At 61.0% G+C, this 55,389-nt stretch carries 60 protein-coding genes, 1 tRNA gene and 1 riboswitch (1 of these 62 only partly in view); of the genes, 20 read left to right on the top strand and 41 right to left on the bottom strand.

All coding sequences use genetic code 11. The annotated features are described in order from the left end of the window. From cysK to dut, 7 genes are all read right to left on the bottom strand, one after another. Positions 1–78 carry the 5' portion of a cysteine synthase A gene (gene cysK, locus ACTJJ7_RS25825; RefSeq protein ID WP_440969256.1) on the bottom strand. Its footprint begins 897 nt before the window's first position, so the window shows 78 of its 975 coding nt (coding positions 1–78); the start codon lies at positions 76–78; its stop codon lies beyond the left edge, outside the window. Positions 79–215: 137 nt separating this feature from the next. After that, a complete protein-coding gene (locus ACTJJ7_RS25820; RefSeq protein WP_105733911.1) occupies positions 216–836 on the bottom strand; it encodes a LysE family translocator in 621 nt (206 codons plus the stop codon). Between the two features lie 94 nt (positions 837–930). Beyond that, on the bottom strand, positions 931–1,320 hold the full coding sequence (locus tag ACTJJ7_RS25815) for an energy transducer TonB (protein ID WP_440969255.1): 390 nt from the start codon (positions 1,318–1,320) through the stop codon (positions 931–933). 12 nt (positions 1,321–1,332) lie between these two features. After that, a complete protein-coding gene (locus ACTJJ7_RS25810; RefSeq protein WP_440969254.1) occupies positions 1,333–2,337 on the bottom strand; it encodes a proline racemase family protein in 1,005 nt (334 codons plus the stop codon). Next, complete coding sequence (locus tag ACTJJ7_RS25805; protein ID WP_130268431.1) at positions 2,337–2,993, bottom strand: HAD family hydrolase; 657 nt, start codon at positions 2,991–2,993, stop codon at positions 2,337–2,339. Before ACTJJ7_RS25805 ends, ACTJJ7_RS25810 begins: the two co-directional genes overlap by 1 nt. Positions 2,994–2,995: 2 nt before the next feature. After that, on the bottom strand, positions 2,996–3,814 hold the full coding sequence (locus tag ACTJJ7_RS25800) for an isocitrate lyase/PEP mutase family protein (protein ID WP_440969253.1): 819 nt from the start codon (positions 3,812–3,814) through the stop codon (positions 2,996–2,998). 15 nt (positions 3,815–3,829) lie between these two features. Then, positions 3,830–4,315, bottom strand: coding sequence for a dUTP diphosphatase (gene dut / locus ACTJJ7_RS25795; protein WP_105733916.1), 486 nt, complete (start codon positions 4,313–4,315; stop codon positions 3,830–3,832). Positions 4,316–4,477: 162 nt separating this feature from the next. Here dut and ACTJJ7_RS25790 point away from each other — a divergent pair, with 162 nt between their 5' ends. Continuing rightward, the gene (locus tag ACTJJ7_RS25790; RefSeq protein ID WP_440969252.1) at positions 4,478–5,287 is read left to right on the top strand and encodes a class II glutamine amidotransferase; all 810 of its coding nucleotides are present in this window, start codon (positions 4,478–4,480) and stop codon (positions 5,285–5,287) included. 15 nt (positions 5,288–5,302) lie between these two features. Here ACTJJ7_RS25790 and ACTJJ7_RS25785 read toward each other — a convergent pair whose 3' ends face one another. Further along, positions 5,303–5,620, bottom strand: coding sequence for a HigA family addiction module antitoxin (locus tag ACTJJ7_RS25785; protein WP_440969251.1), 318 nt, complete (start codon positions 5,618–5,620; stop codon positions 5,303–5,305). 24 nt (positions 5,621–5,644) lie between these two features. Then, positions 5,645–5,926 (bottom strand): type II toxin-antitoxin system RelE/ParE family toxin, encoded by a 282-nt coding sequence (locus ACTJJ7_RS25780; protein WP_440969263.1) that lies wholly within the window; start codon positions 5,924–5,926, stop codon positions 5,645–5,647. Between the two features lie 169 nt (positions 5,927–6,095). Here ACTJJ7_RS25780 and ACTJJ7_RS25775 point away from each other — a divergent pair, with 169 nt between their 5' ends. The 4 genes from ACTJJ7_RS25775 (at position 6,096) to ACTJJ7_RS25760 (ending at position 9,199) form a co-directional block, all read left to right on the top strand. Continuing rightward, positions 6,096–7,685, top strand: coding sequence for a peptide chain release factor 3 (locus ACTJJ7_RS25775; protein ID WP_105733920.1), 1,590 nt, complete (start codon positions 6,096–6,098; stop codon positions 7,683–7,685). Positions 7,686–7,831: 146 nt separating this feature from the next. Further along, entirely contained in the window at positions 7,832–8,230 is a 399-nt protein-coding gene (locus ACTJJ7_RS25770; RefSeq protein ID WP_130268427.1) for an ArsR/SmtB family transcription factor, read from the top strand. Positions 8,231–8,234: 4 nt separating this feature from the next. After that, positions 8,235–8,780, top strand: a complete 546-nt coding sequence (locus ACTJJ7_RS25765; protein ID WP_130268426.1) for an SRPBCC family protein — start codon at positions 8,235–8,237, stop codon at positions 8,778–8,780. Between the two features lie 53 nt (positions 8,781–8,833). Further along, positions 8,834–9,199, top strand: coding sequence for a VOC family protein (locus tag ACTJJ7_RS25760; protein WP_440969250.1), 366 nt, complete (start codon positions 8,834–8,836; stop codon positions 9,197–9,199). A 22-nt stretch (positions 9,200–9,221) separates the two neighbouring features. On the opposite strand, the gene ACTJJ7_RS25755 is transcribed toward ACTJJ7_RS25760, so the two are convergent. The 4 genes from ACTJJ7_RS25755 to ubiE form a co-directional block, all read right to left on the bottom strand. Next, entirely contained in the window at positions 9,222–9,752 is a 531-nt protein-coding gene (locus ACTJJ7_RS25755) for a GNAT family N-acetyltransferase (protein ID WP_105733924.1), read from the bottom strand. A gap of 104 nt (positions 9,753–9,856) precedes the next feature. Then, positions 9,857–11,251, bottom strand: a complete 1,395-nt coding sequence (gene coaBC / locus ACTJJ7_RS25750) for a bifunctional phosphopantothenoylcysteine decarboxylase/phosphopantothenate--cysteine ligase CoaBC (RefSeq protein WP_440969249.1) — start codon at positions 11,249–11,251, stop codon at positions 9,857–9,859. Positions 11,252–11,319: 68 nt separating this feature from the next. Continuing rightward, on the bottom strand, positions 11,320–12,897 hold the full coding sequence (ubiB, locus tag ACTJJ7_RS25745) for a 2-polyprenylphenol 6-hydroxylase (RefSeq protein WP_440969248.1): 1,578 nt from the start codon (positions 12,895–12,897) through the stop codon (positions 11,320–11,322). Positions 12,898–12,905: 8 nt separating this feature from the next. Next, positions 12,906–13,682 carry a bifunctional demethylmenaquinone methyltransferase/2-methoxy-6-polyprenyl-1,4-benzoquinol methylase UbiE gene (gene ubiE, locus ACTJJ7_RS25740; RefSeq protein WP_440969247.1) on the bottom strand — a complete coding sequence of 259 codons (777 nt, stop codon included), beginning with the start codon at positions 13,680–13,682 and terminating at the stop codon, positions 12,906–12,908. Positions 13,683–13,798: 116 nt separating this feature from the next. On the opposite strand from ubiE, the gene ACTJJ7_RS25735 reads away from it, so the two are divergent. After that, the gene (locus ACTJJ7_RS25735; protein ID WP_440969246.1) at positions 13,799–14,818 is read left to right on the top strand and encodes an adenosine deaminase; all 1,020 of its coding nucleotides are present in this window, start codon (positions 13,799–13,801) and stop codon (positions 14,816–14,818) included. A 30-nt stretch (positions 14,819–14,848) separates the two neighbouring features. Further along, positions 14,849–15,475, top strand: a complete 627-nt coding sequence (gene upp, locus ACTJJ7_RS25730) for a uracil phosphoribosyltransferase (protein WP_105733928.1) — start codon at positions 14,849–14,851, stop codon at positions 15,473–15,475. A 3-nt stretch (positions 15,476–15,478) separates the two neighbouring features. Here upp and deoA read toward each other — a convergent pair whose 3' ends face one another. Genes deoA through ACTJJ7_RS25695 form a run of 7 tightly spaced genes read right to left on the bottom strand, consistent with a single transcriptional unit; the run spans position 15,479 to position 22,201 of the window. Further along, positions 15,479–16,792, bottom strand: a complete 1,314-nt coding sequence (gene deoA, locus ACTJJ7_RS25725; protein WP_440969262.1) for a thymidine phosphorylase — start codon at positions 16,790–16,792, stop codon at positions 15,479–15,481. Between the two features lie 6 nt (positions 16,793–16,798). After that, positions 16,799–17,599: a purine-nucleoside phosphorylase gene (locus ACTJJ7_RS25720; RefSeq protein ID WP_105733929.1), complete on the bottom strand. Its 801-nt coding sequence runs from the start codon at positions 17,597–17,599 to the stop codon at positions 16,799–16,801. Beyond that, complete coding sequence (locus ACTJJ7_RS25715; protein ID WP_105733930.1) at positions 17,596–18,003, bottom strand: cytidine deaminase; 408 nt, start codon at positions 18,001–18,003, stop codon at positions 17,596–17,598. The genes ACTJJ7_RS25720 and ACTJJ7_RS25715 overlap by 4 nt, the downstream gene beginning before the upstream one ends. Before the next feature lies 1 nt (position 18,004). Further along, positions 18,005–18,976: an ABC transporter permease gene (locus ACTJJ7_RS25710; RefSeq protein ID WP_440969245.1), complete on the bottom strand. Its 972-nt coding sequence runs from the start codon at positions 18,974–18,976 to the stop codon at positions 18,005–18,007. After that, complete coding sequence (locus ACTJJ7_RS25705) at positions 18,976–20,121, bottom strand: ABC transporter permease (RefSeq protein WP_105733932.1); 1,146 nt, start codon at positions 20,119–20,121, stop codon at positions 18,976–18,978. The genes ACTJJ7_RS25710 and ACTJJ7_RS25705 overlap by 1 nt, the downstream gene beginning before the upstream one ends. Continuing rightward, positions 20,118–20,672: a cysteine hydrolase family protein gene (locus ACTJJ7_RS25700; protein WP_105733933.1), complete on the bottom strand. Its 555-nt coding sequence runs from the start codon at positions 20,670–20,672 to the stop codon at positions 20,118–20,120. The genes ACTJJ7_RS25705 and ACTJJ7_RS25700 overlap by 4 nt, the downstream gene beginning before the upstream one ends. Then, a complete protein-coding gene (locus ACTJJ7_RS25695) occupies positions 20,669–22,201 on the bottom strand; it encodes an ABC transporter ATP-binding protein (RefSeq protein WP_105733934.1) in 1,533 nt (510 codons plus the stop codon). Before ACTJJ7_RS25695 ends, ACTJJ7_RS25700 begins: the two co-directional genes overlap by 4 nt. 209 nt (positions 22,202–22,410) lie before the next feature. Here ACTJJ7_RS25695 and ACTJJ7_RS25690 point away from each other — a divergent pair, with 209 nt between their 5' ends. Genes ACTJJ7_RS25690 through ACTJJ7_RS25680 form a run of 3 tightly spaced genes read left to right on the top strand, consistent with a single transcriptional unit; the run spans position 22,411 to position 24,264 of the window. Then, positions 22,411–23,583: an iron-containing alcohol dehydrogenase gene (locus ACTJJ7_RS25690; RefSeq protein ID WP_440969261.1), complete on the top strand. Its 1,173-nt coding sequence runs from the start codon at positions 22,411–22,413 to the stop codon at positions 23,581–23,583. 11 nt (positions 23,584–23,594) lie between these two features. After that, positions 23,595–23,804, top strand: coding sequence for a SlyX family protein (locus ACTJJ7_RS25685; RefSeq protein ID WP_440969244.1), 210 nt, complete (start codon positions 23,595–23,597; stop codon positions 23,802–23,804). A gap of 4 nt (positions 23,805–23,808) precedes the next feature. Continuing rightward, complete coding sequence (locus ACTJJ7_RS25680) at positions 23,809–24,264, top strand: GNAT family N-acetyltransferase (protein ID WP_105733936.1); 456 nt, start codon at positions 23,809–23,811, stop codon at positions 24,262–24,264. On the opposite strand, the gene ACTJJ7_RS25675 is transcribed toward ACTJJ7_RS25680, so the two are convergent. From ACTJJ7_RS25675 to ACTJJ7_RS25665, 3 genes are all read right to left on the bottom strand, one after another. Further along, positions 24,265–24,900 (bottom strand): LysE family translocator, encoded by a 636-nt coding sequence (locus ACTJJ7_RS25675; RefSeq protein WP_105733937.1) that lies wholly within the window; start codon positions 24,898–24,900, stop codon positions 24,265–24,267. 132 nt (positions 24,901–25,032) lie between these two features. Then, positions 25,033–26,031 (bottom strand): BMP family lipoprotein, encoded by a 999-nt coding sequence (locus ACTJJ7_RS25670; RefSeq protein ID WP_440969243.1) that lies wholly within the window; start codon positions 26,029–26,031, stop codon positions 25,033–25,035. Positions 26,032–26,268: 237 nt separating this feature from the next. Further along, a complete protein-coding gene (locus ACTJJ7_RS25665) occupies positions 26,269–26,592 on the bottom strand; it encodes a hypothetical protein (protein WP_105734583.1) in 324 nt (107 codons plus the stop codon). 371 nt (positions 26,593–26,963) lie between these two features. Here ACTJJ7_RS25665 and ACTJJ7_RS25660 point away from each other — a divergent pair. Then, positions 26,964–27,054, top strand: a tRNA-Ser gene (locus ACTJJ7_RS25660). Between the two features lie 25 nt (positions 27,055–27,079). Here the strand turns inward: ACTJJ7_RS25660 and ACTJJ7_RS25655 are convergent. Further along, positions 27,080–27,847 carry a sulfotransferase family protein gene (locus tag ACTJJ7_RS25655; RefSeq protein WP_105733939.1) on the bottom strand — a complete coding sequence of 256 codons (768 nt, stop codon included), beginning with the start codon at positions 27,845–27,847 and terminating at the stop codon, positions 27,080–27,082. A 274-nt stretch (positions 27,848–28,121) separates the two neighbouring features. Here ACTJJ7_RS25655 and ACTJJ7_RS25650 point away from each other — a divergent pair, with 274 nt between their 5' ends. From ACTJJ7_RS25650 to ACTJJ7_RS25635, 4 genes are all read left to right on the top strand, one after another. Beyond that, positions 28,122–28,577 (top strand): hypothetical protein, encoded by a 456-nt coding sequence (locus tag ACTJJ7_RS25650; protein WP_440969242.1) that lies wholly within the window; start codon positions 28,122–28,124, stop codon positions 28,575–28,577. Then, a complete protein-coding gene (locus ACTJJ7_RS25645) occupies positions 28,555–29,487 on the top strand; it encodes a sterol desaturase family protein (RefSeq protein WP_130268417.1) in 933 nt (310 codons plus the stop codon). Before ACTJJ7_RS25650 ends, ACTJJ7_RS25645 begins: the two co-directional genes overlap by 23 nt. A gap of 28 nt (positions 29,488–29,515) precedes the next feature. Beyond that, entirely contained in the window at positions 29,516–30,193 is a 678-nt protein-coding gene (locus ACTJJ7_RS25640) for a lysoplasmalogenase (protein ID WP_440969241.1), read from the top strand. Positions 30,194–30,396: 203 nt separating this feature from the next. Continuing rightward, a complete protein-coding gene (locus ACTJJ7_RS25635; protein WP_440969240.1) occupies positions 30,397–31,668 on the top strand; it encodes a multidrug efflux MFS transporter in 1,272 nt (423 codons plus the stop codon). A gap of 11 nt (positions 31,669–31,679) precedes the next feature. Here ACTJJ7_RS25635 and ACTJJ7_RS25630 read toward each other — a convergent pair whose 3' ends face one another. The 5 genes from ACTJJ7_RS25630 to argH form a co-directional block, all read right to left on the bottom strand. Beyond that, entirely contained in the window at positions 31,680–32,156 is a 477-nt protein-coding gene (locus tag ACTJJ7_RS25630; RefSeq protein WP_342588461.1) for a GNAT family N-acetyltransferase, read from the bottom strand. 77 nt (positions 32,157–32,233) lie between these two features. Then, a complete protein-coding gene (locus ACTJJ7_RS25625; protein WP_207226731.1) occupies positions 32,234–33,055 on the bottom strand; it encodes an ABC transporter substrate-binding protein in 822 nt (273 codons plus the stop codon). Between the two features lie 59 nt (positions 33,056–33,114). Further along, positions 33,115–33,879 (bottom strand): amino acid ABC transporter ATP-binding protein, encoded by a 765-nt coding sequence (locus ACTJJ7_RS25620; protein WP_105733945.1) that lies wholly within the window; start codon positions 33,877–33,879, stop codon positions 33,115–33,117. 2 nt (positions 33,880–33,881) lie between these two features. Then, complete coding sequence (locus tag ACTJJ7_RS25615; RefSeq protein ID WP_425350445.1) at positions 33,882–34,790, bottom strand: amino acid ABC transporter permease; 909 nt, start codon at positions 34,788–34,790, stop codon at positions 33,882–33,884. Beyond that, positions 34,787–36,226, bottom strand: a complete 1,440-nt coding sequence (argH, locus tag ACTJJ7_RS25610) for an argininosuccinate lyase (protein ID WP_440969239.1) — start codon at positions 36,224–36,226, stop codon at positions 34,787–34,789. The genes ACTJJ7_RS25615 and argH overlap by 4 nt, the downstream gene beginning before the upstream one ends. Positions 36,227–36,330: 104 nt before the next feature. Here argH and ACTJJ7_RS25605 point away from each other — a divergent pair, with 104 nt between their 5' ends. Both ACTJJ7_RS25605 and ACTJJ7_RS25600 read left to right on the top strand, forming a co-directional pair. After that, entirely contained in the window at positions 36,331–37,266 is a 936-nt protein-coding gene (locus ACTJJ7_RS25605) for a LysR substrate-binding domain-containing protein (RefSeq protein WP_440969238.1), read from the top strand. 158 nt (positions 37,267–37,424) lie between these two features. After that, positions 37,425–37,682, top strand: a complete 258-nt coding sequence (locus tag ACTJJ7_RS25600; protein WP_105733947.1) for a DUF982 domain-containing protein — start codon at positions 37,425–37,427, stop codon at positions 37,680–37,682. Between the two features lie 55 nt (positions 37,683–37,737). Here ACTJJ7_RS25600 and ACTJJ7_RS25595 read toward each other — a convergent pair whose 3' ends face one another. The 12 genes from ACTJJ7_RS25595 to ACTJJ7_RS25540 all read right to left on the bottom strand — a co-directional run bounded on the left by ACTJJ7_RS25595 (position 37,738) and on the right by ACTJJ7_RS25540 (position 51,995). Then, positions 37,738–39,393: a GMC family oxidoreductase gene (locus tag ACTJJ7_RS25595; RefSeq protein ID WP_440969237.1), complete on the bottom strand. Its 1,656-nt coding sequence runs from the start codon at positions 39,391–39,393 to the stop codon at positions 37,738–37,740. Positions 39,394–39,411: 18 nt separating this feature from the next. After that, a complete protein-coding gene (locus ACTJJ7_RS25590) occupies positions 39,412–40,188 on the bottom strand; it encodes a 3-ketoacyl-ACP reductase (RefSeq protein WP_440969260.1) in 777 nt (258 codons plus the stop codon). Then, the gene (locus tag ACTJJ7_RS25585; RefSeq protein WP_440969236.1) at positions 40,188–41,711 is read right to left on the bottom strand and encodes a GMC oxidoreductase; all 1,524 of its coding nucleotides are present in this window, start codon (positions 41,709–41,711) and stop codon (positions 40,188–40,190) included. Before ACTJJ7_RS25585 ends, ACTJJ7_RS25590 begins: the two co-directional genes overlap by 1 nt. A 13-nt stretch (positions 41,712–41,724) precedes the next feature. Then, positions 41,725–42,843, bottom strand: coding sequence for an ABC transporter ATP-binding protein (locus ACTJJ7_RS25580; protein ID WP_105733952.1), 1,119 nt, complete (start codon positions 42,841–42,843; stop codon positions 41,725–41,727). A gap of 4 nt (positions 42,844–42,847) precedes the next feature. Then, complete coding sequence (locus ACTJJ7_RS25575) at positions 42,848–43,729, bottom strand: carbohydrate ABC transporter permease (protein WP_105733953.1); 882 nt, start codon at positions 43,727–43,729, stop codon at positions 42,848–42,850. Next, positions 43,726–44,604: a carbohydrate ABC transporter permease gene (locus ACTJJ7_RS25570; RefSeq protein WP_105733954.1), complete on the bottom strand. Its 879-nt coding sequence runs from the start codon at positions 44,602–44,604 to the stop codon at positions 43,726–43,728. Before ACTJJ7_RS25570 ends, ACTJJ7_RS25575 begins: the two co-directional genes overlap by 4 nt. Positions 44,605–44,698: 94 nt before the next feature. Beyond that, positions 44,699–45,946: an ABC transporter substrate-binding protein gene (locus ACTJJ7_RS25565; RefSeq protein WP_440969235.1), complete on the bottom strand. Its 1,248-nt coding sequence runs from the start codon at positions 45,944–45,946 to the stop codon at positions 44,699–44,701. Positions 45,947–46,053: 107 nt separating this feature from the next. Further along, a complete protein-coding gene (locus tag ACTJJ7_RS25560; protein ID WP_440969234.1) occupies positions 46,054–47,562 on the bottom strand; it encodes an aldehyde dehydrogenase family protein in 1,509 nt (502 codons plus the stop codon). Beyond that, on the bottom strand, positions 47,562–48,341 hold the full coding sequence (locus tag ACTJJ7_RS25555) for an enoyl-CoA hydratase/isomerase family protein (protein ID WP_440969233.1): 780 nt from the start codon (positions 48,339–48,341) through the stop codon (positions 47,562–47,564). Before ACTJJ7_RS25555 ends, ACTJJ7_RS25560 begins: the two co-directional genes overlap by 1 nt. Further along, positions 48,334–49,935, bottom strand: coding sequence for an acyl CoA:acetate/3-ketoacid CoA transferase (locus ACTJJ7_RS25550; protein ID WP_440969232.1), 1,602 nt, complete (start codon positions 49,933–49,935; stop codon positions 48,334–48,336). The genes ACTJJ7_RS25555 and ACTJJ7_RS25550 overlap by 8 nt, the downstream gene beginning before the upstream one ends. A gap of 18 nt (positions 49,936–49,953) precedes the next feature. Next, positions 49,954–50,955: a Gfo/Idh/MocA family protein gene (locus ACTJJ7_RS25545; protein WP_105733959.1), complete on the bottom strand. Its 1,002-nt coding sequence runs from the start codon at positions 50,953–50,955 to the stop codon at positions 49,954–49,956. Beyond that, complete coding sequence (locus ACTJJ7_RS25540) at positions 50,952–51,995, bottom strand: LacI family DNA-binding transcriptional regulator (RefSeq protein WP_440969231.1); 1,044 nt, start codon at positions 51,993–51,995, stop codon at positions 50,952–50,954. The genes ACTJJ7_RS25545 and ACTJJ7_RS25540 overlap by 4 nt, the downstream gene beginning before the upstream one ends. Before the next feature lie 250 nt (positions 51,996–52,245). Between ACTJJ7_RS25540 and ACTJJ7_RS25535 the strand changes: the two genes are divergently transcribed. The 3 genes from ACTJJ7_RS25535 to ACTJJ7_RS25525 all read left to right on the top strand — a co-directional run bounded on the left by ACTJJ7_RS25535 (position 52,246) and on the right by ACTJJ7_RS25525 (position 55,241). Continuing rightward, positions 52,246–53,409, top strand: coding sequence for a dihydrodipicolinate synthase family protein (locus tag ACTJJ7_RS25535; protein ID WP_440969230.1), 1,164 nt, complete (start codon positions 52,246–52,248; stop codon positions 53,407–53,409). 88 nt (positions 53,410–53,497) lie between these two features. Beyond that, on the top strand, positions 53,498–54,115 hold the full coding sequence (locus ACTJJ7_RS25530) for a glutathione S-transferase family protein (protein ID WP_440969229.1): 618 nt from the start codon (positions 53,498–53,500) through the stop codon (positions 54,113–54,115). A gap of 93 nt (positions 54,116–54,208) precedes the next feature. After that, positions 54,209–54,286, top strand: a riboswitch (SAM riboswitch). Between the two features lie 31 nt (positions 54,287–54,317). Continuing rightward, positions 54,318–55,241, top strand: a complete 924-nt coding sequence (locus ACTJJ7_RS25525) for a homoserine O-succinyltransferase (protein WP_105733962.1) — start codon at positions 54,318–54,320, stop codon at positions 55,239–55,241. The last annotated feature ends 148 nt before the right edge of the window (positions 55,242–55,389 follow it).

Genomic DNA, 55,389 nt, shown 5'->3' with positions numbered 1-55,389 from the left:
CGGCGTATCGCCGATGGTATCGACAATGGAATTGTAGATACGGCCGCGGCCGGGTTTGCGCGCATCACTCGTGCTCATGGAAATGCTCCCTCAATTGCTGTGGCAGCCATCTTATGGCGTGAGCTTGAAAATTCATAGTCGATCCCATGCATAAACAGCCCGATCACGGGAATTTCATGCCAATATGCATATCGTATTAGAATAAAATTCTACGATCAGGATGCCCGGCCGGCGATGGCAAGGGCGGCGCCCGCCATGCATGCGGCGGCGGTGCGGTTCAGCCGTTTCAGCGCGCGCGGCGATTGCAGGAACCAGCGCGCCTTGGACGCAAGCGCGAGATAGGGCACCAGCACGACAAGCAGCGTCACAATCGTCACGCAGGCCAGCAGCGCATAATCGGCCGGGGTAATGGCGTGCAGATCGATCAGCGTCGGCGTCAGGGCGATGTAGAAGATCATGGTCTTGGGGTTGCCAAGGGTGACGGCAAGTCCGGAAAGCACGCTGGCAAGAGCCCCGCCGCTGCCGCGCCTGGCTTCAATCTTTTCGGCGGAGATTCCCGCGGTCCAGAAACTCCAGGCGAGATAGGTGAGATAGGCCACACCCGCCCATTTGATCAGCAGAAACAGTGTTCCGAAGGTCTGCGCCACCATGGAAAGACCGAGCACCACGGCCGTCAGATAGGTCAGATCGCCAAGGACGAGACCAAGCGACATGAACAGGGCCGAGCGGAAACCGGAGCCGAGGGCCCGCGCGATGAGGGCGGTGAGGCCAGGCCCGGGAATGGCGGCGGCAATGGCAAGGGCGCCCGAATAGGCGATGAAACCGGCAAGTGTCATGATCACTCTCTGCGTGAAGTGTGTGCGGCGGGACAATACGCCGATTTTCCGCGCAGGCAATCGGGTTTGAATGTTTGTGCTTTGAAGGCCGAATTCAGTGGGCCGGACTGTGGAAGTGCATGATGATTTCTTTCAGGTCCTCATAAAGGTCCGGATTTTCGGCGACGGTATTGAGAGGTGAACAGCGTTTGACTGCGCGAACTGCGCTTTCGGCCAATGATTTGAAAAATTCGCCCTTTTGAGGCTTCAGAATTTCCGGCGTGCCAACTATCGAGCCATCCTTTGCAAGCTGAAACTTCACTGTCACTTCCAATGGCTGATTTTTGGGCGCAACCGGCGGGAGCCAGCACCGCGTCACCGCCATTCTCAACTGTTCAGCAAGCTGCATGATCCTTGGATCGGCCGGCTTCTTGTCCTCGGCATGAACCGGTGCAGTTGCGATCAAAAGTGAAAAACACGCTGCGCCTGCAATCCGTCCGAGCATGGTCACTTCCCTCTAGAGAACCAGAAACCCCTGTCCGAGCGGATCATCGTCTTCCACGATGAACTCCGCCTTGCCGCTGTAATAGGCGTGGCCGGAGACGCGCGCCGTAATGGCGTCGAACGGTCCCGCCCTGGTGAGCGAGGCGACAGCCCCGGCAAAGCGTGAACCGACAATGCTTTCGAAAATCCGCGCTTCGGTGGCATGAATCTGGCCCTTGGCGTGCATGGCGGCGAGCCGCGCGGTCACGCCCGACCCCGTCGGCGAGCGGTCGAGCTGCGCATCGGCGAAAATGCAGACATTTTCTGTCGGCGCCTCCGACCAGTTGTCGAGACCGTCAGTGAGGATGGAACCATAGAGGAAGGCAAGGTCGCTGTGATCCGGGTGCGCCAGCGGCACGGCATCTTTCACCGCTTCGGTGAGCAATGTCGCCGCCTCGATGAATTTGCGGGCGGGATCGCGGCCGAATTCAAGGCCGAACTGGCCGCAATGGGCGAGCGCATAATAGGCGCCGCCATAGGCCACGTCGAACGTCACGTCGCCATAGGGCGGCAGATGGATGGTCCGGTCCCCGGCAAACAGAAAGGCCGGGACGCTTTCGAAGGACACGCTGGCGGATTTGCCGTCCTTCACCTCGACGGAAGCGACCACCATGCCGCAGGGGCATTCGATGCGAACCGTGGTGACCGGCTCGACCTTCTCCACGAGGCCATAATCGACGGCATAGCGGCCAAGCGCGATGATGGCGTGGCCGCACATGGTCGAATAGCCCTCATTGTGCATGAACAGCACGGCAAGATCGGCGCCCGGCAGGTTCGGCTCGACCAGCAGCGCGCCATACATGTCGAAATGACCGCGCGGCTCGAACATCAGGATTTTGCGCAAGGCGTCGAGATTGTCCCTGACATAGGCGCGCTTTTCCAGGATCGTGCCCTTCGGCAGCGCGGGATAGCCACCGGTGATGATGCGCAGGGGCTCGCCGCCCGTATGCATGTCGATGACGCTGAGCGGCGCGGCCATCAGGCAATGCCCAGAAGCGCGGGCAGCTTGCGCATATCGTCAAAGAGGATGCCGCCCGCGGCGGCAAGCCCTTCGTGATCGGCGTGCTCGTCGCCGCAATAGGAAAACACCCGCATGCCGGCGGCCGTTCCCGCCGTTGTTCCCGCCACGCTGTCCTCGATCACCACGGAGCGGGACGGCTCGAAACCCATCTGCTGCGCAGCATGCAGAAACAGATCGGGAAAAGGCTTGCCGCGCGCCACCATGGATGCACTGTAGAGCACATCGTGGAAATGGCCGATCAGGCCGGTTTTTCCGAGCGTCAGGTGCATTTTTTCCACATTGGCGGAAGAGGCCACGCAGTAGGAGAGTTGCGCTTCCTTCACGGCATCGATGACCGTTTCGATATGCGGGATGGCATCGACGCCGTTTTCAAAAATGACGGGAATGGCCTGATACCAGCGCTCGACAAAATCGTCGCCAAGCCTATAGCCTTGCGCCTCGACCTTCTCCTTCACCGCGCGCATCGGCATGCCGCAGAGGGTCTTGCGCGCCTCATCGAAGGTGATGGGATAGCCCGCGGCATTGAGCATCTTGATCAGGTGCCGATTGGCAAGGGCTTCGGTATCGACCAGGACCCCGTCACAGTCGAAAATCACCAGGTCGGGGCGTGTCATGATTAAATGTCCTTGTCTGCGTCCTGTGCGTAAAGCTTCTGCAGCTCCCCGAACGTCACGCCGGTTTTTGAAAATTCGAAGGTGCCCTTGTCAAGCACTTCGCGGGCCGCATCGCGGATGGCGGTGAAGGCGGCGGTGGTCAGCCGCGGCCCGAGCGAAACGCGGCGCACGCCGGCGGATTTCAGCGCGCTGACACTCAATGACGCCGGTGCCAGAACGCTGACAGGCTTCGACACGGCGGCACAGATGGTGCGGATGCTCTCGAGATCCGAAATACCAGGCGCAAAAAGCACGTCGGCACCGGCCCGCTCGAACGCCTGCAGCCGCTTGATCGTGTCATCGAGATCGGCGCGGCCATGCAGGAAATTCTCGGCACGCGCCGTGAAGACAAAATCGCTTTTCAGCGCCCGTGCGGCTTCGGCCGCCGCATAGACGCGCTCGACCGCATGGTCGAAATCATAGATCGGCTTGTCCGGATCGCCGGAAAAATCCTCGATGGAGCAACCGGCAAGACCGGCGGCCTCGGCGGCGAAGATGGTCTCGCCGGCGCTGTCGGCGCTGTCGCCCTTGCCCTTTTCCAGATCGCCGGAGATGGGCAGGTCCGTTGCCGCCACGAGATCGCGGCAATGCTGCATCATGACATCGAAGGTGACGCCGCCATCGGGCAGCGCGCGCGAAAAAGCAAAACCGGCGCTGCTGGTGGCCAGCGCCTTGAAGCCGAGCGACGCCAGGAACCGGGTGGTGCCGGGATCCCATGGATTGGGCATCAGCAGTATTTCCGGCCCCTGATGCAGCTGACGGAAAACCTTGCCCCTGTCCATGTTGTCCTCCTGCGACTACGACGTGCCCGTTGACCCGAACCCTCCGGCACCGCGTGCCGTTTCGCTGGCATGCTGCCGTTCTTCAACCTCGAGCTGAACGACCGGCGCCAGCACGACCTGCGCGATACGCATGCCGCGCTCGACGTAGAAGTCGTCATCTCCAAGATTGATCAGGATTACTTTTACCTCACCCCGGTAGTCGGAATCAATGGTCCCCGGCGTGTTGAGGCAGGTAATTCCATGCTTGAGGGCAAGGCCGGACCGCGGCCTCACCTGCGCTTCATAGCCCTGCGGGATCTCGAAGACGAGGCCGGTCGGCACCAGGGCCCTGCGGCCGGGCAAAAGCAGCAGTGGACGGTCCGCGGGCACGGCGGCGCGCAGGTCCATTCCGGCCGAGCCGGTGGTTTCATAGGCGGGCAAGTCAAGGTCCTGCCCATGCGGCAACCGGACAAGACCGAGAGCGGGATGCACGTGACGTGCGGAATCGGATGATTGAGACATGAGACCACCTTTTTCACCAGTCCGCCGGATTGGTCAACTCACAAGATTTGTCCCGATCATTGTTTACACACAATCTCTTTCTAGCAGTGGCGGAGCCTGACGATTCCCAAGCGCGGCGCGACGCGCTATTGTCAGTCGCATCAAGAGTGAATCGGGTGAATCATGTGTCGATGGGCAGCCTATCTCGGACCTCAGCTTTATCTCGAAGATGTCATCGCCTCCCCATGCCATTCGCTGATCGCCCAGAGCCATGATGCGCATGAGGCCAAGACCCGCACCAATGGCGACGGTTTTGGCGTTGCCTGGTATGGCGAGCGGCCGGAACCCGGCCTTTACCGCGATATCCTGCCCGCCTGGTCCGACCAAAACCTGAAGAGCCTGTCGCGGCAAATCCGGTCGCACCTGTTTCTCGCCCATGTGCGCGCCTCCACCGGCGGTTCGACCAGCCGAACCAATTGCCATCCGTTCGTCTCGGGCCAGTGGAGTTTCATGCACAATGGGCAGATCGGCCATTTCGACCGGCTGCGGCGCGGGCTGGAAGCCAAGCTCGACGATGCGCTCTATGTGCAGAAGCTGGGATCGACGGATTCGGAGCTGATTTTCCTGCTGATGCTGCAATACGGCCTCGACAGGGACCCGGCACAATCGCTGGTGGAGACGGTCAATGTCATCACCGCCGAAGCAGAGCGCGCCGGCGTGCCGCCCTTCATCCGGCTGACGGCGGCATTTTCCGACGGGTCACAGCTCTACGCGGTGCGCTACGCCACCGACCGCTTTGCCCCGACGCTCTATACGGCAACACTTTCGCCGAGCGCGGGCCTGTGCGTCGTCTCGGAGCCGCTGGACGGCGAGGCGGAAAACTGGATGCCGGTGCCGCCGAACAGTTTCGTCACGGTCAAGAACAGCAAACGCATCGCCATCGAGCCGTTCATGGCACAGGAAAAGTCCGGCCCGGTGCTGGAGAAAGCGTAAATTTCAAAATCTTGACTACGCCGCTTTGTCGGCTTTGCGCTTGAGCGCGACGATCCTGTCGATTTCAGCCCGCTTGTTGCGGGTTTCGATCTTGAGATCGTAGGACATCTGCATGTTCAGCCAGAACTCCGCCGACGTGTTGAAATATTTTCCGAGCCGCAACGCCGTATCGGGACTGACTGCCGTTTTTTCCGCGACCAGACGCTCGATGCGCGTGCGTGGAACATGCAGCGCTTTCGCCAAGGCACCGGCGCTCATCTTCAAGGGTTCGAGAAACTCTTCCCGAATAATTTCACCGGGATGAATAGGGGGTAAACCGTTTTTTCCCAACATGCTTTTTCCTTCCGCAATCAATACCTAGTGATAGTCTGTAATTTCGACCTGCTTGGCACCCGCCTCTGTCCAAATGAAACAGACGCGCCATTGGTCATTGATACGGATCGAATGCTGTCCTTTTCGATCACCGCGAAGCGCCTCCAACCGATTGGCAGGCGGCGCAAGGAGATCTCTGAGCGAGGTCGCATGCTGGAGCATGGTGAGCTTGCGACGGGCGCGTTGCAGCATGATTTCCGGAAACCCTCTCGGAGCCTCCCCATGTAAAATCGCCTCCGTCCATTTGTCCTTGAATGAACATATCATTATCGCCTCAAATGCAGCTATTTTACCGCCGCTCATTCACCGGTCAAACAAAATGTATCACGCCGCGATACAACCTTGGTATAAGACGCCTTGGAATTGACAGTCGACGGCGGGGTCTGCGGCTGATAGAAGGCGCGCAACCCTACGATTATGAAATTTGAGCCGCTTCATGTCTTCTGCCGACCATCCCGTTTCCAAACGCCGTACCTTTGCGATCATCGCGCACCCGGACGCCGGTAAAACCACGCTGACCGAAAAGCTGCTGCTGTTCGGCGGAGCCATCCAGCTCGCCGGCGAGGTCAAGGCCAAGAAGGACCGCATCCAGACCCGCTCCGACTGGATGAACATCGAACGGGACCGCGGCATCTCGGTCGTCACCTCGGTGATGACCTTCGAGTACAAGGACTGCATCTTCAACCTTCTGGATACGCCCGGTCACGAAGACTTCGCCGACGACACCTACCGCACGCTCACCGCCGTCGACAGCGCCGTCATGGTCATCGATGCCGCCAAGGGTATCGAGGCGCGGACGCTGAAGCTCTTCGAAGTCTGCCGCATGCGCGATATTCCGATCGTTACCTTCGTCAACAAGATGGACCGGGAAAGCCGCGACCCCTACGAAATCCTCGACGAGATCGAACAGAAGCTGGCGCTCGACACCGCGCCGATCACCTGGCCGATCGGCCGCGGCAAGAGCTTTGCCGGCACCTACAACCTTAAGGACAATACCGTGCGGCGGCGCGACGAAGAGGAAACACCGACCCCGGTCAACGGACCGGACGCGTCCGGTGCCTCCGGCCTGCTGCCCGAAAACGAACGGCAGGCATGGATCGACGAGGTAACGCTGGCGCGCGACGCCTGCAATCCCTTCGATCTGCAATCATTCCGCGAAGGTCACATGACGCCGGTCTATTTCGGCTCGGCGCTGCGCAATTACGGCGTGCGCGACCTGATCGAAGCCTTCTGCGATTTCGGACCGAGCCCGCGCGCGCAGGATGCCGATATCCGCCGCGTGGAAGCGACCGAAGACAAGATGACCGGGTTTGTCTTCAAGATCCAGGCCAATATGGACCCGAACCACCGCGACCGCATCGCCTTCCTGCGCGTCTGTTCCGGCAAGCTGTCGCGCGGCATGAAAGCCAAACTGGTGCGCACCGGCAAGCCGATGAGCCTGTCGGCGCCGCAATTCTTCTTCGCCCGCAGCCGCCAGATCGCCGACGAGGCCTGGGCCGGCGATGTGGTGGGCATTCCCAACCATGGCACCTTGCGCATCGGCGACACACTGACGGAAGGCGAAGACATCCTGTTCCGCGGCGTGCCGAACTTTGCCCCGGAAATCCTGCGCCGCGTGCGGCTCGACGATGCGATGAAGGCGAAGAAACTGCGCGAGGCGCTGCAGCAGATGGCGGAAGAAGGCGTTGTCCAGCTGTTCCTGCCCGATGACGGTTCGCCCGCCATCGTCGGCGTGGTCGGCGCCCTGCAGATCGACGTCCTGACCGAACGCCTGAAGGTCGAGTACACCTTGCCCGTCGGCTTCGAGCCCGCGCGCTTCACCATCGCGCGCTGGATCTCGGCCGATGATCCGGCGGAGCTGCAGCGCTTCATCAATGCGCACCGGGCCGATATCGCCCACGATCTCGACAATGATCCGGTGTTCCTGGCGCAGAATTCCTTCTCGCTGTCCTATGAGGCGGAGCGCTGGAAGGCCATCCGCTTTGCCGCGATCAAGGATTATCAGGTGCGCGAAAAAGCCGCCTGAACCAGACTTTTCTTTAACCCGACTGACCGCCATCCACGTCCCTGCAGACTGCCTGCGGGGATTGGACCGGCTTTGCCCTGATCGGCCTTGCGAATTTATTCAACCAAGTGGTTGACAATTGAAATTGCGCGTCTATATTAAACCTTATGGTTGAATATGACACTCCCACACTCGACGCCGTTTTCCATGCCCTCTCCGACCCGACACGGAGAGCCATGCTGCACCGCCTGTCGACCCACGAACGCACCGTCAGCGAGCTGGCGACGCCGTTCAACATGTCGCTGGCCGGCGCATCCAAGCACATCAAGGTGCTCGAGGCGGCGGGGCTGGTGCGGCGTCACGTGCAGGGCCGGACCCACATCTGTGCCCTGCAGGCGGCGCGCCTCGCCGAAGCGCAGGAATGGCTGCGCTATTACGAGCAGTTCTGGGACGAGCGGCTCGACGATCTGGAAGACATTCTGCGCGCGGAGGACCGCGCGCTTGCCGACACGGCAAAACACGGGCCCCGCAAGGTGCCCAAATCCAAACCGGATACCAAGGAGTAGAACAATGAGCCTGCATCAGGGAAACGACCAGCTTGGCATTGCCACCGCACCGCGCACCGTTCGCATCGAACGGCTGCTCCCCGGCCCGGTGGAGCGCGTATGGGCCTATCTCACCGACTCGGAAAAGCGCGGCAAATGGCTCGCCAAAGGGCCGATGGCGGACCACGCCGGCGGACCGGTGGAACTGACCTTCCGCCATTCCGAACTGTCCACCGCGCCCACCCCGGAAAAATACCGGAAATATGAAGGCCACCGGAATGTCGGGAAAGTCATACGGTGCGAGCCGCCGGCATACCTGTCCTTCACCTGGGAAGAAGGCAATGGCGCGGCGTCGGAAGTGAGCTTCGAGTTGCAGGCGGCGGGCGGCGACACGCTGCTGACCCTCACCCACAGCCGCCTTGCCGATCATGGCGCCATGGTCAGCGTCGCCAGCGGCTGGCACACGCATCTGAGCGTGCTGATCAACGTGCTCAACGGGGCTGAAACCGCGGATTTCTGGTCAAAGCTGGAGCACCTCGAGGCAGAATATGACAGGGCGCTGCCCGCATGACATTTTTACTGCGTCAACGCGAACGCACCGCATTCACGGAAGGATGACCTCGCATGAAACCGCGCTATGAAGGCAACCACAACATTGCCATGAAAGTTCCGCCCCACCAGTATGAGGCAACGGTTGCCTTCTACCGCGACGTGATCGGCCTGAAGCCCCTCGACAATCACCCTCCGCATATCGGGTTCCATTTCGGCTCGAACCAGTTGTGGATCGACCGGGTGCCCGGCATGAGCCAGGCCGAGCTGTGGCTGGAGATTGCCGCCGACGATGCCGGTGCGGCGGCAGTTCACCTGAACGCTGCCGGCGTCGTCCGCTGCGATGAAATCGAGCCGCTGCCGGACGGCCACCGGGATTTCTGGATCACCAGTCCCTGCCAGATCGTCCATCACATATCGCAGAAGGGCGAGGGGTGGTAGGCGGCGGCCAGTTATTGCCCGGTCAGCGCTTGAACCTGCGCTCGAGCAGCAGGACCGTTTCCCCGGTGTAGTCAACCTCGCCGATCCGGGCAAACCCGGTCTTTTCCGCCACCCGGACGGAGGCGGCATTCTCCGGCGAGATGATGCACAGGGCCCGCTCCTGTCTGAAAAAACCGTCGCCCCATGCCGCGGCTGCCGCAAGCGCTTCACTGGCATAGCCCTTGCCGTGGATTTCCGGCGCGAGAACCCAGCCCATTTCAGGCGTGTCGCCGAAGGGCGGCTCGATGTCACGCAGGAAATTGGCAAAGCCGATATCGCCGACATAGCGGCCGGTGGCCTTGTCTTCGACCGCCCAGAACCCATAACCGTTCAGGGCCCAGAGACCGGCATATTTGAGCAGCCGGCCCCAGGACGCCTCGCGCGTCGACGGCTTGCCCGAAATGAATTCATAAACCGCCGGTTGCGTCCACAGGCTGTGCAGGGCTTCAAAATCCTCCAGCCCGTGCGCGCGCAGAATGAGGCGTTCGGTTTCAACGATAGGCGTAGCAGTCATGGGGATTCCATCTTGAACAATGACATGGCTTTTCTGAAGATTATCGCGCATCAAGTCAAACGGCTTTTAACGTAAGCATATACTTACGCTTTGGCGGCGCCGCGTCAGACCTCGATCGTCTGCAGCGCCGCGGCGATCCGGGCTGCCAGCCGCTCCGCCACCTCCTCCTTGCTCATGTCGGGCCATTCTTCGACGCCGGAACGCGTGACGATGCGCACGGCATTGCGGTCGCCGCCCATCACGCCGGTGGTGTGGCTGACATCATTGGCAACGATCCAGTCGGCGCCTTTCTTGTCGAGCTTCTTGCGCGCATTGGCGAGCAGGTCCTGGGTTTCCGCCGCGAAGCCCACAACAAGATGCGGCCGCTGTTTGCTGTGCCCGACCCCGGCAAGAATATCGGGATTTTCCACCATCTGCAGGGCTGGCGCCGCCGCGCCGGGCTGCTTCTTGATCTTCTCGCCCGCCTCACTTGCCGTACGCCAGTCGGCGACCGCCGCAACCATGACCGCCGCATCGGCAGGCAGCAGCAGCTCCACGGCATCGCGCATGTCGCGGGCGGATTCCACATGGGTGACCGACACGCCCTCGGGGTCGGCAATGGTCACCGGCCCGGAGACCAGATGCACGGTTGCACCCAGCCGCGCCAGCGCAGCGGCGATGGCATGGCCCTGTTTGCCGGAAGAACGGTTGGCGATATAGCGCACGGGATCGATGGGCTCATGCGTCGGGCCGGAGGTCATGACAATGGTCTTGCCGGCAAGCGGTTTCGGCCCGACATCCAGCAGCTTTTCAATTGCGGCGACGATCTCCAGCGGTTCGGCCATGCGCCCGGCACCCGCCTCGCCGCTTTCGGCCATCTCGCCGCTGTTCGGCCCGACAAAGCGGATGCCGTCATTGGCAAGGGTCGTGCGGTTGCGCCGGGTTGCCGGATGCGCCCACATTTTCGGATTCATGGCCGGGGCGATCAGCACGGGCTTGTCGGTGGCCAGCAGCACCGCCGAGGCGAGATCATTGGCCAGACCGCCCGCCATTTTTGCCATCAGATCCGCCGTTGCCGGGGCAACGACAATGATATCCGCTTCGCGGGACAGGCGGATATGCCCGACATCGTGCTCATCCTCACGGGAGAACAGGCCGGTGAAAACCTTGTCTGCGGCCAGTGCACCGACGGACAGCGGCGTGACAAACTCCTCCGCCGCCTTGGTCAGCACCGGGCGCACATGCGCGCCGCGCTCGCGCAGGCGGCGGATGAGGTCGAGACATTTATAGGCGGCAATGCCGCCGCCGATGATGAGAAGAATATGCCGCCCGCCGAGCGTTCCGGTTGCCAGTCCTGATGAGGGCGCCGGGACCTGGGTGATGGAAGGGCTGGCATGCAGATCCAGCGCTGCAAGGAGAAGGCGCACTTCCTCCTCCATCGACCGGCCATGGGCAGCGGCGCGCAGCCGCAGCTTTTCCTTGGTTGCGTCATCGAGATTGCGGATGGTGATGCTGGCCATATGATTGCACTCCGAGAACAAAGACTGCATAAAATGCAATCATTGCAATCATATTAGCGCAGAAAATCTCAAAAAAGAAGCTTATAAGTGATGGCGACCAGACAGACTGCAATCACCCCGAGAGCAATACGGCCAGAGCGTGTATGCCGCGCCTCCGCCTTGCCGATGGCCTTTGCCGTCTCGTCGTCGAAGCGGAAGCCCTGCTCCGCCATCCGGTCCATCTCCTTCGACAGGCGGTCAGCGCGCGCCACCAGTTCGGGTGCCTGACGGGCGAGGTGCAGCAGGGCACCAACACCCTCGCGCGCATCGCCAAGAATTCCCTGCGGGCCGAGATTGCGGCGGATCCAGTCACCGACGACAGGTTCGGACGCTTTCCACATGTTGAAATGCGGATCGAGCGTGCGGGAGACGCCTTCCACCACCACCATGGTCTTTTGCAGCATGACCAGTTCCGGCCGGGTCTCCATGTCGAAAAGCTCGGTGACCTCGAACAACAGGGTCAGCAGTTTGGCCATGGAAATGGTTTCGGCGGGCTGGCCATGGATGGGCTCGCCAATGGCGCGGATGGCCTGGGCAAAACTCGCCACGTCGTGGTGATGCGGCACATAGCCCGCCTCGAAATGCACCTCGGCGACACGGACATAGTCGCGCGTGATGAAGCCGTAGAGGATTTCGGCGAGGAAACGCCGCTCCTTCTTGCCAAGCCGCCCGGTGATGCCGAAATCCACGGCAACGATATGCCCGCGATCATCGACGAACATGTTGCCGGGGTGCATGTCGGCATGAAAGAACCCATCCCGCAATGTGTGACGCAGGAAGGACTGGATCAGTGTTTCGGCAAGGCCGACAAGATTGTGGCCAGCGGCGCGCAGGCCATCGATATCCGACATCTTGATGCCGTCGATCCATTCGAGCGTCAGCACATCGCGCCCGGTGCGCTCCCAGTCGACAGTCGGCACGCGGAAGCCCGGATCGTCCTTGGTATTCTCGCCGATTTCCGAAAGCGCGGCGGCTTCCAGCCGCAGATCCATCTCGATGCGCGTCGTCTGCGCCAGAGTGCGCGTCACTTCGATCGGACGCAGGCGGCGCGTGGCAGGCACGTAGCGCTCCTGCCACTTTGCCACGAGGAAGAAGCTTTCCAGATCATTGTTGAAGCGCTGGCGCACACCCGGCCGGACAACCTTGACGGCAACCTTGCGGTCCTCGCCGCCCGTCCTGACATAGGCGGGATGGACCTGCGCAATCGATGCAGCGGCGATGGGTTCGCCGAGATTGACATAGAGATCGCCGACGGGACGGCCGAGCGATCCCTCGATGGCCTTGACCGACGCTTCCATCGGGAAGAAATCCAGCTGATCCTGCAACAGCGCCAGATCGTCGGCCACTTCGGTGCCGACGACATCGGGCCGCGTTGCCAGGAACTGGCCCAGCTTGACATAGGACGGCCCGAGCTTGTTGATGGCGCGCGACATGCGCTCGGAGCGGCGGGCCGTGCGGGCGCGCCGCCTTGCCAGCAGCCCGGCGATGCGGTGGCCGAATGCGGGAAGGCCGCTCAGGCCTTCGGCGGGCAGTGCGGAAATAACGCCTTCGCGCGTCATGATCCATCCAGCCCGGATCAGGCGAAATGTTGCGGTAAGCTTACTCATTCAGAACGTCACAATTTCCAGCCGGAATGCAGGGCAGCGATACCGCCGGTAAAGTTGCGCCAGCTCACCCGCTCGAAACCTGCCGTGCGGATCATCTCGGCGAAATCCGCCTGCCGGGGGAATTTGCGGATGGATTCCACCAGATACTGGTAGGAATCCGCATCCCCCGTGACCGCCTTGCCGATTTTCGGAATCGCATTGAACGACCAGGCGTCGTAAATCTTGTCGAGAAGCGGCAGTTCCACCTCGGAAAATTCCAGGCAGAGGAAGCGTCCGCCCGGCTTCAGCACGCGATAGGCTTCCGCCAGAGCGCGGTCGATATGCGGCACATTGCGGATGCCGAAGGCGATGGTATAGGCGTCGAAGCTGGCATTCTCGAATGGCAGTTCCTCGGCATTGGCTTCGACAAACTCGGTATTGTCGGCAAGGCCCTTTTTCGCCGCGCGGTCGCGGCCGACACCCAGCATCGAGCCGTTGATGTCGAGCACGGTGGCATGGGCATTGCGATTGGAGGCCTCGACGATGCGGAAGGCGATATCGCCCGTACCGCCGGCGACATCGAGTGTCTTCCAGTTCGACGTCTTGGACGGCGCAAGCCAGGCAATCATCGAATCTTTCCAGACGCGGTGCAGGCCGCCGGACATCAGATCGTTCATCACATCGTAGCGCTTGGCGACGCGGTGAAACACGTCGTTGACGCGTGTCTGCTTTTCTCCGTCGCCGACATCCTGAAAACCGAAGGATGTTTCCATGCCGCCATGGGCACCGGTGCGTTGCTGGCTCATTGTGCTACCTGCTGATCTCTTTTGCGGGCGGAGCATAGAAGATTGAAACGCAGAAGGCTATTGTCTGTTGCGCGATGAAGCGACGCGCTGCACATTTTGTCGAATGGAGACCGCCCATGGTGTTGAAGGCCGAACTGCATTGCCACGTCGAAGGTGCCGCCTCTCCCGCCCTCGTTGCGCGAAAAGCCGCCAAGTATGGCGCCGATGTTTCCGCCTTTATCGTTGACGGCAGATTTGTCTGGCACGATTTCACCTCCTTCCTGCGCGCCTATGATCAGGCCTCGGCGCTGTTCCGCACGCAGGAGGATTATGCTGACCTGACCGAGGATTACCTGTTGGCGCTCAGCGCGCAGGACGCGATCTATTCGGAAGTGTTCATCTCCACCGACCATGCCATCAGCGCGGGACTTTCGCCGCGCGCCTACATAGAAGGGCTGGCGGAAGGCATGCGGCGCGCCAAGGCGGCCACCGGCATCGAATCGCGCATGATCGCCACGGGCCTGCGCCACAAGGGGCCGGATGCGGTCATGGAAGCGGCACGATACATCGCCGAAAACCCGCATCCGCTGGTGACCGGGTTCGGCATGGCCGGTGATGAACGCATGCACCATCCCAGGGATTTTGCCCGGGCTTTCGATGTGGCCCGCGACGCCGGCCTCGGCATCACCGTGCATGCGGGCGAACTTTCCGGCTGGGAAAGCGTGGCCAATGCGCTCGACGCGATCAGGCCGTCGCGCATCGGCCATGGGGTGCGCGCCATCGAGAATCCCGATCTGGTGCGGCGGCTGGCGGAAGAACAAATCCTTCTGGAATGCTGCCCCGGCTCCAATATTTCGCTGCAGGTCTACGCCGATTTCCCGTCCCATCCTTTTCCGGCACTGGCCAGGGCCGGGGTGCCGGTCACGCTCAATTCCGACGACCCGCCCTATTTCCACACGGACCTTGCGCGGGAGTACGATATCGCCGCCGCGTTTTTCGGCTGTGACGACGGCGCCCTGACAGAGATCACGCGGACAGCCCTCAAGGCAGCCTATGTGGATGAAACCACGCGAAACACCCTGATTGAGCGCCTCGACGCCGACAAAACTGTGCGTGCAGGGGATGCGGACTTTGCGGGATCGGTTGCGAGCAGCTAAGGTCGGGGAAAATTCGAGTAGGAGTTCTCCATGGGCGTTACGATCGTTTCCCATCCGCTTGTCCAGCACAAGCTCACCATCATGCGCGACAAGGATACATCCACGGCGGGATTCCGGCGGCTGCTCAAGGAAATATCGCTGCTGCTGTGCTACGAGGTCACGCGCGATCTCGAACTGACCACCATCCGCATCCAGACGCCGATGATGGAAATGGATGCGCCGGTGCTCGAAGGCAAGAAGCTGGTCTTCGCCTCGATCCTGCGCGCGGGCAATGGCCTACTTGAAGGCATGCTCGATCTGGTACCCGCTGCGCGTGTGGCGCATATCGGCCTCTACCGCGACCACGACACGCTGCAGCCAGTGGAATATTACTTCAAGGCACCCGAAGATATCGTCAACCGGCTGATCATCGTTGTCGATCCGATGCTGGCGACCGCCAATTCGGCCATCGCGGCAATCCAGAAGCTGAAGGATCGCGGCGCAACCAATATCCGCTTCCTCTGCCTGCTTGCGGCACCCGAAGGCATCGAGCGCTTCACCAAGGCCCATCCCGATGTGCCGGTGTTCACGGCGGCCATCGACAGCCACCTGAATGAAAAGGGCTATATCATGCCGGGTCTCGGCGATGCCGGTGACCGGATGTACGGCACGAAATAGGGTTCATCCGCCGATGCGGCGCAGGACAGGATTGACCGTGCGCGGCTTGCGGCCGGAAAAGCCATAAGCGGCAAGAATGGCGCGGGCAGCCGCCTCGGCATCGCCCTGGCTGCGCGCATGCACAAGGGCAATCGGATCACCCGTTTCCATCAGCGCACCGACCGGCTGCAGCGCCGTGATGCCCACCGCGTGGTCAACCGGGTCCTGCGGACGGATGCGCCCGCCGCCGAGCGTGACAACGGCGACACCAACCGCCCGTGTTTCCACCGACGCGACATAGCCTGCCTGCGGCGCTTTCACTTCCAGCGTCACCGGCGCGACGGGCAGATAATGGCGGGCGCGGGAGATGAAATCCGCAGGGCCGCCAAGCCCGGCAACCATGCGGCCAAAGACCTCTGCGGCCTTGCCGGAATTCAGGGCTTCCCGCGCCATATCGGTAGCGGCCTTGGGACTGGCCGCGAGTTTTGCCGAAACCAGCATTTCGGCAACCAAAGCGAGTGTCACCGCTTCAAGGCGGGCATCCCGGAGATCGCCGGTCAGGAAATCCACGGCATTCAGCACCTCCACGGCGTTGCCTGCGGCAAGCGCCAGCGGCTCGTTCATGTCGGTCAGCAAAGCGGTGGTGGCCAGCCCCGCGCCGCTTGCCACCGCGACAATGCTTTCGGCCAGGGCCACGGCATCGCGGCTGCGTGCCATGAATGCGCCATTGCCCGATTTCACATCGAGCACCAGCGCGTTGAGCCCGGCCGACAGTTTTTTCGACAGGATGGACGCGGTGATCAGCGGGATCGATTCGACCGTGGCTGTGACGTCGCGGATCGAATAGAAGCGCTTGTCGGCCGGTGCGAGATTGGCGGTCTGGCCGATGATGGCGCAACCGACCTCATGCACGACCTTGCGGAACAGCGCATTGTCCGGCTGGCTGCGGTAACCGGGGATCGAATCCATCTTGTCGAGCGTGCCGCCGGTATGGCCAAGGCCGCGCCCGGAAATCATCGGCACATAGGCCCCGCACGCGGCGGCAATGGGCGCCAGCATCAACGAGACATTGTCACCGACACCGCCGGTCGAATGCTTGTCGACAGCCGGGCCCGGCAGATCGGACCAATCGAGAATATCGCCGGAATCGCGCATGGCGAGCGTCAGGGCGACCGCTTCATCGCGCTTCATGCCATTGAAGAACACCGCCATGGCAAAGGCGGCAACCTGCCCTTCGGTGATGGCGCCCGAGCTCATGGCATTGACGAAGGCGGTGATATCCGCCGCATCCAGCGCATGTCCATCGCGTTTGCGGCGGATGATTTCCTGCGGCAGCAGCATGATCTAGCCTATCTCCCGGACCAGCGCCCGGATGATTGTCTGCAGGCGCGCACCGCCCTTCGGCGCGACATCCTTGGTTTCCTCATGCGAGAGTTCCGCTCCCGTCATGCCTGCCCCGTAGTTGGTGATGACCGAACAGGCGGCAACGCGCAGGCCGAAGAAGCGGGCGAGAATGACTTCGGGCACCGTCGACATGCCAACCGCATCGGCGCCGAGCGTGCGTGCCATGCGGATCTCCGCCGGTGTTTCGAACGAGGGGCCGGAGAACCACATATAGACGCCCATCGGCAGCTTCTCGCCCACCTCGGCGGCAGCAATGACAAAGGCGTCCTTGAGCTTTCTGTCATAGGCGGCTGTCATGCCGACAAAGCGCTGATCGGAGGCTTCGCCGATCAGGGGATTGAGCCCGGAATAGTTGATGTGATCATCAATCAGCATGACACTGCCCGGCGCAAGATCGTGGCGCACCGAGCCCGCCGCATTGGTCAGGATCAGCATTTCGATGCCAAGGTCAGCCAGCGCCGCCATGACCGGACGCATGACCGCGGCATCGCCCTTTTCATAGTAATGCGCGCGGCCCGCCAGCATCAGCACCGGCTTGCCGGAGAGATAGCCGGCGACCACTTCCCCGGCATGGCCGGAGACGCCGCTGTGCGGAAAACCCGGCAGATCGGCATAGGGAATGCGGATGGCATTGTCGACCGCATCCACGAGGGAACCCAGACCCGACCCGAGGACAAGCGCAACGCGCGGCGCCAGACCCTGCAACTTGTGGATGAGCGCTCCGGTGGCAGGCGCAATCATGCGGCACTTCCTTTTCCCAGAACTTCCGCTTCAAAGCCGTAGGGGAAAATCTCTTTCATCGTCAGCGTTTCGACAATGCCGTCATTGTCGCACAGGTGCAGGCGCGTTTCGGGACCGGCGAACTCCGCCAGCCGCTGGCGGCAGCCGCCGCAGGGCGTGCATTTCGCCTTCTTTTCCGCAACCACTAGAATATCTGTGATTGTGCCACCGCCACCCATGACGAAGTGCGACAGGGTGGTGGTTTCGGCGCACCATCCCTCCGGATAGGAAATGACTTCGATGTTGCAGCCGGCATAAATCCGCCCGTCACTGGTGCGCACGGCAGCGCCCACCGGGAACTGCGAATAGGGTGCATGGGCTTTCTGCATGGCGGCAAAGGCGGCATCGAACAGGTCTGTATTCATTCTATCGCTCTTTCACATAGGCCACACCACCCGCCTTGGGCGGAATTGCCTTGCCGATGAAACCGGCCAGCAGCACGATGGTGAGAATATAGGGCAAGGCTTGCATCAGCTGCACGGGAACCTCGCCGATGAGTGGCACGGGATGCCCCTGCATGCGGATGGCAATGGCATCGAGGAAACCGAACAGCAGACAGGCAAACATGGCATGGACCGGCCGCCACTTGGCGAAGATCAGGGCGGCGAGCGCGATATAGCCCTTGCCCGCCGTCATGTCCTTGACGAAACCCGCCCCTTGCGCGGTTGCCAGATAGGCACCGGCGATGCCGCAGAGCAAGCCGCAGCAGATCACCGCGCGGTAGCGCAGCCACGGCACCGAAATACCGGCCGTGTCGACCGCCGCCGGGTTTTCGCCGACGGCGCGCAGGCGCAGGCCGAAGCGCGTGCGGTACAGCACCCACCAGGTGAACGGCACCAGCAGGAAGGCGAGATAGACCAGCACGGAATGGCCGGAAACCAGCTCGGAATAGATCGCGCCGATGACGGGGATGCTGTTGAGCGTTTCCACACCCGGCAGATCGATCGGGTTGAAGCGCGCGGCGTTGGGCAGCGATGGTGTGCGCCCGCCCTGCTGGAACCAGGCCTGACCGAGAATGACGGTGGTCCCGGCGGCAATGAAGTTGATGGCAACGCCCGAAACGATCTGGTTGCCGCGATGGGTGATGGAGGCAAAGCCATGCACCAGCCCCAGCGCAACGGACACTGCGATGGCTGCAAGAAGCCCGGCATAGGCCGAGCCGGAATAGGTGGCCGCGGCGCCCGCCGCAAAGGCCCCCGCCAGCATTTTGCCCTCCAGACCGATATCGAAGATGCCGGCACGCTCGGAATAGAGCCCGGCAAGACAGGCCAGCAGCAGCGGCACGGAGAGGCGGATCGTCGAATCGAGAACCTGCAGGACGACGGTGAAGCTATCCATTATTGACCTCCCTCGGCGGCGACGGCCGGTGTGGACTGGCGCTTCGTGCGGGCGAGCCGCTGCAGGACGCGCAACAGGGTCGGACGGAACATGTGCTCCAGTGCGCCGGCAAACAGGATCACCAGCCCCTGGATGATGACGATCATGTCGCGGGAAATATTGGGCATGTCGAAGGCGATTTCCGCGCCGCCCTGATAGAGCATGCCGAACAGGATGGCGGCGAGAACAATGCCCGCCGGGTGCGAGCGCCCCATCAGCGCCACGGCAATGCCGACGAAACCGGCACCGGCGACAAAATCAAGCTGCACGCGGTGCTGCGCCCCCATGATCGGGTTCAGTGCCATCATGCCGGCCAGCGCGCCCGATATCATCATGGTGATGACGATGATCCTGACCTCGCCGATACCGGCGTAGCGGGCGGCCTTGGGGCTGTAGCCCATGGTGCGGATTTCATAGCCGAGCTTGGTGCGCCAGATCAGCACCCAGACAAGGAAGGCGGCAACCAGCGCCAGGAGGAAGCTGATGTTGAGCGGCGCGGAGCGCATGTTCAGCCCGATCAGGCTGAGCATCCAGCCGAGGCCCGGCAATTGTCCGCCATCGCCGAAGACACGGGTTTCCGGCGCCTGTGTGCCCGACGCCTTGAGATAGCCCACCAGCAGATAGACCATGATGCTGGCGGCAATGAAGTTGAACATGATCGTGGTGATGACCACGTGCGAACCGCGCTTGGCCTGCAGCCATGCCGGAATGAGCGCCCAGAGCGCACCGACCAGACCCGAGGCAATGATGGCCAGCGGAAAGGTGATCCACCAGGGCAGGATATTGCCGAGGCCAAGGCCGATCACCGCGACGCCGAGACCGCCAATATAGGCCTGCCCCTCACCGCCGATGTTGAACAGGCCGCAATGGAATGCCACGGCGACACACAGGCCGGTGAAAATGAAGTTCGTCGCATAATACAGCGTATAGCCGACACCATCGCCGGAGCCGAAGGCGCCCTTGACCATCAGGACGGCGGCGTCGATCGGGCTTTCGCCGACAAGCAGAACGACGAGGCCCGCAACAAAAAAGGCCACGATCAGATTGATCAGCGGCAGCAGGCCATAATCAGCCCAGGCAGGCAGTTTGGCAAAGGGCTGGCTCATGGCAGGGCCTCAATGATGGCGTCGGAGGTGGAGATTTTGGCATATTCGCCATCAAGAATGGACAGCGCCAGCGCGTGAACATCTTCCGCGCTCCAGCTCTTGCCGCGATGATCGGTTCGATCGATGCTGGCGACGGCATCTTCAGGCACAATCACCTCAAAGCCGAGATTGGCCGCCATGCGGACAGTGGCATCGACGGAGTTTTCCAGAAGCACGCCCGTCACCACAAGACTGTGCACCTGCAATTCGTCCAGCACGTCCATCAGGTCCGTGCCGATGAAGGCATTGTTGGTGCGCTTGTCGACCACGGGCTCGCCGATCTGCGGCGCCACCTCGGGCTTGAAATCATTGCCCGTGGTGCCGGGGCGGTAGGGCGATGCCGGATCGGTGGAATCGTGCTTGATATGGACGACCGGCAGACGGCGCTCCCGCCATGCGCCGAGCAGGCGGGCAATCTGCGCCTCGGCCTTCGGCTGGCCGCGTCGGCCCCATTTGGCATCGTCAATGGCATTCTGCACATCGATGACGAGAAGTGCCTGGGTGGTGGTCATTCCGCCGCCTCCTGATTTTCAACACCGGCCATCAGAAGACCCAGCTCGCCTTCGCTCGCATCCGCGTCGCGCTCACCGACGATCCGTCCGGCGAACATCACCAGAATGCGGTCGGACAGGGAGCGGATTTCATCCAGCTCAACCGAAACGAGGAGCACGGCCTTGCCGGCATCGCGCATCTCGATGATCCGCTTGTGGATGAATTCAATCGCGCCGACATCGACGCCGCGCGTTGGCTGACCGATGATCAGCACGCCCGGATCGCGCTCGATTTCGCGGGCCAGGACGATCTTCTGCTGGTTGCCGCCGGAAAAATTCGCCGTCTTCAGCCGCGGATCGCTCGGGCGGATATCGTATTTCTCGATCTTCTTGCGCGCATCGGCCTTGATGGCGTCGATATCGAGGAATGGCCCGTTCAGATAGAGCGGATCGTCGTGGTAGCCGAGAATGGAATTCTCATATTCCTCGAAGGCCAGGACCAGCCCCATGTGATGCCGGTCTTCGGGCACGTGGGCAAGGCCGCGATCGCGCAATTCGCCCGGATCGGCCGCACCCGTGATATCGATGACCTGTCCGTCCAGGAGCACGCGGCCGGACACCGCCGTGCGAATGCCGGCGACCGTCTCGATCAGCTGCGACTGGCCATTGCCCGCCACCCCGGCAATGCCGACGATTTCGCCGGCACGGACGGTGAAGGATGCATTGTCGACCATGACCACGCCGCGGCTGTCGCGCACCGTGAGATTTTCCACCGAGAGCTTGACCTCCCCCGGCTTGGCTTCGCCTTTCTGCACGCGCAGGAGCACACGGCGTCCGACCATCAGTTCAGCCAGTTCCTCGACCGTCGTCTCCGCTGTCTTGCGCGTCGCCACGACCGCGCCCTGGCGCATGACCGAAACATTGTCGGTGACAGCCATGATCTCGCGCAGTTTGTGGGTGATGAGGACGATGGTTTTGCCCTGCGCCTTGAGCTGCTCCAGAATACGGAACAGATGGTCGGCTTCGGCGGGTGTCAGAACACCGGTGGGCTCGTCAAGCACGAGAATATCAGCGCCGCGATACAGGGCTTTGAGAATTTCAACGCGCTGCTGCAGACCGACCGGCAGTTCCTCGATCAGTGCATCGGGATCGACATCCAGCTGGTATTCCTGCTCCAGCCGCTTCAGCTCGGCGCGGGCCTTGGCAATGCCGCGCTTCAGCAGCGGCGCGCCCTCGACGCCAAGCATGACATTTTCAAGCACGGTGAAATTTTCAACCAGCATGAAATGCTGATGCACCATGCCGATGCCCAGCCCGATGGCGGCATTGGGATCGCTGATCCTGACCGGCGCGCCATTGATGCGGATTTCGCCGTTATCGGCCTGATAAAACCCGTAGAGAATGGACATGAGCGTGGACTTGCCAGCGCCATTTTCCCCGATAATGCCGTGAATAGTGCCTTTTTCGACGCGCAAATGAATGTCACGGTTGGCGTGAACTGCACCAAACCGCTTATCAATTCCAACAAGTTCAATCGCCGGTTCTGCCATGTCCCCATCCGCTGTTGATCAGCTTTTTATCGTTCCGAACTTTTGACCCTAGAGCAAAGAAAAATCAAATGGAACCGGTTCCGTTCGGTCCCCGATTGCTCTTTCACCGGATTTTTTACTTTTTAGTCAAGAATTGCATGTTTCCCGCTCCAGCGCGGGCCTCGACAAGCCCGCCCCTGCTCTGGCAATCTCCCGGCATGACCGACATCATCGCTCCCTTTGCCTTTCACACCACCCCGCGCATCGTCTTTGCGGCGGGCGCCAGCGGTGATATCGCCGCGCACCTGCGCATAACCCCCAAGGACCGCCTGCTCATCGTCACGGATGCAACCATTCTGGCCCTCGGACTGGCGCAACCGGCCATTGCAAGCCTGCAGGCCGCCGGAGCCGATATCACGGTGTTCGGCGAGGTGGAAGCCGATCCGTCGCTCGATACACTGCTGAATGCCGTGGACGTGGCCCGGGAGAACAGTGTGAACCATGTTCTCGGCTTTGGCGGCGGCTCTTCGCTGGATGTGGCCAAGCTTGCCGCCTTGCTTGCAGGCTCGCATGAGAATCTCGACGATGCCTGGGGCGTGGGAAATGCCAGGGGGCCGCGCCTGAAATTGACGCTCGTTCCCACCACCGCGGGAACCGGCTCCGAGGTGACCCCGGTCTCCATCATCACCGTTGGCAACAATGAAAAACGCGGCGTCTCGTCCCCGCTCATCCTGCCCGATGTGGCGCTGCTTGACCCGGATCTCACCCTCGGCCTTCCGCCGCACGTGACGGCGGCGACAGGCATCGACGCCATGGTGCATGCCATCGAGGCCTATGCCTCGAAGAACGCCAACAACAACCCGCTCTCCCGGGCGCTGGCTGTCGAGGCCTTGCGGCTCCTTGGTGCCAACATCGAAACGGCGGTTTTCCAGGGCCAGGACAAGGCGGCGCGTTCGGCCATGCTGCTCGGTTCCATGCTGGCCGGACAGGCCTTTGCCAACTCCCCCGTTGCCGCCGTCCATGCCCTTGCCTACCCCATCGGCGGAACCTTCCATGTGCCGCACGGCCTGTCCAATGCCTTGGTTTTGCCCCATGTGCTGCGGTACAACGCGGCCGATTCGATGAATGGAGCCGCAACACACTATGCTGCATTGGCGCCCCATGCATTCGCCGGTATCGATGTGTCGGGAGGCGTAGAGCTTGTCTGCGGCAGGTTTATCGACCGCCTGGCCGGCCTCTCGGCCAAGCTGGGGCTGCAGACGCGGCTGCGCGATGTCGGCATTGGCGAGGGCGACCTGCCTGCGATGGCAGCCGATGCCATGAAACAGGGGCGGCTTCTCGTCAACAACCCGCGGGATGTGACCGAGGCCGATGCCTTGGCGATCTACAGAACGGCCTGGTAACGGAGAGAGATATGACCGCTGATACGGACCGTGTCACCAGCCTTGAAATTCTGGTGACGGAACAGGAAAAAACCATTGAAGAGCTTTCCGTCCAGATTGCCGAACAATGGACGGTGATTGAAGCCATGCGCCGCAAGCTTGATGCCTTGACCGACCGTTTCCTTGTTCTGGAAGAACAAACAACACCGGACATTCCGGTGACCAAACCGCCCCACTGGTAAGCTGATGATTACTGTCGAACCCCTGGAGAATCGCCCAGAATTGGTCCCGGTCTGCGCCCGCTGGAATTTTCACGAATGGGGACAGGAAGCCGGACGGACAATGCAGGAGACCGTGGACGCGTTCATGGCGTTCCTTGCCCCGGACAGCCGGCAAAAAGCATTCGTCGCCCTGCATGCCGGTATTCCGTCAGGCCTCGTGCTGCTGATCGACAATGATCTTGAGAGCCATGCGCATCTGGCACCCTGGCTCGCCAGCCTGTATGTCGCTCCGCCTTTCCGCAGCAAAGGCATTGGCAAGCAGTTGATTGCGGCGGCGGAAAATGCCGCCCGCAACCAGGGCCATCCGGAGCTTTATCTCTACACGGACAAGCCGGACTATTATCGTGCCGCAGGCTGGGAGCACCACGAGGCGCTGGCCGGCGAGAACGCGGGAATGGCGATCCTCAATCGCGTCCTCTGATCAAATCCTGTGCGTCTTGAACGCCTCGACGATCAGCTTCATGCCCAGCGCCCCCATGACGGCCCCGGCGCCGCGGTCGATCCATGCCTTGAACCCGGCATAGGTCGCGCGGGCGCGCGCCGTCGAGAACATGGTGGCGACGAATGTGTACCAGCCCGTTTCAATGATGAAGACCATGGGCGGCAGCGCCAGCAGCAGCCAGAGCGGGGCATTGGCGGGCAGCAGCGCGGCAAAAAGACTGGCATAGACGATGGCCGTCTTGGGATTGCTCAGCTGGGTCATCAGCGCGAAGGAAAACGACCGGGCCAGCGACATGTGCCCGCCGGTTCCCGGCAGGGCCAGGGGTTCGGCCGCACTGTTCCAGATGCGGATGGCGACGTAGACCAGATAGGCGCCGCCGGCGACTTTCAGGATCAGGTAAAGCCACTCGACCTGCATCAGCAGGGCCGTCAGCCCCAGAACCGCAAGGCAGCTGAAGATCGTCCCGCCGATGCCCATGCCAAGGGCGGCCGCAAGCCCGTGCAGGCGCGGCGAGGTGATGGCAATGCGGGAAACCAGGACGAAGCTCGGACCGGGGCTCATCGCGCCCAGCAGCAGAACCCCAAGGATAGAGAAGAAAACGGCGATCGCAGACATGGGAAAATCTCCAGCGCGCGTCAGTGACGCGGAGTGGCATATTCTCATGTTTCATGGATAAAACAAGCAGCCCCGGCGCCCAGGACAAAGCCGCCGGTCTTGCAACCGGCGGCTCGTCAGACCGGAGAAAAATCAGCCCTTGTAGGGGCAGGCATTGTCCGTGTTGTAGTTGTGAACCTTGACCTTGCCCGAAATGATATCGGCCTTTGCCGCCTCGACAGCCTTCTTGACATCGTCGGTCAGCAGCTTGGCGTTGTTTTCGTCGGCGGCATAGTCGACGCCGCCTTCCTTGACGCCGAGAACATTGACGCCTGATGTGAACTTGCCGTCCGCGCCGTCCTTGAACGCGTTGTAGGTGGCCACATCGACGCGCTTCATCATCGAGGTCAGAACCTTGCCCGGATGCAGGCCGTTCTGGTTGGAATCGACGCCGATACCGAGCTTGTTCGCATCGGCAGCCGCCTGCAGCACACCGATACCGGTGCCGCCAGCCGCCGCGAAGATCACATCAGACCCCTGGTCCATCTGCGATTTGGCGATTTCACCACCCTTTGCAGGGTCGTTCCAGGCGGCAGGCGTGTCGCCTGTCATGTTCTGGATGACCTTGGCAGCCGGATTTGTCGCCTTCACACCGCCGACATAGCCGCAGGCGAAGTTGCGGATCAGGGGAACATCCATGCCGCCGACAAAGCTCACCGTGCCGCTCTTGGAGGCCTTGGCGGCGATAACGCCAACGAGATAGGAGCCTTCATTGTCGTTGAAGACAACCGACCGCACGTTTGGCTTGTCGACCACCGCATCAATGATGACGAATTTCGTATCCGGAAACTCCGTCGAGACCTTTTCAATGGCCGCAGCGGCGGAGAAACCGGCGATCACGATCGGCGAGTTGCCATCGGTGGCAAACTTGCGCAGAGCCTGTTCGCGCTGGGCTTCATTCTGGATTTCGAACTCGCGGAATTTTACACCGGATTCCTTGGTGTATTTTTCTGCGCCATGAAACGCCGCCTCGTTGAAGGATTTGTCGAATTTGCCGCCGAGATCGAAAATCAAGGCAGGTTTATTGTCCGCGGCATAGGCCGAAACGGACATGGCTGTAGCAGCCAGCAGACCAAGAACAATACGCTTCATTTGATACCAACCCTCTGGATTTTGTTGAGCAGGACCGGCATTCTGCCGGTTCCGGCCGGTTCCGGACTGTGTTGCGGCCCATCCCGTCACAGCCGCCCCGAAAGCAATCTTGCACGGCTCACAGCAAAATTCACGCGGAATTTTGCCTCCCGGTCAAATATCGCAAAATAACCTATTTCTATCAGTATCTTATGCAGGCTTCGCCTGTGGAACGGCGCATTTCCGCAGGACCAGGCCTCACCGCGCGGCAAAACGCCCGGCGCGATTCTGGCGCCGGTAGCCGAGCGTGTAGAGAAGCAGGGCCAGGACGGCGAAAACGATAAAGGTGGGCGTTGCAAGAACCCACAGCGTCAGCGGGTCCCACAGGGCGGCATAGAGATGGGCCTTGAAATAGGTCTCGACGGCGCCAAGAGACGGGGCGGAGAGGGATTGCCAGCTTTCCTGCAAGGGGGTGGTGACCAGATGTGACGCACCCACGGACCGCGCCGCATCAAGAACCGCAGCGATGATTGCCATGGCAAGCGCAATATAGGCGAAAAGCCTCAATACAGGTCGGATCACGTCTCTCTCCAAAGTCATCGGCCGGGGCCATCCGGCGCCGGGAAAACGGTATTCTAGCGTGGAACGCTTACCGGTTGAATGCAAACTTGCCGGCATTTTGAGCCCGAACGATGAAGTTTCCCTGAAAATTCCCAGCAATTTCAGTGACAAGGGAATGAAATTATGCCAAAGCGCATTTATGTTGAAATAGGTGTTGAACAAGAGCCTGTTCTGACTATAGTGCGCGCCGCACGGGGTCGTTGTTGGCTAACCATCTTCAAGTGACTCGCGCAAACTCCAAAGACTGAGTGACCGATGGTTGACGGTGCTCCTGAGCCGGGTTTTCCGGCTGAGAACGACCAACCCGACCGGCCCCATGCCGGACGAATTGCGGAGAGGTGGCCGAGTGGTTGAAGGCGCACGCCTGGAAAGTGTGTTTACGTCAAAAGCGTAACGCGGGTTCGAATCCCGCTCTCTCCGCCAGTTCCCTTCCTTTCACACCGGCCCATCAGACATAACCGAGGGATGCCAGCAATTGCCTTGCCGCCGGCGGGACATCGTCATCGGAAAACAGAGCGGTGTAAGCCCCCATATGGGCAAACCGGTTTTCCCCGACATAGTCGTCCTTCGACACACCGTCAGCACCAAGAACAACATGCCGCGCATGATCGGCACTCGCCAGCCGTATGCCGCAATACCGCGCGATATAGGCGCCGACTTCCGCGGGGTAGTGAAGCAAATCCTCCTGCTTTACGGCGATGTGATCGACCTCATTTTCCCAGGACCGCCACGCCTCGATGGCGCTGATCCACTGTTCGAAGCCATGGTTGACGTCATCGGCCATGCTCTTGCGCAGCATACTCGCCACGACATCGCGGCCGTCCCTGTAGATATAGATCACCTTGGCATTGGGGAAATGCTCTTTGATTTCCCGCATGTGAAACACGTAATCGGGCCATTTGTCGCCCCATTTCCAGCGCGGCTTGCTGCCATAAACCGCGTGAAGCGCGGCGGGAAAGCCGCGCTCAGCCTCATCGCCCGAAAGCTTCATTCGATAATTCCAGTGCTGAAGCCATTCCGTGTTTTCAACTTCCAGATGTTTGTTATACAGCCAATCGGAAAGTGAAAATTCATGCTGCCATGCGCTCCAGGCGAATAGAGCCCATTCATTGGAAATAGTAATACCGTTCTCGTTCAATATTCGAACAAGCGCTGTAGTACCACTTCTCTTGCACCCACAGATTATCACTGGACTAAATTTTGAATCGTCCCCCATATACCCCTGCTTCACCACCCCAATATCATTTATAGTCTTGTATATTACTATTTCCGTCAAGAGACGGCATGCGGTGCATCGCAGGAAATACGCGATATGGCCTGTTATCACTTACTTTTGAACAGTATATCCATGGAGAATTCCAACCGGAGGATGCCCCAAACGCCGTGATTGGGTGCATGATTGTGCATTGATCTGCACTGTGGAAAGGTGCGTGCGGGAGAACAGACGGCCGTGCGATTCGACACGGGGCGGCATTGCGGGGAGGCGTGCATTGCTTGGTTTGCCAGCACTGATCGGCATGATCGTTGTCGGTATTTCAGTCGGCGTTCTCGCCGTGCACCTGGCTGGCGGCAGTGAGCGGCCGCAGCTTGCCGATGACGGCGAGGCCCGATCAATCTTCCTTGTCGATTTCCCCGAGAGCCGCATCGGGCCGATTGTCTATACGCACGACCGGCGGACGGCCTTTTTCGAACTCGCCATGCACCGGACCGGCATCGTGCACGGTATCGGCAACAAGTTCCTGACCCGCTGTATTTCCGCATCCGATGTTGCAAGCGCAGAGCCGGCCGGCGATCTCGCGCTCAAAGTGCGGTGGCATGACATTACCTGGCCGCGCCAGACATTTTCATTTGCCAGCGAAACGGACCGGAGTATCGTTCGGGCTTGGCTTCAGGCTTCTGCGAATTCTGCCGAAGGGATCACCCATGAACGCGCCCATGTTCTTTGACGTGACGAAACTGGCCGTCCCGTTCTATATCATTGCCATCCTTATTGAACTTGCGGCCATTCGCTACTGGCACCGCAAAGGCGACTTCGAGACGCGCGATACATTGACCAGCCTGCTGATGGGTACGGGCAATGTCGCCGCCGGACTGCTTCTGGGTTTCGTTTCGGTGACAGCCCTGATGTGGGTCTGGCAGTTCCGCTTCTTCGATCTCGGCCTGCACTGGTGGGTGTTCATTGCGGCGTTCGTCTTCGACGACCTGCGCTATTACTGTTATCATCGCATTGCCCACCGCGTGCGCTGGGTCTGGGCGGAGCATGTCAACCATCACTCCAGCCAGCATTACAATCTTTCCACGGCCCTGCGCCAATCCTGGACCGGCCAGATAACCGGCATGTTCATCCTGCAGGTGCCGATGGTGCTGCTCGGATTCCACCCCGCCGTGATCGCCTTCGTCTACGGGTTCAATCTCGTCTACCAGTTCTGGATCCATACCGAAGCCATCGGCAAGATGTGGCGGCCGTTCGAATTCATCTTCAACACCCCGTCGCATCACCGCGTGCATCACGCCACCAACCCGCGCTATCTCGATGCCAACTTTGCCGGTACCCTGATCATCTGGGACCGCATGTTCGGGACATTCGTCGAAGAGCTCGATGAAGATGTCCCGCATTATGGAATCGTCAGGAATATCGGCACGTTCAACCCGGTGCGCGTGGCTTTCCACGAATGGGCCGGCATGCTCAAGGACGTTTTCTCGCCAGGCCTGACCTTGCGCGAGCGGCTGCTCTACATGGCGGCACCGCCGGGCTGGAGCCATGACGGCAGCCGCAGAACTTCGGAAGACCTGAAAGCGGACTATGTCAGGCGGCATCCCGGAGAAGCAGGCAAGGCCGGGCTGCCCAAACTGTGACAAACCACTGAAACCTTGCGGGGATGCAATGACACCCAAAACACAACCGGCCATCCGGACGGCGCTGCACAGACTGTTCGCGATTGCGGCCGTGGCAGCCATCGCCAGCGCGCTGCTTGGCGCGGACGGGCGCTGGCTGCACTATGTCAGCAAGCCACTGGCGACGGCGCTGCTGTTCATCATCGTCGTGCAGACGGCCAACCCGGTTTCGAAGCGCTATCAATGGGCGATTGCCGCAGGCCTGGTCCTTTCGCTGTGCGGCGATATTTTCCTGATGCTGCCGCAGGACCTGTTCGTCGCCGGGCTGATCTGTTTTCTCATCACGCACTGCGCCTATATCATCGCACTGACGGGCGATGTCCGCCTTGGCGCCGTGCCCCTCACCTTTGCTGCCTGCGCCCTTGTGGCGCTGGCCATCGTCTGGGGGCTGTGGACAAGCCTGCCGTCCGAACTGACGCTTCCCGTCACGGTCTATGCGGCGGTTCTGGCCGTGATGGGCGCCCAGGCCATCAGCCGGGCACAATATCTTGCAACAGCCCCGGCCCGGCTGGCGGGGATGGGCGGCGTGCTGTTTCTGGCCAGTGACACGCTGCTGGCCTATGGGAAATTCCGCTTCGCCATTCCGCTGGGACCCCTCTGGGTGCTGGGAACCTATTATGCCGCACAATGGTTCATTGCCCGGTCGGTCTCATCATCTGAAGCGTGAGCCGCGGCCATTTCGCCCAATGCCGCGCCGGGCGCGGCGATCAACGGGAATAGGCGGCGCCCTGCGAAGCATTGCGACTTGTTGCCACTTCGAACCGGTTGAGCGATTGCTATTGACCGCCTCCAGTGAAACAGTGCGACGGAATTCGGCACTCGCACGCGTTGAGAGGCACGGCAGTCCCCCTGCCGCGATAACATGTTTCCATGAATACAATTGATCAACAACATGGCACCGACGGCACAACCGTGACCGCTGCGCCCGCTCCGGCCATTACAGATGAAGCCGGGACCGAATCGCGCTACTGGCGCCAGAACCTTGTCGTCTGCCTCATCGGATCGTTCACCACGATCGTCGCCATGACACTGCTCCTGCCCTTCCTGCCGCTCTATGTCGAACAGCTGGGCGTGAAGGAGCACGCGGCAATCGTGCAATGGTCCGGCGTGGCCTATGGCGCCACCTTTTTCACCGCAGCCCTCGTCGCGCCGCTCTGGGGCCGGCTGGCCGATCTCTATGGCCGCAAGCTGATGCTCATTCGTGCAAGCCTCGGCATGGCCGTCGCCATGTCGCTGATCGGCATGGCGACGGATGTGTGGCAGCTCGTGGCCCTGCGCCTTGCTGCCGGGCTGCTCGGCGGCTATGCCTCCGGCTCCACCGTGCTGGTGGCGACCCAGACGCCAAAGGCGCGCACCGGCTGGGCGCTCGGCACGTTGTCATCGGGCATCATGGCGGGCAATCTGGTGGGCCCGCTCATCGGCGGCGGCCTGCCGCCCCTGATTGGTATCCGCCAGACTTTCTGGCTGGCGGGCGGCGTGATTTTCCTGACCTTTATCGCCACCAGTCTTTTCATTAAGGAGGAGCGGCGCCCGGCAAAAAGCAAGGGCGCCAAGGTGATGGGCGGCTGGTCCGCCATTCCCGACAAGCGGCCGGTCATCGCCATGCTGGCGACCGGTCTGCTGCTGATGTTGGCCAACATGTCGATCGAACCAATCATCACGATCTATGTGGCCCAGCTGGTCAGCGACACCAGCAAGGTGACCATCGTCTCCGGCATCGTCATGTCGGCTGCGGCGCTTGGCAGCATTCTGTCGGCGTCGCGGCTGGGCAAGCTGGCTGACCGGATCGGCCATTGGAACGTCATCATCGCGGCCCTCGCCGTGTCGGCGCTGCTGCTGATACCGCAGGCCTTCGTGACCGAGGGCTGGCAGCTGATCGGACTGCGCTTTCTGATGGGGCTGGCGCTTGGCGGGCTTCTGCCCTGCATCACCAGCGTCATCCGGCATAATGTCCCTGACCGCGTCGCTGGCGGCATCCTGGGCTATTCGACCTCATCGCAATATGCGGGACAGGTGGTCGGCCCCCTGGCGGGCGGTTTTATCGGCGGGCATTTCGGCATGCGCGCCGTGTTTCTGGCAACCTGCGTGCTGCTGGCCCTTGGTTCGGCCTATTGCTGGCTGGTGCGGCCGCGGCAGTCTTAGTAAATCAGCGCTTACACATTACCGGCTTTTGCTGCCGCGGCGGCGAGCGCATCGCCGTCCATCCGGTAGAAAAGCTTGTCCTGCAGCGCAGACGCGTTGAAACCATTGTAAAAGGCCAGGACTTTCGGATTGTTGCGATCGGCGGTCCAGTCGACGCGCTTGTAGCCCCGTTCGAGGGCCAGCTTGGCCAGCGCCTGCATCAGCGATGTTCCGGCGCCGCTGCTGCGGTGCGCCTTCGAAACAAACAGCTCCTTGAGAAACAGGCCGGATTGCAGCCCCGGTCCCGGATAGATCGACGAAAACGCGGCAAAGCCAACGAGTTCATCCGTGCCGGCAACCAGGATTTCCGTCCCGTCAGGCATGTCGCGCAATCCGCGCAGTATTTCCGCGCGCGGCGGACAGGGCACGTTGTAATGCGCCTGCATTTCCTCAAACAGGGCCGCAAGCTGCAGGTGATCCGACGGATTGGACAAACTGACTTTGATCAATCCCGCATTCCTTTCCATGCAAAGGCGGCCCTGACCGGTACCAGAACCGCCTCCTTTCGTCTCTCCAGCCTTACGCTTTATTCGCCCGCGTTGATGGTAACGGGCGCCAGCTTGTTGGCCTTCAGACCATACTTATCCAAAAGTGCATCATAGGTACCATTCGCCTGCAGTTTTTCAAGCGCCACTTTCACCGCATCGCGCAATTGCGTCTCGCTTTTCAGGACCGGAATACCAGCCAGCGACTGGCTGAATGCTTCGCCAAGCGTAACGTAAGTGTCGGGTTCCAGTTTCTGGTTGTAGGGCAGGGTTTCGTTGCCCTGGGCCGCAGCCTGGAGACGCTGGCTCTTGATCTGCGTGCGGGCATCGGCTGATCCTTCCGTGCCCATGACATTGATTGCGGGCTTGCCCTTGGCAACGCAGTTGGTTTCACTCCAGGCCGTGATCTGCGCGGGCCAATCCGTCGAACGGCTGGCACCCACCGACTTGCCGCAAAGATCATCCACGGACTTGATTTCGCCGGCCAGGGCCTTGGAGGTGTAGAACTGCGCGCCGGATTTCATGTAGTCGACGAAGTCCGCCGTTTCCTGGCGGGCCTTCTTGTCGCTCATGCCGGCCATCGCCAGATCGACGCGGCCTGTCTGCAGCGATGGCAGCATCTGGGCAAAGGCGATTTCCTGCCATTCCACTTTCACGCCAAGTTCCTTGCCGATGGCTTCGCCAAGCTCGATGTCAAAGCCCTGCAGCACATTGGTGGCCGGGTCCTTGTAGGTGATCGGCGGATAGTTCGGCATGGTCGCGATAACCAGTTTGCCGGCAGCCTTGATGCGGGCCGGAAGTTCCTGTGCCCCGGCGGAAAAGCTGAATGCCAGCGCTCCGCCAAGAATTGCAAGCCGTGTCATGGTTTTCATGTCTGGTTCCTCTCTGGCCGGTTTTCCCGGCCTCTTCATTTCAATCCGGTTCAGGACAACACCGCAGCGATGAAGTCCTGTGTGCGTTTTTGCTTCGGGCTGCTCAATATGTCGTGCGGCGTTCCGGTCTCGACAATCCGGCCGTGGTCCATGAACACCACGCGGTGCGCAACCTCGCGGGCAAAGCCAAGCTCATGCGTGACGACGATCATCGTCATGCCGCTGGTGGCGAGATCACGCATGACGCTGAGAACCTCGCTGACCAGTTCCGGGTCAAGCGCCGATGTCGGCTCGTCGAACAGCATCAGTTTGGGCTGCATGGCGAGGGCGCGGGCAATGGCGATGCGCTGCTGCTGCCCGCCGGACAGTTCGCTCGGATAGGCATCCTTCTTGTCGGCAAGACCAACCCGCTCGAGCAGTGCCATCGCTTCCGGGATGACACTGGCTTTGGCCCGCTTCTGAACGATAACCGGCCCTTCGATGATGTTCTCCAGCACCGTCATATGGGCAAAAAGGTTGAACCTCTGGAACACCATGCCGCTGGCCAGGCGCTGGCGCGCAATCTGCGCATCGGTGAGTTCATAGAGCTTGTTGCCATCCTGGCGAAAACCGACCAGCTCATCATCGATCCAGATGGCGCCGGCATCGATCCGCTCCAGCTGGTTGATGCAGCGCAGGAGCGTGCTTTTGCCAGAGCCTGAAGGTCCGATGATGCACAGGACTTCGCCATGTTTGATTTCAAGCGACACGTTCTGCAACGCATGAAACGGCCCGAAATATTTGTTGACGTCTACCGCTACGACCATGGCTGACATGTTCAGGCTCCTTGCGCTGCGGCAGGTTCGGTGCGCTTGCCGGTCCGGCGCCCCAGGCTTTTCGAGTAATGTTTCTCGAGGAGATGCTGGCCGATGGAAAGAATGGTCACAACAGCCAGATACCAGATGGCCGAAACGATCAGCAATTCCATGACGCGGTTGTTGGCATAGTACACCGCCTGCGCATTGCGCAGGATTTCCGCGTACTGGATGACGCTGGCAACCGAGGTCAGCTTGACCATGCTGATGACTTCATTGCCGACAGGCGGGATGATCACGCGCATGGCCTGCGGCAGCACGATACGGCGCAGCATGGTCAGCCGTGTCATGCCAATGACTTTCGCGGCTTCGATCTGGCCATTGTCGACGGAGAGGATGCCGCCGCGCACGACTTCGGCGGTGTAGGCGCCCTGATTGATGCCAAGGCCAAGCAGCGTTGCCATGAACGGCGTCATGAAATCGACGGTGCGCATTTCGAACAGGCCGGGAATGCCGAGCGTCGGAAAGATCAGGGCGAGATTGAACCAGAGCAGCAGCTGCAGGAGCAGCGGCGTTCCGCGGAAAAACCAGATGTAGAACACCGCCACATATTTCAGCACCGGATTGGGCGACATGATCATGATGGCAAAGACGACACCGAGCACCAATCCGAGGGCCATGGCACAGATCGTCATCAGGATGGTGTTCCACAGACCCGCGAGAATGGCCGGGGCGGTGAAGAACTGGCCGACCACCGGCCAGGCAATCTGCCCCTGGGCAAAAGCCTTGACGATCATGGCCAGCGCCAGAATGATCAGGGCGGCGGCCAGCCAGCGGCCATAGTGGCGCCGTGGCTGGTGCTTCAGGTGGGCAATGGAATATATGGCCGGCGGGACGGAAGCCGTATGTTCACTGTTGGCCATCGTTTTCATCCTTTCAGAGCCGCTGTCGGGCTTGCATGGGAGGATAGCCACTCCTGTTGCGATTCCAACACGGTTTTAAGCCTGATGATCTGCTCACGCACCCGGTCCGGGGCTGTTCCGCCATAGCCCTTGCGCGCGGCGACCGCCGCCTGCGGCGACAGGCTCGACCGGATCGATGGCAACAGCCTGACATCGACGGCGGCGAGATCATCGTCGCTCACGTCCTCAAGGCCGATGTTCCTGTCTTCGCAGTAGCGCACCAGTGCGCCGGTGATTTCATGCGCCTCGGAGAACGGCACGCCCGTCCTGGCCAGCCAGTCGGCAACCTCCGTTGCCAATGTGAAGCCATCGACCGACTGTTTGCCCATGATGTCGGTGTTGACACGCATGGTCCGGATCAGACCGGCCATGGCAGGCACAACCAGCGTCAAGGCGTCGATCGTATCGAAGGCGGCGTGCTTGTCCTCGGCAAGATCCCGGTTGTAGGCGAAGGGCAGCCCCTTGAGGGCGACCAGCATCGTCGTCAGGCTGCCAATCAGCCGGGAAGCGCGGCCGCGCGTCAGCTCGGCGATATCGCAGTTCTTCTTCTGCGGCATGATCGACGACCCGGTGGCATAGCCGTCATCCATCTCGATCCAGCGGAACTGGCGCGAGGACCACAGGAAAAGCTCCTCGGCAAGGCGCGACAGATGAACGCCGAACATGGCGGTGACAAAGAGGAATTCCGCCACATGGTCGCGGCTGCCCACCGCATCGATGGAGTTTTCGCACGGCGCGTCATAGCCAAGCTCGCGCGCCGATAGCTCCGGCTGCACGGCAATGCTTGAACCGGCCATGGCAGCGGCTCCGAGCGGCGAGCGCGCCGCGCGCCTGTCCCAATCGCGCAGCCGGTCGAGATCGCGGGCAAAGGTCTGGGCGTGGGCAAGCAGCTGATGGGCAAAGCTGATGGGCTGGGCCGGCTGCAAATGGGTGAAACCCGCAGCGAGCGTCGTCACATGGGCTTCCGCCTGGCTGGTGAGCGCCTGCTGCAGGACAAGAATATCCGCGCCGAGCCCGCGCGCCACATCGCGCAGATAAAGCTTCAGGTCGTTGGCGGCCTGGTCATTGCGGGAACGGCCCGCCCGCAGCTTGCCGCCGAGCGCGCCGATGCGTTCGCCCAGAACCCGCTCCAGAAATGTATGAATATCTTCATCAGCAGCGGATGGCTCGATCGCGCCGGCCGCGTAGTCGGCACCGATACCCTTGATCGCCGCGAAAACCGTTTCCGCTTCAGCTTCGGTCAAAATCCCGGCGCGCACCAGTTCCCGCGCATGGGACAGCGACGATACCAGATCATACGGGACAAGCCGGAAATAGCTGCTTTCCGAACGGGAAAGCGCTGTCAGCTCAGGTGACGGACTCGTCCTGAAACGAGCCCCCCACAAACGGACGGACTGCTCGGTCATGGCATTCATTCCCCTTTTTCTCGTTGTTGGAAGCTTATGGCTGTGCTTTTGACACGACAAACGAAATGAATTCGCATATCCATTCCAAAAAGGAATACCCTCTATTGCGAAGAACCAGCGAGGCAAAGGCGATGGTATCCGGCCGGATATATCCGTCCACACGGGCATTGCAGGTCATTGCGGCGATTGCCGAACATGGCAGCACGACGGCCTGCGCCAAGGCATTGAACATGACGCAGAGCGCTGTCAGCAAGCAATTGCTGGCGCTGGAAGCCCTGGCCGGCGTTCCGCTGTTTGTCCGCACCCCCTACGGCCTCTCGACCACGGAAGCCGGCAGGATTTACGTGGCCGAAGCCCGCATCGCGCTCGGCGCCATGGAGAATGCGGCCCTGCGGGTTGCCGCATTGGGGTCGTCGCCTAATGCCATCAAGCTGCATATCCTGCCGATCATGGGCGACCGCTGGCTGATCCCGCGCTTTGCCGGTTTCGCCGAAGCGCATCCGGACATCGATGTCGAACTGTCGACCTTCGCCAACAATGACCTGATCAATCAGGCGGATGCAGCGTTTCGTTTCGGCGAAGGCGATTGGCCTGGTCAGGACAACCATTATCTTTTCGGCCGCGAGGTGGCGCTCGTCGGCGCGCCACACTTCATCGCCCGGCTTGGCGGCATCCGGGATCCCGGCGATATCGGCAGGTTTCCGCTGCTCGACCACAAATACACGCCCTTGCGCTGGGAAGAATTTGCCGAAGCGCAGCACATCACCGATTTTGCTCCGGACCGCATCACGCATTTCGGCTTCTATGCATTGGTCATCCGTGCGGCGATTGCCGGACAGGGCCTTGCACTGGTTCCGCGCGGCCTGATCGCCGACGAGCTTGCCACCGGCAAGCTCGTCAATCCGCAAGGCTTTGGCTTCGTCAGCCGCCACGCCTATTGGCTGACATGTCCGCAAGACCGTCCACAACGGCCGGCCATGCGCATATTCCTTGACTGGCTGCTCCGCGAAGTCAGCTCCATGCCCGCGGACATGCGGTGACGCGGCCGGTCAAATCCGCGTGTTTTCAGGGCCTGTCCCGTTCAAAAATATTTAATCAACTTGTCATGGAACCGGACGGACTCCCGACGCATTTCCTCGTCTAGTCTGGCATTGCCAAACAGCATGCCATGCTCATCAGGATATTCAGGGAGGAAGTGATGAACGACAAGCGTTTCCCCATACCGGTCATGGTCAAACTGGGCGCCACAGGCCAGAGGGCCATCACCAGCGTCTGGGAAGCGATGGAGTGCCTGCAGCGCTACTGGCCGTCAAAGACCGGCGCGAGCTATCGCCGCGCATTGCAGGCCTGTCTCGATGCCCTGGACGGGTGGAAACCCGCCCACAAGGCGCGCCATGCCTTTATCAGCGCCGCGCGCGATGCCGGTGTGTTTCTCGATACGAGACTGCGTCAGTAATCCGGACGGGCGGCGCCGAAACGAGCACAGTCCTGGCGCCGCTCATTCTTCGATATCAGCGAATATCCGCCCGCGCCCGCGGGCGTTTTTCGTTCATCTCATGGCTGAAGACGGCGGGCGGCAGCGGCGCTAGCTTGCGGATGATATCAGCCCCCTTCTCACCCATCATGATGGTCGGCGCATTGGTGTTGCACGAGGGAACCCGCGGCATGACCGAACTGTCGCAGACGCGCAGTCCGTCCAGCCCATGCACCTTCAGGTCGAGGCCGACAACAGCCATGGAATCGGTGCCCATCTTGCAGGTGCCGACCGGATGATGATCGGTCTTGGCATTGGCGCAGCCGTAATCGAACAATTCCTCGTCGGAATTGTATTTCGGTCCCGGCAGGCGTTCCGCCATGACGAAGGGTTTCAGTGCCGCCTGGTTCATGATTTCGCGCGCAAGTTTCAATCCTTCGATCGACATTTTGCGGTCGTGCGGATCGCTCCAGTAGTTGGGATCGATCAGTGGCGCGGCCATTGGATCGGCCGATTGCAGCCGCACCGTGCCGCGCGACCGCGGATGCAGATAGGCTGAATTGAGGGTAACGCCGGCGTTTTTCAACCGCTCGACACCAGCCTCGATGCCCGACCCCAGCCCGAGATGGAACTGGATATCAGGCGAGCGGGCGTCGGGATCGGCGTACCAGAAACCGCCTGTTTCAAACAGGCTGGACGCGACAGGCCCGGAGCGGAACAGCACATATTGCAGCCCGGCCCACAGGGTGCGGTGCAGTTTGGCGACGCCGTCATAGGTGTGATCGCCGGTGCATTCGGAAATCACGAACAGATCCAGATGATCCTGCATGTTCTCGCCGACACCGGGCAGGTTGTGCACGACGGGAACACCAACTTTACGCAGGTGATCTGCCGCGCCGATGCCCGATTGCAGCAGCAGCTTCGGCGAGCCGATGGCGCCGGAACTGACCAGCACTTCCCGCTCGGCGCGGATGATCTCGCGGGCATTGCCCCTGGCAATTTCAACACCGACGGCCCGGCTGTTCTCAACCACGATTCTTGTCACCTGCGCGCCCATGCGGACCGTCAGGTTCTTGCGCGTTCTGACCGGGGCAAGATAGGCCATCGACGCCGATGAGCGGCGGCGATCGCGCTGGGTCAGCTGGTAGAAACCGACACCGGCCTGCTGCCTGCCGTTGAAATCATGGTTGTAGGGAATGCCGAGTTCCTGCCCGGCCCGGATATAGGCATCGCAGATCGGCAGGGTTGCAACCGGCATGGAAACACCCAGCGGCCCGCCATAGGAATGGTAGTCATCGGCAAAGCGCTGATTGTCTTCCGCCCGCTTGAAATAGGGCAGCACGTCGCGGTAGCTCCAACCAGAACATCCGTCTTCTGACGACCATAGGTCGTAGTCAGTTGCATTGCCGCGCGTATAAAGCTGCGCATTGATGCTGGAGCCGCCACCGATGACCTTAGCCTGCGTGTAGCGCAGCACGCGGTTCTTCATGTGCTTCTGCGGCACGGTCGACCAGCCCCAGCTGGCGACACCCTTGGTCATCTTGGCAAAACCCGCCGGCATGTGGAACAGCGGATTCCAGTCGCCGCCGCCTGCCTCGAGCAGCAGGACCTTTACATCGGGATCCTCGCTGAGGCGATTGGCAAGCACGCACCCCGCAGGGCCGGCACCGGTGATGATGTAATCGTAAGTCATGTCAGTGTCCGTCTGTGACTAGAGCCGGTTGATTGATAAGGCGCCATCCGCATTGATGATCGAGCCGGTGGCGAAATTGAAATCCCCGCAGGCGAGCGCCGCGACGATGCGGCCGAGATCATCCGGCTCGCCCCAGCGCTTCATCGGCACGAGTCCTTCGGCGATGCGCTTGTCATATCTGGTTGCGGCAACGGCCGTCATATCGGAGCGGATGATGCCGGGCCGCACGTCGAAAACGCTGATCCCCTCCTCCGCGAGCCGGACGGCCAGCCCTTGCGTGAACGACGCCAGCGCCGCCTTGGTCATGCAATAATCGAGACGTTCCGGCGAGGTCATCTGCGCGGAAACCGACGTGATGTTGACGATTATACGCGGTGCTGCTTTGTCATTGCCGCCAAGCATGGCAGGCAGTACCGCCTGGGTGAAGAACACGGTTCCCCGCACATTGATATCAAAGATCGCATCGTAGTTTGCCGGCTCAAGATCGAGGAAATCACCGCGCACCTTCGAGCCGATTCCGGCATTGTTGACGAGACAATCAATCCGGCCGAAGGCCGACATGACGGCGTCGACCGTTTGTGCGTGATTGGAAAGATCAGCCAGATCCGCTTCAATAAACCGTGTTTTCGCGCCAAGTGATTCCAATGCCGAAACAGCGGCATTACCAGCTTCATCCCGCACGAGATCGATGATTGCAATGTCGAAGCCTTTGGCGGCCAGAGCCCTGGCAATACCAAGGCCGATGCCGCGCCGGGCGCCGGTAACCAGAGCGACGGGTTTGGGCTGGATACTCATCATGCAAGCTCCCCGGCAATGATGTGATCGGCGACGCGCAGCGCCTGCGCGGCGATGGTCAGCGCCGGGTTGACCGCGGCGGATGTGGGCAGGAAGGCGGCATCGACGACAAACAGGTTGGGATGGTCGAAGGCGCGGCAATGGACATCAAGCGGCGCCTGCGCCGGGTCGGTGCCCATCCGCACGGTGCCGCATTGATGCGACGGGGTCTTGCGGTCAAAGGCCTTGGACAGGACCACGGGAAACCCGGCGGCGCGCAACACCGACTTGATCCGGGCCACCAGTTTCTGATGTGCCGGCCAGTTGCTGCGCACCCATTCGAGAATGATCCTGTCACCATCGACGCGAACGCGGCTTTCCGGCTTGGGAACATCCTCGCTCATGGCAAGGAAATCCACCGTATGGCGGCAGAACCGGTCGAGTATCCATTCGGGCACAAGCTTCAAGTCCGACTTCAGCACGGGGCCGCTGATCCGCCCGAGCAATTGCACATTGCCGAGCGGTGCGCCGCCCTCGCCGTCGGACAGGTAGAAATCATTGAACCCGAATGTTTTCTGATAGATGGAATCGTTGCGGAAACGCGGATCGAACCCGATGACCGCCGACAGGTTGTGATTCATGAAATTGCGGCCGACCTGATCGGAGCGGTTGGCAAGGCCGGCGGGATTGCGGCTGTCGGCCGAGCGCAGCAGAAGCACCGCCGACTGCACCGCACCCGCCGAAAGGATCACCAGTTTCGGCTTGACCACGGCGGGCACGCCGTCCCTGACATAATGCACGGCGGCAATCGACTTCCCGTCACCCGCCGTTTCAAGCCGCGTGACGCGCGAATTGGTTTGCAGGCGGATATTGCCGTGCGTCAGCGCCTGGGCAAGGGCCGTGGTTTCCGCATCCATCTTGCCATTGAAGCTGTTCGGATGCGCATCCCACGGCGTCCTGCCATGGGACAGCCAGGTGTCGATGTCGACGCCGAGCGGCAGCGAGAAAGGATGGACGCCGGCAACGCGCAGCCGCCTGCGCAGGATGCCGATGGGTTCCTCGTCGGGTACGGGCGAAAAGCCATAGGGCGTCGAATGACGCGGTTCCGTCGGGTCTTCGCCCGAAGTTCCACGCACCCGGTAGAGCGCCTCTGCCTTGCCGTACCATGGCTCGAGCTCGTCATAGGCAAACGGCCAGGCGGGCGAGACACCCTCGAGATGCTGCATCTCGGCAAAGTCCTCTGCCCGGTAACGCGTCAGCACCGCGCCATAGAATTTCGAATTGCCACCAACATTGTAGTAATTGCCGGGATTGAAGGCCTTGCCCTGCGCATCGTACCAGCTTTCATCCGGGCGGAAGAACCCCTTCTGGAAGATCGCGCGCGGATCGCGGTTTTCCGGACGGTCGGGCAAATGATCGCCCGCCTCCAGGATCAGAATATCTGCTCCCGAGCCTGCCAGACCGGCGGCAATAGTTGACCCGCCAATCCCCGAACCGATGATGACGATATCGGGGGATCGGCTTTGTTGCGATGCGGCGTTCATGACATCGTGATCGTCAGGCGCCGATGCGCAGCTGCGATTGCGGATCGAAGAACACGGCCTTGTCGAGATTGAATGCCAGCTGGGTCTTCTGCCCCGGCAGAATCTGAGCGTCGGCACGCAGGCGCGCCACCACTTCCTTGCTGCCAAGCTTGGTCACGGCAAAGGTATCGGACCCCGCCGGTTCAACCACATCGATCAGGCATTCGCCTTCCACCAGCGATGTAGCGTTGCGGTCCGCGCCATCCGGATCGGTCAGCGCTTCCGGCCGAATGCCGAAAATCACGTCCTTGCCGGAATGGCCCACCAGCGCACTGGTGGTCTTCCTGATCGGCAACCGCAATGGTGCGGAATCGGGGCGGTCAAGCACAACGCTCAAATCCGAAGCACCGCCTTCGATCTTGGCCTTGAGCAGGTTCATGGCGGGTGATCCCATGAAGTCGGCGACAAAGAGGTTGGTCGGATTGTTGTAGATTTCCGCCGGGGTGCCGAACTGCTGGAGGATACCGTCCTTGAGCACGGCGATCTTGGTGGCCAGCGTCATCGCCTCGATCTGGTCGTGCGTGACATAGACGATGGTGGTTTTCATGCGCTGGTGCAGGCGCTTGATTTCGGTGCGCATGTCGACACGCAGCTTGGCATCGAGATTGGACAGGGGTTCATCGAACAGGAACACCTGCGGATTACGCACGAGCGCCCGGCCCATGGCAACGCGCTGGCGCTGGCCGCCGGAGAGCTGGCTCGGCTTGCGGTCGAGCAGATGGCCGATCTGCAGCATGTCGGCAACCTGCTTGATGGCCTTTTCGCGTTCTTCCTTCGGCACGCCGCGGATTTCCATGCCGAAGGCGATGTTTCCGCCGACGGTCATGTTCGGATAAAGCGCATAGGACTGGAACACCATGGCGATGTCGCGCTTGGAGGGATGCAGGCCGCTGATCGATTTGCCCTTGATGGAGATATCACCGGAGCTGATCGGTTCGAGCCCGGCAATGGTGTTGAGCAAGGTGGACTTGCCGCAGCCGGAAGGGCCGACGAGGACGAGAAAGCCACCCTCGTCGATCTCGATATTGATGTCCTTCAGGATCGGGACATTGCCATAGGATTTATGCAGGTTCTTGATCTGTAGGAATGACATGAGATTATCCCTTCACGGCGCCGGACATAAGTCCACGGACGAAGTAGCGCCCGGAAACGATGTAGACGATAAGAGTTGGCAGTGCGGCGAGGATCGCGCCGGCGAAATGCACGTTGTATTCCTTCACGCCCGTCGACGAGTTGACGAGGTTGTTGAGCGCGACCGTCATCGGCGTGCTGCTAAACCCGGAGAACGAGGCGCCGAACAGGAAGTCGTTCCAGATATTGGTGAACTGCCAGATGACCGACACGACAATGATCGGACCCGAGGATGGCAGCAGGATGCGCCAGAAAATCTGGAAGAAGCTCGCACCGTCGATCTGCGCCGCGCGGACCAGCTCCGTCGGAAATGCTTCGTAGTAGTTGCGGAAATACAGCGTGGTGAAGCCAAGGCCATAGATCACGTGGACGAAAATCAGGCCTTGAATCGTGCCGGCCATTCCGAGAGCCCCGAGAACCCGCGCCATCGGTATGAGAACGATCTGGAACGGAATGAAGCAGCCGAGCAGCAGCATCCCGAACATGACGTTCGAGCCGCGGAACCGCCACTTCGTCAGCACGTAGCCGTTCAGCGCGCCCAGCACCGTTGAAATTGCCACGGCCGGGATGACCATGATGATCGAATTGATGAAATAGGGCCGCAAGCCCGTCGGCTGCACGCCGATCTGGGCCGTCGACCACGCCGCAAGCCAGGGCTCGATTGTCCATTCATGCGGCGGCGACAGCATGCCGCCCTGGCGAATCTCGTCCAAGGTCTTGAGCGAGTTCACCACCATGACGTAGAGCGGCAAAAGGTAGTAAAAGGCGAAAACCAGCAGGGCGATGTAGATCAAAACGCGGGTCAGCTTGCCGCTGGAGATGGCATTGTCCGGGCTCTGGGCACTCATTTGCTGCCTCCCCTGACTTCGGAATAGAGATAGGGAATGATGATCGCGAAAATGGTGATCAGCATGATGATGGCCGAGGACGCGCCGATGCCCATGGAATTGCGGGTGAACGTATAGGAGTACATGAAGGTCGCGGGCAGTTCCGTTGCCTGTCCGGGGCCGCCGCCGGTCAATGCGATCACCAGGTCATACGCCTTGATGGCGAGATGGGCGAGCACGACGAAGGCCGACAGGAAAACCGGGCGCATCAGCGGAATGATGATACGGCGATAGATCATGGCGGTGGACGCACCATCGATCTGTGCCGCCTTGATGATCTCGTTGTCGACACCGCGCAGACCGGCAAGGAACATGGCCATGACAAAGCCGGAGGATTGCCACACGGCGGCGATCACCACCGTATAGATCGCCATCTTGGAATCCTTGATCCAGTTGAAGGCGAAACTGGTCCAGCCCCACTGGTGCATGGTGTTTTCAAGGCCGATACCGGGATCGAGAAACCATTTCCAGGCAACACCGGTCACGATGAACGACAGCGCCATGGGGTAGAGGTAGATCGGCCGCAAGAAACCTTCGATGCGGATCTTCTGATCCAGCAGAATGGCAAGGCCGAGCCCGATGACGGTGCAGATGATGATATAGAGCGAGGCAAAGATACCAAGATTGGTGATCGCCCGCCACCAATGCGGCAGGGCCCACAATTTGCGGTAATTCTCCAGTCCGACAAAACCAAAGGACGGCAACATCTTGCTGTCGGTGAACGACAGGACGCCCGTATAGATGATAAAGCCGTAGACGAAGATCAGGACAATCAGAAAACTCGGCCCCAAGACCAGTTTGGGTATCAAGTCCTGTATGCGGCTGCGGGTATCCATAGCCTCACCCCTTCAACTCTTAAGTTCTTGTCATTGCCGTGCATGTTCACGGGAACCTGTCCGGGGCTTAGCGCCCCGGACAGAAGGCGCGCGCTTACTTGGCAGCGTCCACGGCGGAAACGAGTTCCTTGACCGCTGCATCGGACGTCAGCTCACCGTTGAATTCGCGGGTAACCACGTCATAGATCGCATTCTTAATGGCAGCCGGAACCGCATAGCCATGGGCCATGGAGCCGTAGAGCGTGCCGGCCTTGTTCGCTTCGGCCAGATCCTTGATCGCCTTCTTGCCGCAGGCATCGAACGCTGCATCGGAAACGTCCGTGCGTGCCGGCGCGGAACCCTTCACGACATTGAAAGCGGACTGGAAGGTCGGGCTTTCAATGGACGATGCCATGACGAGCTGCGACTTGTGCTCTGCTTCGCTCTTCTTGAAGAACAGGAACTGGTCGGAGTTGAAGGTGACCGAACCCTGGGTACCGGGGAAGCGCATGCAAACGAAATCCTTGCCTGGCTCCTTCTTGGCCTTGACGAACTCGCCCTTGGCCCAATCGCCCATGAACTGCACGCCTGCCTTACCCTCGATAACCATGGTGGAAGCAAGGTTCCAGTCGCGGCCGGAGAAGTTGCTGTCCACGTAGGTGCGCAGCTTGGTCATACGGTCAAACGCTTCCTTCATCTTCGCGCCGCCCAAAGCCTTGGGATCGAGATCGATGAAAGCAGCCTTGTAGAAGTCATTGCCGAGCGACAGGACAACCGCATCGAAAATCGTTGCGTCCTGCCATGGCTGGCCGCCGTGGGCGATCGGTGTGATGCCCTGCTTCTTGAAGTTGTCGAGAAGGGCAATCAGCTCGTCCCAGTTCTTGGGTTCCTTGCCGCCAGCCTTGTCGAGAGCGGCCTTGTTGATCCACATCCAGTTGGTGGAGTGAACGTTGACCGGTGCGGCGATCCAGTGACCGTCATATTTGGAGAAATTCTGCAGCGCGCCGGGAATAACGTCGGCCCACTTCTCCTTCGAGGCAACATCGTCAAGATTGGCAAGAACACCCTGCTTGGCCCAGTCGGTGATGTCGAAGCCCAGGGCCTGCACGGCTGTCGGAGGGTTGCCGCCGGTCACGCGAGCGCGCAGAACGGTCATGGCTTCCGTACCGCCACCGCCGGCGACAGGCATGTCGGACCAGGTGATGCCCTTCTTTTCCAGATCCTTCTTCAGGACTTCCAGCGCCGTCGCTTCACCGCCGGATGTCCACCAATGCAGGACTTCGACGTTTTCGGCAGCGCGGGCCATCGTGGCCGTGCCGAGCAGCATGGCTGCCGCAGCAACCGTATTCATCAACTTATTCATTTCATTCCTCCCAAGGAAAAAAAGATAAAATTCCCACTACCCTAGACCTCAGTTATCCCTCAGCCTGCTCCATTCATACAATAAGCCGAACGGCGAATACAATCGATTTAATTCGACGCCCAAAGTAATGTCCTCCGCCCCATATGCATGTTCAGGGTCTTGGTCTCGGTGTAGTCCTCGACCGCATGACGGCCCAGTTCACGGCCAAGGCCAGACTGGCGATAACCGCCGAACGGCAGCTCCGCTGCGCCGTCCATGAACGTGTTCATCCAGATGGTCCCGGCACGCACCCGGCGGCCAACGGTCAGACACGTATCGAAATCGCGGCTCCACACGCCTGCCGACAGGCCGTAGTCGATGGAATTGGCAATCCGGATGGCGTCTTCCATCGTCTCGAATGTTAGCACGGAAAGCACAGGACCAAACACTTCTTCACGCGCCACCGCCATATCCGGCTGCACCGCCGAAAGAATGGTCGGGCTCATATACTGCCCGAGGCCCAAATCAAGCGGTGCACCGCCATGCGACAGCGCCGCACCGGCGGTTTCGGCATTGCGCACGTAGGTATCAATCTTGGCCAGATGTTCCGGGGTGATGATCGCGCCGACCTTGGTTTCAGGGTTGAGCGGGTCACCCACTTTCACCCTAGCGGAAAGCTCCGCAACGCGGCGCGTTACTTCATCAGCAATGTCGCGATGCACGATCAGCCGCGAACCGGCATTGCAGCATTCGCCCGCGTTGAAATAGGCGCCGAACACCGCCGCATCAATGAAATCATCGAGATTGGCATCCGGGAAAACAATCTGCGGGTTTTTGCCGCCAAGCTCGAGCGAGACCTTTTTCAGCGTTTGGGCAGCATTGGCCATCGTCAGCTTGCCGACAAGGGTCGAGCCCGTGAACGAGACCATATCGACATCCGGATGGGTGGTCATCGGCGCGCCGACTTCCGCGCCCGTACCGGCAAGGATATTGACGACACCGGCGGGAACACCGGCTTCCATCAGGATTTCGCCGAGAACGAGCGTGGACCCCGAGGTCAGTTCTGACGGTTTTACAACAGCCGTGCAACCAGCCGCCAGGGCAAAGGGCAGTTTCTGGCTGACGATCAGGAACGGAAAGTTCCACGGCGTGATAATGGAGATGACGCCGATCGCCTCGCGCAGAACCACGCCCAGCGTGCCGTCGCCCAGCGTGTTGTAGCTTTCCCCGTGCAGATCGCGGCCAAGCGCGGCGGCATAGCGCCAGATATCGACCGCACCACTCAGCTCGCCCTTGGCCTGCGAAATTGGTTTGCCGGATTCGATGCAGTCGAGATAGGCAAGTTCGTCGGAACGGGCAGCAATCAGATCAGCGGCTTTGAGCAGGATATTCGAGCGCTCTGCACCGGTCATGCGCGACCAGGGACCGTTGTCGAAGGCATTGCGGGCGGCATGGATGGCGCGCTCCGCGTCGGCTTTCGTGCCTGCCTGATAGCGCGAGACCACGACACCATGGCCGGGGCTCTTGCGCTCGATCACGCCGCCTTGCGCCCCATTGGTCCATTTGCCGTCGATCAGCATCTGGAATTCGCGCACCTTGAAATTATCGAGCGCCTGTGGCCGCATCAGAACCGTCATTACCATTCTCCCTTGAACACGGGCTCACGCTTTTCGGCAAAGGCCGAAACACCTTCTTTCAGGTCCGCTGTTTTGGCGACGAGGATCGAGCCGAGGGCTTCGACCGCCGTGCCATTGTCTTCGCCGTTAGCCGACGCAATCATCAGTTTCGCCACTTCCACCGCAGCCGGGCCGCGCCTGGCGATCCGTTCGGCATAGGCCTGCGCCGCGGTGACGGCAGCGCCGGTTTCCACCACGTGATCGACGATCCCAAGCGAGGCTGCTTCAGTCGCGCTGAAGATTTCGCCGCCCAGCGCCATGCGGCGCACGGCCTGTGCACCAAACCGGCGGACAAGCCGCTGCGTTCCCGACCAGCCCGGCACCATGCCAAGGCCGGTCTCCGGCAGGCCGATGCGGATATGCGTTTCGGCAATGCGGATATCGGCAGCAGCCGCCAGCTCCAGCCCGCCGCCCAGCGCGTGGCCGTTGAGCGCGGCAATCAATGGCACGCGCAATGTCGCCAGACGCTCGAAGACACGATGCCCGAAGCGGACCCAGGCATGGCCGAATTCATTCGGCGTCATCGCCGCCCAAGCCTTGATATCGCCGCCTGCGGAAAAGGCCTTGCCGGCGCCGGTGAGGATGGCGGCGCGAATATCGGCATTGGCCTCCAATTCGTCACACGCGGCGGAGAGTTCCTTCAACATATCGATGTCAAAAGCATTGAGTTTTTCCGGGCGCGACACGGTGATGGTTGCGACGGGGCCCTTGAAACCGACAGTGATGCGGGGCTCAGCCATGGAGCGTCCTTTCCGGTTTCTGCGGCAGCTTCAATCCGAAAGGCTCTTCGGCAAAGAGCTCTGCTGCCATCAGATTCAGATCGCCGGCAACGATCAGTGGAAATTCCGACTGATCGAGAATCTGGGTCTGGAGATCGACGCCCGGCGCGATCTCGGTCAGCACGATGCCTTCCGGGCGCAGGACCATGACGCAGCGCTCGGTGACATAGGTGATGTCCTGCCCCTGTTCCACGGCACGGCGGCCGGAGAAGGTGACGTGCTCGACTTCGTTGACCAGCTTCTTCAGCTTGCCTTCCCTTTCGATGACCAGCCTGCCATCGGCCACATGCACCTTGGCACCTGCATTGAACATGCCGGAGAAGACGATCTTGCGGGCCCGCGCGGTGATATCGACGAAACCGCCGGCACCGGCCGTCACATGCGGGCGGAAGCTGAGCTTGGACACGTTGACGGAGCCGGATTTGTCGATCTCGAGGAAGGACAACAGCGAGGCATCAAAGCCCGCCCCCTGGAAGTAGGTGAACTGATGCGGCGACGGCACGAAGGCCTCGGCGTTGGAGGCGCAGCCGAAGGCAAAGTCGAGAAGCGGGATGCCGCCGACCGGCCCCTGTTCGATCACCCACGTCACCGCGCCATGCAGGCCCTCTTCGAGCAGGATGCGCGGGACATTGGCGGAAATGCCGAAACCGAGATTGACGGCGCTGCCTGCCTCAAGCTCCGTCGCGACACGGCGGGCAATCACCTTCTGGATATTGAAATCCGGCAGGGCGAAATCGTCAAGCGGATGGAAGATCTCACCTGAGATGGCCGGGTCGTAAACGGTCTGTGTTGTCTGCTTCTGGTCGGGGTCGACGACGACATAATCAACCAGAATGCCGGGAACGCGCACGTCATGCGGTTTGAGCGAACCGCTCTTGGTGATGCGCTTGACCTGCGCAATGACGATGCCGCCATTGTTGCGCGCGGCCAAAGCCTGATCGAAGCCGCCGAGGTATGCGCCTTCATGTTCATAGGTCAGGTTGCCGCGCTCATCGGCCGTGGTCGCACGGATGATGGCGACTTGCGGGATGACCGGCTTGAAGAACAGCCATTCCTCCCCGTCGAACTCGATCTTGCGGACCACCGGCTCGCGGGCGGCTGAAGCGTTCATGGCGCAGCCCTGGCGGTCCGGGTCGACGAATGTATCGAGCCCGACCTTGGTCAGAACGCCCGGACGCTTGGCCGCCGCCTCGCGGTGCATGTCAAACAGGATGCCGGAGGGAATATTGTAGGCGGCCACTTCGTCATTGCCGATCATCTGCCAGATCAGCGGCGGTTCGGCACTCGATGGCCCGGAGGGATAGGAGCCGCCGAGAATGCGCTTGAGCAGCCCCTTCCTGGCGATGTAATCGATGCCTTTGATGCCGCTCATGTCACCCGCCGCAATGGGATGCAGCGTGGTCAGATCGCGCGGATGGCCCGTCGCATCGAAACGCGCGCCGATGGCTTTCAGCATCAGATCGGGACAGCCAAGGCCGCTTGACGACGAGACGGAAACAATCGCTGCGTCGGGGATGAGGTTTGCCGCCTCTTCAGGGGTTATGTGCTTGCTCATGCTTGAACGCCGTTCTCTTCAAAGACCCGGATTGATTGTCTGCGCGGTGCCGGTACGGGCGGCCTCGGTGACCGCAAGGCCGGCGGCAAGCGACCAGACGCCATCCTCGCCGGTTGCCGGCGGCTGCCCCTTGCCGAGGATGGCCGCGTGGAACTTGGCAATGCCGGTTTCATAGAGGTTCCTGTGGTCGAGCTTCAGCTCGGTTTCGCCCTCCGCATTGCGCAGGGTGACGGTGCCGACCGGCTTCTGCGTCATGACATTCCGGCCGACAAGCGAGCCTTCGGAGCCGTGCACCTCAAAGCCGGTTTCGGCATATTTCGTGGTGAAGCCATCATGGAACTGGGCAATCAGCCCCGACTTGAAGCGCATGACGCCCATGACGCCATCGGCAAGGCCTGCCTTGCCAAGGCCGCCGACCTGGCTGGCGGCAACCGCCTCGACGGGATCGTCGCCCAGCACATAGCGCAGGGTATCCGTGTCATGCACGGTGATATCCAGGATGACACCGCCCCCGGCTTCCGGCTTGTCGAGCCGCCAGCCCTGCAGGTGCGGCGGCAGATAGACCGCGTGAAAAACCCGGGCGGCGAGCGGCGTACCGATCCGGCCGGCGGCAATGGCATCGCGCATGGCTGTGTGGCTGGCGGCATTGCGCAGATGATGATTGGTGCCAAGCACCACGCCGGCCGCGCAGCAGGCGTCAACCATGGCCCGCGCATCCGCAAGGCTCATGGCCAGCGGCTTCTCGCACAGCACATGCTTTCCCGCGGCCGCGGCAGCAAGCACCTGATCCCTGTGCAGCTCATTGGTTGTTGAAATATAGACCGCATCAACGTCCTGATCGTTGACCAGCGCGTCAAGGGATGTAACGGATTTGGCAATACCATGACCGTCAGCATATGTCCGGCCACGCTCGGCATTCGTGCTCATGACGGAAACAATCTCGCCGCCTTCGGCACGGATCGCGTCGATCACCCATTCATGCGCAATCGTGCTCGCGCCGATCAATCCCCACCGCGTCATGCCATTTCCTCCAGATGATTGTTCCTGACCGGCGCACCACAGCTCTGCCGCACCACAAGGCGCACGGATGTCACCAGCGATTCCTGTTCATTGCCGCCGGCATTGATCTGCTTGAGCAGCAGCTGCGCCGCGCGCTGGCCCATGCCCTGCGGGTCGACCGAAACGGTCGTCAGCGCCGGGACGGCGGTCTTGGCCTCGATGACATCGTCAAAGCCGATCACGCCGAACCCCTTGCCGGGCTCGATGCCGACGGTCCGCAAACCATCGCAGACGCCGAAGGCCACCGCATCGTTGAGGCACAGCGCCGCCGTTGCCCGATCAGCGAGCAGCATCATCCGCTCGACCGCGGCAACACCGCCGGCACGGGACGGGGCGGAATGCACGATCAGTGCTTCATCGGCAGCAATGCCCGCTTCCTGCAGGGCATCGCGATAGCCGCGCAGCCGCTCGGCAAAAACCGCCGTATCAAGAAAGCCGCCCATGAAGCCGATACGCGTATGGCCGAGGGAAACCAGATGGCGCACAGCGGCCTTCGCGCCGGTATAATTGTCGGAAAGCAGGGTGGAGACCTTGGCGCCGGGCAGATTGCGCACCACGACGACAACCGGAATACCGCTGTCGATCAGGGGCTTGAGATCAGCCGCTTCCGTGCCGCGCGCCGGTGACAGGATCAGCCCGGCAATGCCGTTTTCCCGCATGGATGCGATGACTTCGCGCTGGCGGTCAACACTCTCGCCGCTATGGGCAAGAAACTGCACATAGCCAGCCGACTGAACGACCATGTCCATGCCGACGGCGAGTTCGGCGAAGAAACTGTTGGTGAGGTCATTGACCACGATGCCGACGATCTTCGAGCGCGCCTGCCGCAGGTTGGCCGCACCGCGATTATAGACATAGCCGAGATCGGCAATGACGCTGTTGACCTTTTCGCGGGTCTTTTCATTGACCAGGGGACTGCCCTGCAGAACCAGGGACACGGTGGATTTCGACACGCCGGCGGCATGCGCAATATCCACAACGGTTGTCCGGCTTCGGTTCACGGCCTTCCTCCACAGTCAGATGATGGATATAATTGGAACGTTCCAAATATGTCAAGCAGGAAAAATCAGAAGCGATCGCTGTGCGACACCGGAATGACCGGAAAGCCATGATTACAGTGAAGTTTTGCTCATTTTCACTCTCTCGATCGGTGATTTTCTATTTTGTGACTGCGCAAAGCCTTGGATTTTTCCCTCTTGTTTTTTGGAACGTTCCAAATTACAAAGCCCTCACATGACCGGGAGCGCCAAGATGAGCCTAGTTCTGAACCTGCCCGCCGCCGACGGCACACTTTCAGCCTACCGCCTTTCGGGCGAACCAACGGCACGGCCGGATGCTCCGCCATCCTTCAGCCGTATCGCCTATGCGGCCGCCCATGTGGTGTCCGACCCGCGCCGGGACAGCGCCCCCTGGGGAGCGCCCGCCATCGACTGGGATGCCACGATGGCCTTTCGCCATCACCTCTGGTCACTCGGATTCAAGATCGCCGAAGCCATGGACACCGCCCAGCGCGGCATGGGCCTGGACTGGGCCGGTGCGCAGGAACTGATCCGCCGTTCGCTCGCCGAGGCTCGCAGCGTGCCGGGCGCGGACCTTGCCTGCGGTGCCGGGACCGACCAGCTGGCGCCGGAAAACACCCGCAGCCTCGCAGATGTCATCGCCGCCTATGAAACACAGATCGGCTTTGTCGAGGCTGAGGGCGGCCGGGCCGTGATGATGGCCAGCCGGGCACTGGCCAGGGCGGCAAAATCCCCGGATGACTACCGGACCGTCTATGGCGAGATTCTGCGCCAGACCCGCAACAAAGTCGTCCTGCACTGGCTTGGCGACATGTTCGATCCGCAGCTTGCCGGTTACTGGGGCTCCCACGACTTCGAACATGCCCTGGAAACCGTGCTTGCCATCATCGATGACAACAGGGACAAAGTCGAAGGCATCAAGATTTCGCTGCTCGACAACACAAGGGAGATTGCGCTGCGCAACCGGCTGCCCGAGGGGGTCCTGTGCTTCACCGGCGACGATTTCAACTATGCCGAACTGATCGAGGGCGACGGCGCACGGTACAGCCATGCGCTGCTCGGCATTTTCGACGCGGTCGCGCCGCAGGCCTCCAAAGCGCTGGCGCTGCTGGCAAAGGGCGAGACGACGGCCTTCCGCGCCGTGATCGAACCGACCGTGCCGCTGTCCCGCAAAATCTTCGAAGCCCCGACGCAGTATTACAAGGCAGGGGTGGTTTTTCTGGCCTGGCTCAATGGTCACCAGAGCCATTTCACCATGCCCGTCGGCATGCAATCGGCACGCGGCATCGTTCACTATGCCGATATTTTCCGGCTTGCCGATCAGGCTGATGTTCTCGACAGGCCGGATCTGGCCGCACATCGCATGAAGAGCCTGCTTCAACTCTACGGTGTCTGATATCCGGCTTCTGCTGGCGTCCCTCTTGATCCCGCGAGCGGGGCGGGCGATTGTCCATGCCGACTCGCTCCATCATCCGGGATTCCCCATGAAGCTGCTTTATCAGACCCACTCGCCCTACGCCCGCAAGATACTGGTCGCCATGCACGAAATCGGTCTGGCGGACAACGTCGAGGTCATTCACCACGAAACCAGCCCGACCCGGCGCAATGAGGCGGTCTATGCGCTCAACCCGCTGGGAAAGGTCCCGGTGCTGATCGGCGAGGACGGCTTTGCGCTCTTCGATTCAGTTGCCATCGCGGACTATCTCAGCACCCTCCCCGGTGGCTCCATACTCATACCGTCAGGCGGGAATGCACGCTGGGAAACATTGCGCCTGCAGGCGGCGGCGCAGGGCATTGCCGATTCCGGCATTGTGGTGCGCTGGGAAACCGAGCGGCGGCCGGAGCCTTTGCGCTGGCCGGCCATGCGCGATGCCCAGTTGCAGAAAATCATCGCGGCTTGCGATTTCGCCGAGAACGAAGCATCCCTCGAGGGCCTGCCGCGCATCGGCGAGATCGCCCTGGCGACAACGCTCGACTGGATCGCGTTTCGCAACGTCTATCCGTTTGCCGACGGACGCCCGCGCCTTGCCGCATGGTATGCCGGCTATTGCCAGCGTCCGTCGATGCAGGCGACCGCCTTTTCCGGCGAAACGCACGATTGAGACGGCAGTGAAACACCGTCGCCTCCAGGCCAATGCGGCGAGCGGCAGCCTGCGCCGTTGAATCCGATAGCTATTTGCACAAGCATCCAGTATTGAATAATCCGTGGTGATTTGGCCGGCCGGCTTGCAGCCACGTTAAAAAACTCGCTAAAGGGCCGCGTGCGGACCGGAAGCGATCTATTGGCTTTTTTTGGTGACCGTGATGCCTATCAAGATTCCTGATAAACTGCCCGCTTTCGACACTTTGGTCAGCGAAGGCGTACGCGTGATGACGGAAGCCGTGGCTATCCGTCAGGATATCCGCCCGCTCCAGATCGGGCTGCTGAACCTGATGCCCAACAAGATCAAGACAGAATTGCAGATCGCGCGCCTGCTTGGCGCTTCGCCGCTGCAGATCGAACTTTCACTGGTGACCGTCGGCAGCTACAAGCCGAAGAATACGCCCGAAGACCATCTCAGCGCCTTTTATGAGACGTGGGAAAAGGCGCAGCACCGCACGTTCGACGGTTTCATCATTACCGGAACCCCCGTCGAGACAATCCCGTTCGAGGATGTGAGCTATTGGCCGGAAATGCGCGATATTCTGGAATGGACGCAAACCAACGTCCATTCGACAATGAACGTCTGCTGGGGCGCGATGGCGGCGCTTCATCATTTCCACGGCGTGCCGAAGCATCCGCTTGGCGAAAAAGCATTCGGTGTCTACCGCCAGAGAATCCTGAAGACAGCGTCGCCCTATCTCAACGGCTTTTCCGACGATTTCAGCATTCCGGTATCACGCTGGGCCGAAGTGCGGCCGGCGGACATTCTTGCGCGGCCGGAACTGACCCTGCTGGCGCATTCGGAGGAGAAGGGAGCCTGCATTGTCGAAGATCCGCGGTACCGCCGCCTTTATGTGCTCGACCATCTCGAATATGATTCCAGTTCGCTGGCCGATGAATATTTCCGCGATGTTCAGGCGGGGGTGCCGATCAACCTGCCGTTCAACTATTTCCCCGATGACGACACATCGAGGCCGCCGCCCAATCGCTGGCGCTCGCATGCGCATCTGCTTCTGTCCAACTGGATAAACGAGATTTATCAGACGACACCCTTCGATATCGGTTCAATCGGAAAATCCAGATAGACGAACGAAGGGCCAGCCCGGCTGCCCGCCGCTACTGCGATGGGCGCTGGACGGTTTTGGCCATGAAGGTTTCGAGGGCGTCGGCCTGGGCGTCGGTGACATGCAGGCCGATCTTGGTGCGCCGCCACAACACGTCCTGTGCGGTCAT

Source organism: Phyllobacterium sp. 22229, from assembly GCF_052056495.1.
Classification (GTDB): domain Bacteria; phylum Pseudomonadota; class Alphaproteobacteria; order Rhizobiales; family Rhizobiaceae; genus Phyllobacterium; species Phyllobacterium myrsinacearum.
This window is presented reverse-complemented; position numbering and strand designations above follow the sequence as displayed.

Coding starts and splice junctions, on each gene's coding strand:
- ACTJJ7_RS25550 (WP_440969232.1), bottom strand. CDS start 49,935: ATGAGCAAGCACATAACCCCTGAAGAGGCGGCAAACCTCATCCCCGAC.
- ACTJJ7_RS25775 (WP_105733920.1), top strand. CDS start 6,096: ATGTCTTCTGCCGACCATCCCGTTTCCAAACGCCGTACCTTTGCGATC.
- ACTJJ7_RS25710 (WP_440969245.1), bottom strand. CDS start 18,976: ATGGATAGCTTCACCGTCGTCCTGCAGGTTCTCGATTCGACGATCCGC.
- ACTJJ7_RS25680 (WP_105733936.1), top strand. CDS start 23,809: ATGATTACTGTCGAACCCCTGGAGAATCGCCCAGAATTGGTCCCGGTC.
- ubiE (WP_440969247.1), bottom strand. CDS start 13,682: ATGAGCCAGCAACGCACCGGTGCCCATGGCGGCATGGAAACATCCTTC.
- dut (WP_105733916.1), bottom strand. CDS start 4,315: ATGTCTCAATCATCCGATTCCGCACGTCACGTGCATCCCGCTCTCGGT.
- ACTJJ7_RS25640 (WP_440969241.1), top strand. CDS start 29,516: ATGACACCCAAAACACAACCGGCCATCCGGACGGCGCTGCACAGACTG.
- ACTJJ7_RS25580 (WP_105733952.1), bottom strand. CDS start 42,843: ATGTCATTCCTACAGATCAAGAACCTGCATAAATCCTATGGCAATGTC.
- ACTJJ7_RS25575 (WP_105733953.1), bottom strand. CDS start 43,729: ATGAGTGCCCAGAGCCCGGACAATGCCATCTCCAGCGGCAAGCTGACC.
- upp (WP_105733928.1), top strand. CDS start 14,849: ATGGGCGTTACGATCGTTTCCCATCCGCTTGTCCAGCACAAGCTCACC.
- ACTJJ7_RS25530 (WP_440969229.1), top strand. CDS start 53,498: ATGAAGCTGCTTTATCAGACCCACTCGCCCTACGCCCGCAAGATACTG.
- argH (WP_440969239.1), bottom strand. CDS start 36,226: ATGACCGAGCAGTCCGTCCGTTTGTGGGGGGCTCGTTTCAGGACGAGT.
- ACTJJ7_RS25700 (WP_105733933.1), bottom strand. CDS start 20,672: ATGACCACCACCCAGGCACTTCTCGTCATCGATGTGCAGAATGCCATT.
- ACTJJ7_RS25770 (WP_130268427.1), top strand. CDS start 7,832: ATGGTTGAATATGACACTCCCACACTCGACGCCGTTTTCCATGCCCTC.
- ACTJJ7_RS25695 (WP_105733934.1), bottom strand. CDS start 22,201: ATGGCAGAACCGGCGATTGAACTTGTTGGAATTGATAAGCGGTTTGGT.
- ACTJJ7_RS25620 (WP_105733945.1), bottom strand. CDS start 33,879: ATGTCAGCCATGGTCGTAGCGGTAGACGTCAACAAATATTTCGGGCCG.
- ACTJJ7_RS25685 (WP_440969244.1), top strand. CDS start 23,595: ATGACCGCTGATACGGACCGTGTCACCAGCCTTGAAATTCTGGTGACG.
- ACTJJ7_RS25590 (WP_440969260.1), bottom strand. CDS start 40,188: ATGAGTATCCAGCCCAAACCCGTCGCTCTGGTTACCGGCGCCCGGCGC.
- ACTJJ7_RS25760 (WP_440969250.1), top strand. CDS start 8,834: ATGAAACCGCGCTATGAAGGCAACCACAACATTGCCATGAAAGTTCCG.
- ACTJJ7_RS25585 (WP_440969236.1), bottom strand. CDS start 41,711: ATGAACGCCGCATCGCAACAAAGCCGATCCCCCGATATCGTCATCATC.
- ACTJJ7_RS25735 (WP_440969246.1), top strand. CDS start 13,799: ATGGTGTTGAAGGCCGAACTGCATTGCCACGTCGAAGGTGCCGCCTCT.
- ACTJJ7_RS25545 (WP_105733959.1), bottom strand. CDS start 50,955: ATGACGCGGTGGGGATTGATCGGCGCGAGCACGATTGCGCATGAATGG.
- ACTJJ7_RS25635 (WP_440969240.1), top strand. CDS start 30,397: ATGAATACAATTGATCAACAACATGGCACCGACGGCACAACCGTGACC.
- ACTJJ7_RS25720 (WP_105733929.1), bottom strand. CDS start 17,599: ATGATTGCGCCTGCCACCGGAGCGCTCATCCACAAGTTGCAGGGTCTG.
- ACTJJ7_RS25625 (WP_207226731.1), bottom strand. CDS start 33,055: ATGACACGGCTTGCAATTCTTGGCGGAGCGCTGGCATTCAGCTTTTCC.
- ACTJJ7_RS25815 (WP_440969255.1), bottom strand. CDS start 1,320: ATGCTCGGACGGATTGCAGGCGCAGCGTGTTTTTCACTTTTGATCGCA.
- ACTJJ7_RS25755 (WP_105733924.1), bottom strand. CDS start 9,752: ATGACTGCTACGCCTATCGTTGAAACCGAACGCCTCATTCTGCGCGCG.
- ACTJJ7_RS25595 (WP_440969237.1), bottom strand. CDS start 39,393: ATGACTTACGATTACATCATCACCGGTGCCGGCCCTGCGGGGTGCGTG.
- coaBC (WP_440969249.1), bottom strand. CDS start 11,251: ATGGCCAGCATCACCATCCGCAATCTCGATGACGCAACCAAGGAAAAG.
- ACTJJ7_RS25820 (WP_105733911.1), bottom strand. CDS start 836: ATGACACTTGCCGGTTTCATCGCCTATTCGGGCGCCCTTGCCATTGCC.
- ACTJJ7_RS25780 (WP_440969263.1), bottom strand. CDS start 5,926: ATGATATGTTCATTCAAGGACAAATGGACGGAGGCGATTTTACATGGG.
- ACTJJ7_RS25555 (WP_440969233.1), bottom strand. CDS start 48,341: ATGGCTGAGCCCCGCATCACTGTCGGTTTCAAGGGCCCCGTCGCAACC.
- ACTJJ7_RS25785 (WP_440969251.1), bottom strand. CDS start 5,620: ATGTTGGGAAAAAACGGTTTACCCCCTATTCATCCCGGTGAAATTATT.
- ACTJJ7_RS25565 (WP_440969235.1), bottom strand. CDS start 45,946: ATGAATAAGTTGATGAATACGGTTGCTGCGGCAGCCATGCTGCTCGGC.
- ACTJJ7_RS25645 (WP_130268417.1), top strand. CDS start 28,555: ATGAACGCGCCCATGTTCTTTGACGTGACGAAACTGGCCGTCCCGTTC.
- ACTJJ7_RS25800 (WP_440969253.1), bottom strand. CDS start 3,814: ATGGACAGGGGCAAGGTTTTCCGTCAGCTGCATCAGGGGCCGGAAATA.
- ubiB (WP_440969248.1), bottom strand. CDS start 12,897: ATGAGTAAGCTTACCGCAACATTTCGCCTGATCCGGGCTGGATGGATC.
- ACTJJ7_RS25790 (WP_440969252.1), top strand. CDS start 4,478: ATGTGTCGATGGGCAGCCTATCTCGGACCTCAGCTTTATCTCGAAGAT.
- ACTJJ7_RS25670 (WP_440969243.1), bottom strand. CDS start 26,031: ATGAAGCGTATTGTTCTTGGTCTGCTGGCTGCTACAGCCATGTCCGTT.
- ACTJJ7_RS25570 (WP_105733954.1), bottom strand. CDS start 44,604: ATGGATACCCGCAGCCGCATACAGGACTTGATACCCAAACTGGTCTTG.
- ACTJJ7_RS25535 (WP_440969230.1), top strand. CDS start 52,246: ATGAGCCTAGTTCTGAACCTGCCCGCCGCCGACGGCACACTTTCAGCC.
- ACTJJ7_RS25560 (WP_440969234.1), bottom strand. CDS start 47,562: ATGACGGTTCTGATGCGGCCACAGGCGCTCGATAATTTCAAGGTGCGC.
- ACTJJ7_RS25525 (WP_105733962.1), top strand. CDS start 54,318: ATGCCTATCAAGATTCCTGATAAACTGCCCGCTTTCGACACTTTGGTC.
- ACTJJ7_RS25810 (WP_440969254.1), bottom strand. CDS start 2,337: ATGGCCGCGCCGCTCAGCGTCATCGACATGCATACGGGCGGCGAGCCC.
- ACTJJ7_RS25805 (WP_130268431.1), bottom strand. CDS start 2,993: ATGACACGCCCCGACCTGGTGATTTTCGACTGTGACGGGGTCCTGGTC.
- ACTJJ7_RS25705 (WP_105733932.1), bottom strand. CDS start 20,121: ATGAGCCAGCCCTTTGCCAAACTGCCTGCCTGGGCTGATTATGGCCTG.
- ACTJJ7_RS25715 (WP_105733930.1), bottom strand. CDS start 18,003: ATGAATACAGACCTGTTCGATGCCGCCTTTGCCGCCATGCAGAAAGCC.
- ACTJJ7_RS25615 (WP_425350445.1), bottom strand. CDS start 34,790: ATGAAAACGATGGCCAACAGTGAACATACGGCTTCCGTCCCGCCGGCC.
- ACTJJ7_RS25655 (WP_105733939.1), bottom strand. CDS start 27,847: ATGGGGGACGATTCAAAATTTAGTCCAGTGATAATCTGTGGGTGCAAG.
- ACTJJ7_RS25765 (WP_130268426.1), top strand. CDS start 8,235: ATGAGCCTGCATCAGGGAAACGACCAGCTTGGCATTGCCACCGCACCG.
- ACTJJ7_RS25675 (WP_105733937.1), bottom strand. CDS start 24,900: ATGTCTGCGATCGCCGTTTTCTTCTCTATCCTTGGGGTTCTGCTGCTG.
- ACTJJ7_RS25600 (WP_105733947.1), top strand. CDS start 37,425: ATGAACGACAAGCGTTTCCCCATACCGGTCATGGTCAAACTGGGCGCC.